Consider the following 57,671-nt stretch of genomic DNA (forward strand, 5'->3'; position numbering starts at 1 on the left):
GTATTCGGTACCAGGTTCTCGAAGTTACCGCCCGTTGCGCCCGTGATCGTGGTGCTGACCGTCGAACCATTGTTGTAAACGTCGTTGGCCGGCGTATCGACCACAACGGTACCCGTCGATTCGCCCGCCTTGATGGTGATCACCGAGCCATTGCTCAAGGTGACGTTCACCGGGGTCTGCGCCGGGTTGGTCAGGGTGGCGGTGTAGGTGATCTGGCCGCCTTCGGTCACGGTCGTACCCGCGGTCAGGGTGACCGTGGTGGTGTCGATCGAATCGGTAATGGTGGTAACCGCTGGCGTGGTATTCGGTACCAGGTTCTCGAAGTTACCGCCCGTTGCGCCCGTGATCGTGGTGCTGACCGTCGAGCCGTTGTTGTAGACGTCGTTAGCTGGCGCATCTACGACAACGCTGCCTGTCGACTCACCGGCCTTGATCGTGATCACCGAGCCATTGCTCAAGGTGACATTCACCGGCGTCTGCGCCGGGTTGGTCAAGGTGGCGGTGTAGGTGATCTGGCCGCCTTCGGTCACGGTCGAACCAGCCGTTAGAGTGACCGTGGTGGTGTCGATGGTGTCGGTGATCTGCGTCACGGCCGGGTTAGGGTCGATGGTCAATACCAGGTTGCCGCCACCGGTGGTGCCCGTAACGCCCACGCTGATCTGGCTAGGGTCGTTGTACGGGGTGTCGTTGGGCGCCAGGGGTACGTTGACTGTACCGGTCAGTTGGCCTGACGGGATAGTAATCACCGCGCCATTGGACAAGGTGACGGTAAGGTCGCTGCTGGATGGCCGCGTCACGGTCGCGGTGTAGGTCAGCACACCACCGGCTTCGGTGATGGTGGGGGTTGCGCTCAGGGACAGGGTCGAAGGCTGCAGCACCAGGTTGCCCGCGTCAGCGGAGCCTGGGGCACCGGTCAGCGCGTTGAGAGCCGAAGTGCCCTGACCAAGCGTACCGGTGGGGAAGCCGATGGTCGGATCGACACGGCCGGCGGTCGCGTCCAGCACCACGAAGCTGTGGCCACCCCCGGCTGCGCCGTTACCGGCAGCGTTTGCGCCGGCGGCAGTGGCTTCCAGGTCGGTGGTCGGGTCGGCGCCAGCGGCGATGGCTTGTTGCAGCTCGGCAACCGATGGCGCGGCTTGCTCGCTGGCAGCGGCGAGGTCGAGGCTGGAGTCCGGCAGGTCGGCGCTCCACTGGGTGTCACGGCCCAGGTCCAGAATGCGACCGTCGGCCAGCTCCAGGCTCACGGCGCCCGACATACCGGTGTCGATCTGGTCGCCCGCGAACAAGCGATCACCTTCAACGAGGACGCGCCGAGCACCTTCCGGAGAAATAACGAAAACTTGACCAACAATGCTTTTGACGATGGCAACAACACTGCTCATTAAAATTTTCTCCGGCGATCCGTTTCGACAAATTCCATTTCGCAGCGCGCTATTAGGGCTGCCAACTGGGAGGGCGTAGTCTATATATGCATTGACGTCAAATAATTGGCTAGATTTTTTAGCTATCTAGTTAGTGCCAAACTATTGACCTTAGGGCCGCCATCCTAAACAATCGGCCCCGTAATGTCACATTGATATTTATGCGGCGAACCGTCCTACATGTGTGTGAAGCAGTTCCGCTTTTTGAACTTTCCGACGTACGGTCATTACGGTAGCCATTATCCGACGCAGCGGTGCCAATCGCTGTGATTTGAGACAAGAAGTCCTAGGGAATTTTAAATGCGTCTGCACCTGTTCAAGGCAATACCGTTCGTTCTCGCCGCCAGTTTCGTACAAGCCCAGACACTGCCCCAAGCCATGCAACAGGCATTGGATGTACACCCGGAAATCCAGGCAGGTGTTAACAGCCGCATCGCTGCCGATTACCAATTGCGCGCCGCACAAGGCGGCTACCTGCCGCGTGTCGACCTGAACGCCGGTTACGGCCGCCAAGGAACCGACAACGCCACCACCCGCGCCAACAATCCTGGCGGCAATCACTGGGACACGCTCAACCGCGGTGAATCCAGCCTGCGCCTGCAGCAAATGATTTTTGACGGTTTCGCCACCTCCAGCGAAGTCGGGCGTCAACAAGCCAACGTTAATTCCCGCGCTTACTCTTTGCTCGGGACTTCGGAGCGCACCGCGCTGACCGTTGCCCAGGTTTACCTGGAAGTATTGACCCGTCGTGAGTTCGTACGCCTGGCCGAAGATAACCTGCGCAACCACGAACGCATCTACGACCAGATCAAGTTGCGCACCGAGCGCGGCGTCGGCAACGGTGCCGACCAGGACCAGGCCGAAGCGCGCCTGGCCCAGGCCCGTAACAACTTGATCACCGAGCAGACCAACCTGGCCGATGCGCAGGTCAACTACCTCAGCGCCGTCGGCCAGATGCCCGACGAACTCGAGCGTCCGGCCCCATTCATGGCCATGCTGCCGGCAGACCTGAATGAAGCGCGTCGCCAGATGCTCGACAACAGCCCGATCCTGCGTTCGGCCGAGTCGGATATCTCTGCCGCCGAGAAGCAGTACGACGCCGCCAAGTCCAACTTCTATCCGCGTTTTGACGCTGAATTGGGTACCAACGCCGACAACAACGTCTCCGGTGATCCCAACCACAGCAATGGTTGGGAAGCCATGGTGCGCATGCGCTTCAACCTGTTCGCCGGTGGCAGCAACAAGGCCGACCTGCAATCGAAGTCCTACCAGGCCAACCAGGCGCTGGACATCCGTAACAATGCCTTGCGCCAACTCAATGAAGAACTAGGCTTGGCCTGGAACGCCCTGAACAACGCCAATGCGCAATTGCCGGTCGCCCAGCAGTACGTGGATCACAGCACCCGCGTACGCACGTCCTACCAGCAACAGTTCAGCCTTGGTCAACGTACGCTGTTGGATTTGCTCGACAGCGAAAATGAATTGTTCACCGCTTCCCGCCGCCTGGAAGAAATCAAGAACATTCAGTTATTTACTCAGTACCGAATCAAGGCGACCATGGGCGAATTGCTCAAGAGCCAGGGAGTGGTTGCACCAATGGCCTCCGTCGTGCAGAACGACGTGAAACCTAAAGTCCAACTGCCTGGGATGAATTGAGCCACCCCAATAGCCCCATCTGTTAGTCGAGAGTGCCCCGCGTGGAACCTGAAGTCAGTCGAGTTCATCTCAGTCATGATCCACGCGCACTGCACGACGACCCGTTACTCGACGGGTTGTTGGCGCTCTGCGCCCTGCATCAAAAACCGGCCAGTGCGGCCATGCTCACCACCGGCCTGCCGCTGCCTTCGCAACGCTTGAGTGCCGAACTGCTGCCGCGTGCCGCTGCGCGGGCCGGGTTGCAAGGCCGGCTGCTGCAACGCAAGTTGGAACAGATCCCGACCATTGCACTGCCGGCGCTGCTGTTGCTCAAGGACGGTCGCAGTACCGTGCTGGTGGGCTGGGAGGGCGAAGATGAAGCGCGGATCCTGCTCAGCGAAAGCGACGGCGGTGAAGTGCTGATCAAGCGCGAAGCACTGGCCGACGACTACATCGGCAAAGTCTTCTTTGCACAGCCGCAGCACAAGTTCGACGTCAACCACGGCAGCCTGATTCCGCGGGCGCGCTCGTGGTTCCGTGACACCCTCATGCGTTCACGCTGGCTCTACACCGACGCCATCGCCGCCAGTTTCCTGATCAACATCATCGCCATGGCCGCGCCGCTGTTCGTGATGAACGTGTACGACCGCGTTGTGCCGAACCAGGCCACCGCCACCCTGTGGGTGCTGGCCGTGGGCATCTGCGGTGCCTACCTGTTCGACCTGATCCTCAAAAGCCTGCGCAGCCTGTGCCTGGACCTGGCCGGTAAAAAGACCGACCTGATCATCTCGGCCACGCTGTTCGAGCGCATCGTCGGCATGTCCATGAAATACCGCCCGGCGCGGGTCGGCAGCTTCGCGCAGAACATCCATGAGTTTCAAAGCCTGCGCGACTTCCTCGCGTCGCTGACCCTCACCAGCCTGATCGACTTGCCGTTTACGCTGCTGATCTTCCTGGTCATCGCCATTCTCGGCGGGCACCTGGTGTGGATCCCGGTGCTGGCGTTCCCACTGGCCCTGGGCATCGGCTACGCCTTGCAAAAGCCCTTGGTCGCGACCATGGAACGCACCATGGCGCTGGCCGCCGAGCGCCAGTCGAGCCTGATCGAAACCCTCGCCGGGCTTGATGCGGTCAAGGTCAACAATGCCGAGAGCGAGCGTCAGTACGGCTGGGAACAGACCATCGGTACCCTGAGCCGGCTTGAGCTTCGGGTGAAGTTGCTGTCGGGCCTGTCGATGAACATGACCCTGCTGATCCAGCAACTGGCCGGCGTGATCATGATCGTGTTCGGCGTGTACCAGATCATCGACGGCAACCTCAGCATGGGCGGCCTGATTGCCTGCTACATGCTCAGTGGCCGTGCCTTGAGCCCGCTGGCCTCGCTGTCGGGCCTGCTGACGCGCTATCAGCAAGCCAAGGTCACCATGACCTCGGTGGACCAGATGATGGAGCTGCCTCAGGAGCGCAACTTCGAAGAGCGCCCCATGAGCCGTCGCACCCTGCAAGGCGCCATCGAGTGCCGGGGCCTGAACTTCACTTACCCGAACCAGCAGAACCTGGCGCTGAAAAACATCAACCTGGTGATCAAGCCAGGGGAAAAAATCGGCATCATCGGCCGCAGCGGCTCGGGCAAAAGCTCCCTGGCCAAGTTGATCGTCGGCCTTTACCAACCCGACTCCGGCTCCTTGCTGGTGGACGGCGTGGACGTGCGCCAGATCGACGTGAGCGAGCTGCGCCACAACATCGGCTATGTCGCCCAAGACATTCAATTGCTGGCCGGCACCCTGCGCGACAACCTGGTCAGCGGTGCGCGCTACGTCGAGGATGAAATGGTCCTGCAAGCCGCCGAACTGGCTGGCGTGCACGAATTTGCCCGTCTGCATCCCCAAGGCTACGAACTGCAAGTCGGCGAGCGTGGGCAGAACCTGTCCGGCGGCCAGCGCCAGAACGTTGCCCTGGCCCGTGCGCTGCTGCTCAACCCGCCCATGCTGCTGCTGGACGAACCCACCAGCGCCATGGACAACACCGGCGAAGAACGCTTGAAGCAACGCCTGCAAGCCGTGGTGCAAAACAAAACCGTGGTGCTGGTCACGCACCGAGCCTCACTGCTCTCCCTGGTTGATCGCCTGCTGGTGGTCGACCGTGGGCAGATTCTCGCGGACGGCCCGAAAGCCGTGGTCATGGAAGCGTTGAAGAAGGGGCAGATCAGTGTTGCTTAATTCCATCAAGAGTGCGGTCGGCCGCTACTTCAAAGGCTCCGATTCGCTGCAGGGCCAGCCGCTGCCCGAGGTCAACAAGGCGCTGATCGAAGATGCGCCACGGGTCATCCGCCTGACCATCTGGGCAATCATCGCGTTCTTTGTATTTCTGGTGGTGTGGGCCGGTTTCTCCCAGATCGACGAAGTGACCCGTGGCGACGGCAAGGCGATTCCGTCGTCCAAGCTGCAGAAAATCCAGAACCTTGAAGGCGGCATCGTCGCCGAGCTGTACGTCAAGGAAGGCCAGATCGTAGAGGCTGGCGCGCCGTTGATTCGTCTCGACGACACGCGGTTTGTCTCCAACGCCGGGGAAACCGAAGCCCTGCGCCTGGCCATGCAACTGCGTGTCGAGCGTTTGAGCGCCCAGGTGGATGACCGCCCGCTGAACATCCCTGACGAGGTGCTCAAGGCCGCGCCGAGCCAGGCCGCCAACGAGCGCTCCTTGTATGAAAGCCGCCGCCAGCAGTTGAAAGACGAAGTCGGCGGCTTGCAGGAACAACTCGTGCAACGCCAACAGGAACTGCGCGAGTTCACCTCCAAGCAGGGCCAATACCGCAGCCAGTTGTCCCTGCAACGCCAGGAAATCAACATGTCCGAGCCGCTGGTGGCCCAGGGCGCGGTGTCGCCGGTAGAAGTGCTGCGCCTCAAGCGCGCCGAAATGGAAACCCGCGGGCAGTTGGACGCCACCACCCTGGCGATCCCGCGTGCTGAATCGGCGATCAAGGAAGTGCAACGCAAGATCGATGAAACCCGCGGCAAATTCCGCAGCGAAGCCCTGACCCAACTCAACGAAGCCCGTACTGAACTGAACAAGGCCGAGTCCACCGGCCGCGCGCTGGAAGACCGGGTCAGCCGCACCCTGGTCACCTCGCCAGTGCGCGGGATCGTCAAGCAGTTGCTGGTCAACACCGTTGGGGGTGTGATCCAGCCGGGCAGCGATATGGTTGAAATCGTGCCGCTGGACGACACCCTGCTGGTAGAAGCCAAGATCCGCCCGCAAGACATCGCCTTCCTGCACCCAGGGCAGGAAGCGGTGGTCAAGTTCACCGCTTACGACTACACGGTCTACGGTGGCCTGAAGGCCAAGCTCGAACGCATCGGCGCCGACACCATCACGGATGAAGACAAGAAGACCACCTACTACATGATCACTCTGCGCACCGACCGCAGCCACTTGGGCACCGATGAGAAGCCGCTGCTGATCATCCCCGGCATGGTTGCTTCGGTGGATATCATCACCGGCAAGAAAAGCATCCTCAGCTACCTGCTCAAGCCGATCATCAAGGCGCGGGCCGAGGCGTTGCACGAGCGTTGATCTTCAGCGCCTGTCCGACCTTATCGCAGGCAAGCCAGCTCCCACATTTGAATGTGTTCATCAATCAGAATGTGGGAGGGGGCTTGCCCCCGGTGAGCCGTCAGCATCACGCTACAGCTCAAACCAAACGCCATATCCATATGCGCTAACGGTATTTAAGCTTCCATCCTTATGCCTATAAATTCACTCCCCTGTCCGCCGGGAATGAATCAAATGTCTGCCACCACCGCCCTCCAAACCTTCGACATCCACCCCTTCCCCGGCAGTGTCGGCGCCGAGATCATCGGCCTGGACTTATCCCGCCCAGTCAACGAGCAGGACTTCGCCCGCATCCATCGCGCACACTTGGACTACCACGTCATCGTGTTCCGCGACCAACGCATCACCCCCGAACAACAGATCGCCTTCAGCCGCCTTTTCGGCGTGTTGCAGATCCATGTGCTCAAGCAGTTCCTGTTGGCCAACCATCCCGAGATCCTGATCGTTTCCAACATCATCGAGAACGGCCAATCCATCGGCCTGGGGGATGCAGGCAAGTTCTGGCATTCGGACCTCTCATACAAAGAACTGCCCAGCCTGGGTTCGATGCTGCATGCCCAGGAACTGCCATCTGAAGGCGGCGACACTCTGTTCGCCGATATGCACAAAGCCTGGGAGCACTTGCCAGGTCACCTGCGCAACGCGGTCGAAGGCCGCAGCGCCGCGCATTCCTACACGGCGCGCTACAGCGAGACCAAATTCGAAGGCAACTGGCGCCCAACCCTTACCCCCGAACAGCTCGCCCAGGTTGCCGAAGTGGTGCACCCCGTTGTGCGCACCCACCCGGAAAACGGCCGTAAGGCGCTGTTCGTCAGCGAGGGCTTCACCACCCGTATCGTCGGCTTGCCCGATGACGAAAGCCGTGACCTACTGGCCCAGCTCTATGCCTACAGCGTGCTGCCGGAAAATATCTACCGTCATCAGTGGCAGCCCCACGACCTGGTGTTCTGGGACAACCGCTCGCTGATCCACTTGGCCGCTGGTTGCCCAAGCCACCTGCGTCGCAAGTTGTACCGCACCACGATTCAGGGTGACGCGCCGTTCTAACCCGATAAAGCCTGCTAGGATTGCGCCCAGTTCACTCCCAACCGATTACGAGTGCTTGGCATGCAACTACCGGACATGAACCTGCTGGTCGCCCTCGACGCGTTGCTCGACGAGGGCAGTGTGGTGGGCGCCGCGCGGCGGATGAACCTCAGCCCGGCCGCCATGAGCCGCACCCTCACGCGTATCCGTGAAGCGGTCGGTGACCCGATCCTGGTGCGTGCCGGCCGTGGCCTGGTGCCGACGCCCAAGGCGCTCGAGCTGCAAGGCCAGGTGCGCAATGTGGTGGAGCAGGCTGCGTTGCTGTTCCGTTCGGCGGACCAAGTCGATTTGAGCACCTTGCGCCGCCGCTTCAGCGTGCGCGCCAATGACTTTTTCATCGGCGTGTATGGCGGGCGACTGTTCGACACCATGGAGCGTGTGGCGCCGTTGTGTGAGCTGCGCTTTGTGCCCGAAGGCGACACTGACGATGAAGCCCTGCGCGAAGGGCGGTTGGACTTGCGGGTGAGCAACACCATGCCTGCCAGCCCGGAAGTGAAGGTGCAGAACCTCTTCTCCACCACCTTTGTCGGCCTGGCACGACAAGACCACCCGCTGTTCGACGAAGAAATCACGGCGGCACGCTTTGCCAGCTACTCCCACATCAGCATCTCCCGGCGCGGCATCGCCCGTGGGCCCATCGATACAGCGTTGAATGCCCAAGGCCTGGAGCGCCGTGTGGCCATGATCGCCCCAGGCTTTCACGGTGCGATGTTCATGCTGCCCGATTCCGACCTGCTGCTGCCGGTGCCCAAGGAAGCCCTCCTGAGCGCCAAGCGTCTGAACCTGCCACTGCGTGCATTTACCTTGCCGATTCCACTGCCAACCCTGGTCTTGGCCCAATCCTGGCACCCACGTTTCGACAAAGACCCGGCGCACAAATGGCTGCGTGAAACCATGCGCGAAAGCTGTCATGCCACCTGGCTAGAAGCCCAGCCGGTATAAAGCGAACGCGGATGAATGTGGGAGCTGGCTTGCCTGCGAAGGCGGCGTGTCAGTCACTGAATCTCTTACTGAACTGGCGCTATCGCAGGCAAGCCAGCTCCCACAGGGTTCAGTATTGATGTTCAAAGTTGCGCCTGGCGCACTTATAACCTGCCAACAAGTAACTTTTTGTCATGAGAGTGCCTGATTAAACTGCTCGGGTATTTCTCATTCCGAGTTACCTGTTCATGACGTCCCTCGCTGCCCCCGTCCTCCAGGCCGCAGCCAAACCTACGGCCCCGAGCCCACCCGTGTTCGGCCCGCGCATCATCATCGGCTTGCTCGGCGTGTTGCTGGCGGTGCTGGTCTCCGGTCTCAACGAGATGGTCACCAAGGTTGCTCTCGCCGATATCCGTGGCGCGCTGTACATCGGTTTTGATGAAGGCACGTGGTTGGTCGCCGCCTATACCGCCACCTCCGTGGCAGCCATGGCCTTCGCGCCGTGGTGTTCGGTGACGTTTTCCCTGCGTCGCTTCACCCTGTGCGCTATCGGTTTGTTCACCGTGCTGGGCATCCTTTGCCCGTTTGCGCCGAACTACGAAAGCCTGCTGCTGCTGCGTACCGTGCAAGGCCTGGCCGGTGGCGCGCTGCCGCCGATGCTGATGACCGTGGCGCTGCGTTTTTTGCCGGCCAACGTCAAGTTGTACGGGTTGGCCGGTTACGCACTGACCGCCACCTTCGGGCCCAGCCTGGGCACGCCGCTGGCGGCGTTGTGGACCGAATACGTCGGCTGGCAGTGGGCGTTCTGGCAGATCGTCGCGCCGTGCCTGCTGGCCATGGCGGCCGTGGCCTACGGTTTGCCACAAGACCCGCTGCGCCTGGAGCGCTTCAAGCAGTTCAACTGGCGTGGCCTGCTATTGGGCTTTCCGGCGATTTGCATGCTGGTGATCGGCTTGTTGCAGGGCAATCGCCTGGACTGGTTCGAATCGGGCCTGATTACCTTCCTGCTGTGTGGCGGCACATTGTTGCTGGTGCTGTTCATGCTCAACGAATGGTCACAGCCGCTGCCCTTCTTCAACCTGCAGATGCTCGGCCTGCGCAACCTGGCCTTCGCCCTGATCGTGCTGGCCGGCGTGCTGATGGTGCTGACCTCGGTGATCATCATCCCGTCGAGTTTCCTCGCCCAGGTCCAGGGCTACCGGCCGCTGCAAACTGCGCCGGTGATGCTGCTGATGGCGCTGCCACAGTTGATTGCGCTGCCGCTGGTGGCGGCGCTGTGCAACCTGCGCTGGGTCGATTGCCGCTGGGTGCTGGGCATTGGCCTGAGCATGTTGGTGCTGTGCTGCATCGGCAGCTCGCACCTGACCTCGGCGTGGATTCGTGACGACTTTTATGGCTGGTACCTGCTGCAGATTTTCGGTCAGCCGATGGCCGTGCTGCCGCTGCTGATGTTGTCTACCGGCAGTATTCAACCCATTGAAGGGCCTTTCGCTTCGGCCTGGTTCAATACGGTCAAGGGCCTGGCTGCGGTAATCGCCACTGCGGTGCTGGATACATTGACCACCCAGCGCGGGCATTTCCATTCAACCATGTTGGTGGACCGCCTGGGCAATTCGCCCCTGGCCGACGCTGACGCGCCGGGCCTCGCCCACCGCTTGCACGAGCAGACCGTGGTGCTGACCTCTTCGGATCTTTACGTCGTCATGGCCGGTGTCGCGGTGGCGTTGATCCTGCTGATTTTCTGGATGCCCACGCGGATCTATCCGCCTCGCGCTCCGGCCTGACCTCAAGGACTTTCCATGAAACGCAAAGACAAAATTGCCGTCTCCGTTATTGCTGTATTTGCCGTCGGCGTGCTGGTTTACCTGATTGCGCCGGGCGTACTGGGCAGCAAGCACCAGACCACCAACGACGCCTTTGTCGCCGCCGACTTCACTCTGGTGGCGCCGCGGGTGGCAGGCTTCATCAAGGAAGTGCTGGTAGAAGACAACCAGCGCGTCAAGGCTGGCCAACTGTTGGCGTTGATCGACGACCGCGATTTTCGCGCCGCCGCCCAGGCCGCCGATGCCGACACCCTGGTCGCCCAGGCCCAGCTGAAAAACGCCAGCGCGACCCTGGAGCGCCAAAGCTCGGTGATCGCCCAGGCCCAGGCCACCGTGGCAGCAGATCGCGCAGAAGTGGCGTTTGCCGAGCATGAACTGAATCGCTATAACCACCTCGCTGGCGTCGGTGCGGGCACCGTGCAGAACGCCCAGCAAGCCAAGACCCGCATCGACCAGGCTACCGCGCGCCTGGCCAAATCCACCGCCGTGCTGGCCGCCGAACGCAAGCAGGTGGAAATCCTCACCGCCCAGCGCGACGCCGCCGAAGGTGGGCTCAAACGCGCCCAGGCCGCGCTGGAAATGGCCAGTTATCAGCTGTCTTACACGCGCATTGTCGCACCGGTGGATGGCATGGTCGGTGAGCGTGCGGTGCGGGTCGGCGCCTATGTGACACCGGGCAGCAAGATCCTCGCGGTGGTGCCACTGGCCGAAGCCTACGTGGTGGCCAATTTCCAAGAGACCCAACTGTCGCATATGCACGCGGGGCAAGCGGTGCAAGTCAGCGTCGACAGCCTTGACGGCGAACTGCTCAAAGGCCATCTGGAAAGCCTGGCGCCTGCCACCGGGGTGACCTTCGCCTCGGTCAAGCCCGACAACGCCACCGGCAACTTCACCAAGGTGGTGCAGCGTATTCCGGTGAAGATCGTCCTCGAACCGAACCAGCCACTGACCGAGCGTTTGCGCGTCGGCATGTCGGTGGAAGCCAGCGTCGACACCCGGCCGGTCGCGCAACAGCGTGAGGTGGCCCAGCAATGAAACATCTCGCCTGGCTCACCTTGAGCCTGATCAGCCTGAGTGCCTGCACGGTCGGTCCGGACTTCCAGCGGCCTCAGGGCTCGCAGATCAATCAATGGAGCGAACCCCAGGGCCGCCAGGCCGCCAGCCGCGCCACCAGCGACCCTTTGCAGGAGCGCTGGTGGGATGTGTTCCACGATGCGCAGCTCTCGGCCCTTACGCGTCGCGCCCTCAGCGATAACCTCGACCTGAAACTGGCCAGCAGCCGCCTGCAACAAAGCCGCGCTATCCGCCAGGTGACCACGGCCGAGCGCTACCCCAACGTTGATGTCGGCGGCGCTTACCAGCGCAAGCGCAACAGCGGCAAAGGCTTGAACGACCCTTCCGGCGAGAATGGCCGCGCAGCCTTCAACCAATGGGACATGGGCTTCTCCGCTTCTTGGGAACTGGACTTCTGGGGCCGGGTCAAGCGCGAAACCGAAGCCGCCGACGCCACCCTGGAAGTCGCCGAAAACGACCGTCGCGCCGTGTTGTTGTCGGTACTGGCCGAGACCGCCCAGGACTACATCCAACTGCGCGGCGTCCAAAACACCCGCGCTGTCACCGAGCAAAACCTCGACGTTGCGCGCCACAGCCTCAAGCTCTCGCAATTGCGGTTGGCCGACGGCGTGGCGACCGACTTGGACGTGGCCGAAGCCGCCGCCCAGGTCGCGGCTATCGAAGCGCGCCTGCCGGATCTGCAGCAGCGTCAGGACCAGTTGATCAACGCCCTGAGCCTGCTGATGGGCGAGCCACCCCAGGCGCTGTACGCGCAGCTGTCCAAAGACGCCCCTGTGCCGCAAACACAGCGCCAGGTCGCGATCGGCCTGCCATCGGAACTCGCCGAGCGCCGCCCAGACATCCGTCAGGCAGAAGCTCGCTTGCACGCTGCCACTGCGAGCATCGGCGTGGCCAAGGGCGACTTTTACCCACGCATCACCCTGTCCGGCAGCCTCGGCTCCCAAGCCATGCAGCTCTCGGATTTCGGTTCCTGGGGTTCCCGCGCCTTTGCCTTCGGCCCGCAATTGAGCCTACCGCTGTTCAACGGCGGGCGCCTGCAAGGCATGGTCGATTTGCGTGAAGCCCAGCAACAGGAAGCGGCGCTGGCCTACCAGCAAACCGTGCTACGCGCCTGGCATGAAATCGATGATCAACTGTCCCGCTACAACGCCAGCCAACTGCGTCGCGACAGCCTGGCCGAAGCGGTGCGCCAGAACCAGATCGCACTGACCACTGCGCAACATCAGTACGTCGAAGGCGTGGCGGATTTCGTCAACGTACTCACCGTGCAAAGCGCATTGCTGGCGACGCAGGAGCAGTGGGTGGAAAGCTCCACCGGCGTGTCGTTGGCCATGGTCGGGCTGTACAAAGCGCTGGGAGGAGGGTGGGAGTCGGTGTACCCGTTGCAGACCGCTGTGCGCTGAGCGAGAAAGAGTTTTTGTCAGTCGCCAAATAAGATGTAATGATAATTGCTCTCAATAACACTTCTGAGCTTTTCATGGGCATCGCGACTGACGGCCAGCAACAGCTTCACATCCTGTACCGCGACCATCATGGCTGGCTGCAAGGCTGGTTGCGCAAGCGTCTGGGCGACCGGGAACAGGCCGCCGATGTGGCTCAGGACACCTTCCTGCGCCTGCTGGTGGCCGGGCGCTTCCCGGGTGACAAAGAAAGCCGCAGCTACTTGGCGCAGATCGCCCGCAACCTGGTGATCGACCAATGGCGCCGCCTGCGCATCGAGCGTGCGTACCTGGAAAGCATCGCGCACCTGCCCGAGCCCGAGTCGCCTTCCCTGGAAACCCGCGCGCTGATCCTCGAAACCCTGATGCAGATCGACGCCATGCTCGACCGCATGCCCGACAATGTACGCCGTGCGTTTTTACTTTCGCAGTTCGAAGGCTTGAGCTATGCGCAAATCGCCGTACGCCTGGGCGTCACCGTCAGCTCGGTGCAGAAGTACATGACCCGCGCCATTGTCGCCTGCTACCAGGTGGTGTACGAAGAATGAAACACGACGCGCCTATCGCCCCCGCGATTGTCGAGCAAGCCAGCGAGTGGTTGATGCTGCAATGGGGCGACGAGCTCAAGGGCGAGCAGCGCCAGGCGTTTGCCCGCTGGCAGGCCGCTGACCCGGAACACCGCCGCGCCTGGCAGCGCTTGCAGCAGCTGCAACACACCCTGGGGGGCGTACCTGCCGACAGCGCTCGCGCAGTATTGCGCGACACCCCGGATACCCAACGCCGGGCCGCGCTCAAACTGCTCGGCCTGCTGTTGGTGGCCGGTGGCAGCGGCTACCTGATGCAACGCAGTGAAACCTGGCAAGCGGCCTTTGCAGAGCTGCGTACCGCCACGGGCGAAATTCGCCATATGACCTTGAGCGACGGCACGCAACTGGACCTTAACAGTGACAGCGCCGTAGACCTGCGTTTCAGTGCTACCGAGCGGCGTATTCGGCTGATCCGAGGCGAGGTCCTGCTGACCAGCGGCCACGACGCCTCGCGCCCGTTGATCGTCGAAACGCCAGCCGGTGATGTGCAGGCGTTGGGCACGCGCTTTGCGGTGCGTGAACTGCCCGACGGCAGCCGCGTGGATTTGTACGAAGGTCGCCTGCGGGTCACGCCGTTGCAGGGTACGCCGGTGCATATGCAGGCAGGGGACAGCCTGTGGTTCAACGCGCGTCAAAGCACCGCGTTGCCGGCAGTGAGCGCCAATGCCGGCAGTTGGACCGAGCACCGTCTGGTTGCCGAGCGCCAGCCGTTGGGTGAGTTCGTGGCGCAACTGAGCCGCTACCGCCCGGGCCTGTTGCGCTGTGATCAGGCGGTGTCGAAGCTGCTGTTGACCGGCGTGTTCCCGCTGAACGACACCGACGCGATCCTGGCGGCCTTGGAGCGTTCATTGCCCGTGCACGTGCAGGCGGTGACCCGTTACTGGGTAACGATCAAGGCGCGGGTCTGAAAATACTTTGTACAGGGCTTGTCGGTTTCTGCGGCCCGTTCGGGATACCTCTTGAAAGCCAATCAAGAAGCGTTCTCACGGGGAGTCCTGCCATGTCGCACCACCCAATCCAACCTTTGGCCCGCGCGCTGCGTCGTGGCCTGTTTGCCGGCCTGCTGGCAACGGCGCCTGTACTGCCGAGCATGGTTCAAGCCGAAGAAAGCACCGAAGCGCTGCGCAGCTATGACATTCCCGCGGGCAGCCTCGACCAGGCGTTGAACCGTTTCGCCAGTGCCTCAGGCATCTTGCTGTCGGTTGACGCATCGCTCACCGACGGCAAGCGCAGCGCCGGCTTGAAAGGGCGTTACGGCGTAGGTTCGGGGTTGCAGCGCTTGCTGGCGGGCAGTGGTTTGGCGGCGGTGCAATCCCAGGGCGGTTGGTCGTTGCAGGCCCTTTCCGGCGACGGAGCCTTGCAGTTGGGCGCGACCCAGATCAGCGGCCGGCAAGAGCAGGAAAACGCATGGGGCCCGGTGGACGGCATTGTCGCCAAGCGCAGCGCCTCGGGCAGCAAGACTGACTCGGCGCTGGTGGAAATCCCCCAGACCATCAACGTGATCACCGCCGCCGAGATCAAGGCGCGTGGCGCCCAGAGTGTCACCCAGGCGTTGCTCTACACCCCAGGTATGAGCGCTGGTGGTTTTGCCGACCGAGTCAAATTGTTCGATGAGCCGACGTCACGCGGCTTCTCGCCCACGCCGCTGTACCTGGATGGCCTGCACCTGCCTTATGGCGGCGGCAGCACAGGTGGCGCGTTGCAGATCGAGCCGTATTCCCTGGAGCGCATCGAAGTGCTCAAAGGCCCGGCGTCCGTGCTTTACGGCCAGAACCAACCGGGCGGCATCGTCAATATGGTCAGCAAGCGCCCCAGCGAAACGCCGATACACCAAGTGGTACTGGAAGCCGGCACCTACGAACACAAAAGCGCGGCCATCGACCTGAGCGGCCCGCTGGACGAGGAGGGGCAGTTTCTCTACCGCCTGACCGGCCTGGCGAATGACGCGCAAGACGAAATCAACTACGTCGAAAACAAGCGCCAGTTCATCGCCCCCAGCCTCACCTGGCGCCCCAACGACGACACCAGCCTGACCCTGTTCGCCCAGTACCAGAAAGACAAAGGCGTGCCCGAAGCCCAAGGCCTGCCGGCGTCCGGCACGCTGTGGGACAACCCCAACGGCAAGATCAAGCGCGATGTGTTTATCGGCGAGCCGGGCGTCAACCAGTACAACCGCGAGCAATACGTGCTGGGTTACGAAGTTTCCCATCGCCTCAACGACATCTGGACCCTTAAGCAAAACGCCCGTTACGCCGAGGTCGACGACCGCTACACCGCGCCCTTGCACGGCTACCGCTTTGTCGCCAACCCCAACACCGGCGTGCAGGACCAACGCTACCTGCAACGCTTCGGCGTGGACTGGTCGCAGACCAACAAAGTGTTCGGCGTGGACAGCATCGCCCAGGCTGAATTCGACACGGGCGCACTGTCCCACACCTTCATCGTTGGCCTGGACTACTACCATTCCAACTCGCAGTTCCATGGCCTGTATGACCGCAACCCGCCGATCATCGACCTGTTCAAACCGGTGTACGGCCAGCCCTTGAACTTCGGCCAACCGTACCGCTGGGACCGCACCATTACCCAGACCGGCCTGTATCTGCAGGACCAGATCAAGCTGGATAAATGGGTGCTGGTACTCGGTGGCCGCTATGACTGGGCGAATGTGGTGAACAAGGAGCCGATACAGGACACCCGCTTTGCCAGCAAAGACCAGGCATTCACCGGCCGTGCGGGCCTGGTGTACCTGTTCGATAACGGCGTGTCGCCCTTCGTCAGCTATTCGGAATCCTTCCTGCCGCTGGCCGGCACTGATGCGAACCGAAAACCCTTCGAACCCTCCACCGGCAAACAGTACGAAGTCGGCGTGAAGTTCCAGCCGCCGGGCCAGAAGAGCTTCATCCAGGCCTCTGTTTATCAACTGGATCAGGAAAACGTGCTGACCACCAACCCGGTGGACACCACCTTCAGCACCCAAAGCGGCGCCCTGCGCTCGCGAGGTGTTGAACTGGAAGCCAAGGCCGTCTTGAGTGATGCCTGGGACGTGGTCGCCTCGGCTGCGCGCAATGACGTCAAATACACCAAGGACAACGATGGCCGCCAAGGTCGCCACCCGGCCGGCATCTCCCCACTCACCGCCTCGATGTGGGTCAACTACACCGTGCTCGGCGACACGCCCTTGGCGGGGCTGGGTGCAGGGCTTGGCGTGCGTTACGCCCGTCAAAGCCTGGGCGACTACTACGAAGGCGCCTTCAACGTGCCGTCCTACAGTGTCTACGATGCAAGCCTAAGCTACGACCTGGGCGCCTCGCCGCTCAAGCTCAAGGGCGTGAAGCTGGCGATGAACGTGCAGAACCTCAGCAACAAGACCTACGTCTCGCAGTGCACCAGTGATCTGGATTGCTACTACGGGGAAGGACGCACGGTGGTGTCGAGCCTGACCTACGATTGGTAACTTAGCGTTTAGGTGATATTTGCTGCGGCGCGCACCCTTCAAGGGTGCGCTCTGTTGCCGCCCTACACCAGGTCCGCTGCAAATCGTGTACACACATTGGAAAGCATGCGCACCTCGGCACCGCTGCAGCCTGCTGCTTCGAAAAAACCGGAGGCTTCTCGCACGACGGCATACATATCCGTGACGATGGACCTTGCTTCATCGGCCCCCAACCCAAAGCGTTCAGGCGTACTCAGCAAATTACTGACAGACGATAACCGGCCTTCATTGCCGATGATGAGCGCCTGCAAGCCTAGTTGGGTAGGGTGGGGCAACACGTCAAATACTGGCGCAAGGGAATAGCCCGAGGCGCTGGTCAGCAGTAGCCCGGTTTGTTTCAGGTGGTCGTCGCTATTGCCGATGAGCACATTGAAAGCCATACGCTTGTAAAGCTCACGCATGTCAAAGGTGGCATCGTCGCTGACCTTCTTCAATACGTCGGCGATCCTGGAGTAGGAAACGGCACCGTCAGCCGCATCAACCCGCATTCTCGGCTTCTCAGTGCTTACCAGAGAGTTGCAGCTGACATAGTGCTCGCGACCAGCGGCTTCATGTCGGTCAAAACGCTCGACCATCAACACCGGTTTGCCGGCGACCTCTACCAACTTGTGCTTGGCTGCGGGTAGACCTGCTGCATCCGCCATTTGAAGGCTGGCGAATTCCGCCCGTGGCTGGTCGAACACATCGTCGCTACGGCCGAGTTTAGCTATCCATTCCTTGCCTTCATGGGTCACGGTGACCTTCGGCCTGGCGCCGCCCATGGAACTCCCAAACTCGAATAACCGTGCGATTTCCGCAGGCAGGTCGACGTCACCCTTCTCGACTCGATCAAGGCCCACCATGATTTTCTCAAGGTCTTCAAATTGCGGGGGTTGGTGCAGGGTTGGCAGCTGACTTCTTGACGCACTGAACAGCAGGCAACCCACTCCTGCTCCCCGCGAGGCAAGCAGCCATTCAACTTCGTTTTGTGGATGCTGTTTGTGGGTCGCCAGCAGAACACGCCGACCCCAATTATCGGGCGTTGCATCGTCGAGCACACCAAACATGCGCGTCGAGGAATACTGGTTAGGGGTCAGTGGCAAACTCAGCGGGTCAATCGCAAATGCGTCGGGCCGTGCGAGCCAACTGTTGGCGTAGCGAAAAACGAATCCATTCCCATGCATGGCCACTTCGCCAACAGGGACCGGGTCACCGACTAAGTGAGCTGAAAAAACAAAGGCATTACCAATCGGCTTCCAGGACATCGTGTTCTCCTTCAGTGCGAATTCGCTCAGGCTCACGGGCGAGGCTCATGGTAATGCCAACTTGGTCAAGTTCTGGTGACGCAATGCTCGCCATACCTTCTTCCAAGTCCATCGCGCTAAGTACATTCATCAGCACGCCGAGGGATACGCCGGCCTCGCCCTGCCTCAGCCGCTGATACGTCTGCCGCGTAATGCCCGCGCGGCTGCATATGGTGGAGATTTTCAACCGGCGACGAATGCGGGCTACTTCGATACCGTTCCCGATACCTCTCATTAGCTCAGCGCTTCTCTCTGAGATGTACCCTTTGTGCGGGTAGGGTTTCGCTGTTTCTTGCATGATATATCACTCTTTAAAGCAATAAAGGTAACTTATATCATCCAAGCCTCTAAGGCCACCTGCAAAAAACCGGCTCGATGCTAAGGTTTTTTGTAGGAGCGAGCTTGCTCGCGAAAAACTCACAGGCGCCGCGTTCAATCAGGAAACACGCGTTGTCGTTGACGTTTTTCGCGAGCAAGCTCGCTCCTACAGGTGTTACCAAACTTCAAAGATTCTGCAAAAACACCACATACCCCCGAAACCACTCATTGCCCCGCAGATACCCCGGCTCTTGCCACTCCCCGCCCTGAATCAAGCCAATCTTGAACGGCACGCCCAGCCGATTCATCCGCGGCAAATACGCGGCATAGTCAGGGATGCTGTGCCGCCCCTGATACGTCTGCACCACCACTTCATCCACCACGCCTTTGAGCTGGGCGATGGCGGCCGGGTCGGCGTTGCTGCTCCAGTCCATCAGCCCGGTGATGCTCAGGCGCAGGTCGGCGGGCAGGCGTTGGCGCAGGTCGCGCAGGAAGTCGGCGTATTCGTGCAGGTATTGGGTGCGGGCATCGAAGTCGATCTGGATACCGACCACCGGGTTGCCGGCGTCACGCCAGCGTTGCACCTGGCCCAGCACCTGGGTGTAGACCCGTTCCGGCCAGCGCAGGGTGTGGGCGCGGTACACCACCCAGACGTCGCCTTGAGTAATGCGCGGCACGCTCATGCCCTGGGCGATCAGTTGTACACCGCGCTGGGGTGCGCGGCGCGTGGCGTTGATCTGGCCTTGCAGGATGTACAGGGTTTTTGCCTGCTTGATGACCGGCTGGGGCGTGACGCCACTCCACAGCCAGAAGGCGTCGTAGTCGCCTGCGTCAACGGCGCCAAAAGCCGGGCTTGCCAGCAACAGCAAGCCTAGCCACAGCGATTTCACCAGTAGTACTGCAGCGATTTGCCCCACTGGGTATCGGCAAAACCGCTCTTGAGTTGGCGGAACCATGCTTTGCGCACTGCCGGCGCAACGTCTTCGCCGCCGCAGCTGTTGTAGCCGGCCGGCGCGTAGCAGTTGATGGCGCGGAACAACGCATAGGCCTTGTCGGTTTTCGGCGCCTTGGCGTTGGCGATCACCTGTTTGTAGCCGTCCAGGCGCGAGAAGGTTTCACCCTTGAAGTCCGAGGCGGTACTGCCCAGGCTGCCGGCGGCGCGGGGTTGTTCCAACGGCATGCCGTCCAGGCCGTTGCGCAGGATGAATTCACCGAAGCAGTTCAACGCGTGCGGGTTTTTGGCCTCGTTCTGCAGGGTCGCCGCGGTTTGCGCGATGCTTGGGCACGCGTACCCAGATTCGGCCTTGTCGCCGTTCCATTGGAACAGCTTCAAGGTCTGGCCGCTGGTATAGGTGTAGCCCAGGCTGGTGCCGAGTTTGTCGTCAGAGAGCGAGGCCTGCTTGAGGTCATCGGCGAAGTTGGCGTACTGGCCGCGCAGCAGGTCTTTGTAGAGGAGCACGAATTGCGCGCTCTGACGCTCGATCGGGTCGCTGGCGTTGGCGATCTGCTGGCGTAGCAGGTCGGGGCCGGCGACGTTGCGCAGCAGGATGTAGCGCACTTGCTTGGCGCTGATCGGTGAGTCGGCGGCGAACACCTTGGCCAGTTGGCCGCTGCGCTCGTAGTTCATGGCCAATGCCAGCTCCAACTGGTCACGTTGCAGCGGTTGCTTGGCCAGCGGCAGCAGTTGCAGCCACAGGGCTTCGGCGCCTTTCCAGTCCTGCTTGGCCTCCAGGGCGAGGGCGCGCAGGGTCTGTTGGCTGAAGGCGAAGTAATCCAGGCTCGATGGCACATCCGCAGGCAGGTGCTTCAAGGCCGTGTCGGGTTGGTGTTCGACGTACAGGGCATAGCTGGCTTGCAGGAAGTCAAACAGCGCGGGCTCAGTGGCGAAGGTGCTCTTTTGCTTATCCAGGTCTTCGCGGCTCAACAGCGGCGGGGTGTGGGCCCGCATCGCCATCAGGTCGCTGACCACTTGCAGCATCGGGCTGTTCGCGGCTTTGTTGCCGACCATCAGTAACTTGAGGTCGGCCTCTTCCACCAGTTCGTCCACGCTCACATTGCGCTGGGCGTCGGTGGCCTCGGTGAATTGCCAGGTGAAGTCTTCGGCAAGCTTGGCGTCGTCGTTCGCCAGCCAGTGCACACGGCGCAAGAGCCCACGGGCGGAGGCGACGTAATCGCCCTGTGGGTAAGTTTTCAGGTAACCGAGAAAGCCTTGCTCGGCATCGCTCAGGGCCGACTTATCCACATGCTCGCGTTGCGGCATGCCGTATTCGTCGAAGGCTTCGGCCTGGGCCTGATTCAGCGACGTACGCGCAGTCATGTACAGCGCCGTTTCCTTCAGCCACGGCACATCGCTGGTGGCGGCGGCGGCGAACCCGCGCTCGGCGTAATCGAAGCGCCCGCTGTAGAAATCGCCGGCGGCCTGCAAGTAGGTACGAAACAACTGAGCATTGGCCGACGGGGTCAGCTGCGCGTCCACCACCTGGCGGCTCCAGTCACAGGTGCTCAGTAATTGCAGGCGTGCTTTGACCAACACATCGCGCTCGGCGGGCGGCATCTGGGCCTTGATCACCTGGCTGATAAACGCCGTGGCGCTGTCATCGTCATTGCTGCGGCAACGGCTGCCTTCGCCATTGAGGAAGGCCTGGCCTGCGGTCTTGTACTCCTCGCGCTTGATACCCAGGGGCTGGAGCAAAGTATCGAGTTCGGCTGTGCGTGAATCGTCAGCCTTGTTGTCAGGCTCCTCATTCGTGGCCGGAGCCGGCACCAGGCGGTACACCGGAAACGGCACCGGGCCGAACCCTTGCGCCAAATCGTCTTCGCCCAAGGCATTGGGGGCCAGGGGTGCTGCTTTTTTGTCGGCCAGCAACAGGCGCAGGTTCACTCGGCTGTCGTTGCCAGGGCTGAGAAACGGCTGGTTGCTGCACGGCTCGTAGCTGTCACGCGATACCCGCCAGTCGGGGTAGCACGAGTCGTCAGAACTGGCCTGGGCCGGTAGGGAAAAACCGGCCAGCAGGGCCAGGGCCAGAGGTGACAGCAAACCGATACGCATAACGTTTCCTTGATCCTGAGTCCTTGGAGAAGGGGCAATAATAGCCTGATCCGGCGAGTGCTTCGGTGAAGGCCTACACAAATTGCTGATTTGTCCGATTCCAGCAGCGAGGCCAGGGCTTTTGGCCTAGAGTGGCGGTGTTTGCGCATGCGCAGTGTTTGTCCTGTAAGAGGGCAGTAGTAGCGGAGTCGATATGCGTCGGTCTGTGGTAGAGCAACACGAAAAAGTCGAGGCATTGCCTGCCTTTCATCGCTTGAGCTGGGAGGGCGCCGGCTGGCTCAGCCGTTTATGGTGGGTACCGATCCTGGCGCTGGCCATGGCCCTGCGGTTTTACCACCTCACCTCGGCGGCGATCTGGGGCGACGAAGGCTCCAGCCTGTTGCTCAGCGAATACGCCCTGGCCGACCTGTGGTTTCACGCGGCCCATGATGTGCACCCGCCGCTGTACTTCTTGCTGCTGCGCGGTTGGATCGAGGTGTTCGGCGACAGCATCGGCTCAATTCGCAGCCTGAGTGCGATCCCCGGCGTGGCCGTCGTGGGCCTGGGCATCTGGCTGACACGGCAACTGTCCACCCGACGCGCAGCCGTGCTGGCGGGGATCCTGCTGGTTCTACTGCCCACTGCGGTGCGCTACAGCCAGGAAGTGCGTATGTATTCGCTGCTGGGCGTGTGGCTACTGGGCGCCACGCTGGCGCTGGTGTACTGGGTGAGGCAGCCCGAACGCGCGCGCTATTTGGCTGTGTATGTGCTGCTGATGAGCGCCGGCTTCTATACCCACTACTTCACTGCGCTGTGCGTGCTGGTGCATTGGGCGTACCTGGGGTTGCAGGCGCCGGGTCAGCGCTTGATCACGCGACCTGCCTGGTGGGTCGCCAACGTGGCGATAGTGTTGCTGTATCTACCCTGGCTGCCCAACCTGCTGGACCTGGTGCAGCACGTCGAACAGCTCAAAGTCGGCGGCGACATTGGTTGGGAAGAGCCGGTCAATCTGCTGTCGCTACCGTCGATGGTCTGGCAGTTCCTTTTGCAGGATGACGGTCTCGGCCTGTGGCCGCCGCTGTTCTGGCTGTTACCCCTGCTGCTGGCCGTGGTGGTTGTATCGACGGCCTGGCGCAATAACGCGGCGCGCCTACCGGCACTGTTTTGCCTGCTACCGCTGCTGCTGGTCTATGGCGTGTCCTTTATCTCGCCCGTGTTTATCGAGCGCTACCTCACGGTGTATGCGTTAGGCCTGCCGATAGTCCTGGCGCTTGCCATCGACCGTTTGCCGTCCCGTTTGTCCTGGCTGGGCGTGGCGTTGTTCGCACTGTTTGTTGGCGTAGAACTGCTGGGGTTAAAAAACAACTTCGAGGTGGATGAACACGACCAGTTCAACGTGCCGGTGGAGTTCGTCAATCGCAACTACCAGGAAGGCGACCGCATCGTCCTCAGCGACATGATGTGGTACCTCAGCTACGTGTATTACGACCAGACCGACGCGCAACTTCAGCTCTACACCCCCCCCAAACCCGACGGGACTGCCACTCGCCCGAACGCCTATGGTTTCGGCACACTGGTGGACCAGGACGGTGGCCGCATCTATCTGGACCGCCTCTCAGCACTGCCTGCTCAAACGCGACGGGTATGGTTGATCAGCAGCAACGAAGCCCCGGATGAATTCGCGCCGCTGCCCACCAGTTGGCACGAACTCAGTCGCCAGGACGGCGGTGGCGCCATGGCGCGGTTGTTCGTGCTATGCAACGCACCGGCGCCGCAACCTGAAGGCTGCCGCTAGACTCACTTCAACCTACTTATGAGGAACCCTCCATGGAATCGCCAGTGCACAGCCTACCGGCTTTGTTCAAACAGCTTGGCTTGCCGCACGACCCGGTCAGTATCGAGCAATTTGTCGCCTCTCATTCGCCGCTCAAGCCGGATTTGGAACTGGCGGAGGCGTTTTTTTGGAGCGACGCCCAGAAGGCATTTTTGCGGGAAGAGATTCTGGAGGATGCGGATTGGGCGGTGGTGGTGGATGAGTTGAACTTGATGTTGCGGGGTGGGCGAGGGGTGTAAAAAAATATCCAAATAAGGGCGAGTATGTAAAAAAAAATGGTGAGCGGTAAAAAAAACTGGGCTTTAATCGCCTAAGTGAATTTTTTCTGGAAAGCTCGCCATGCCAACAGTCGGATACGCTCATCTGTGTGAGGCGCTGGGTCTAAAGGTTATCGCACCCTTGAGGACTGCGATGATCAAGCCGGTGACCAGGATTACCTTGATCGGCGACTGCCTGGCAGTTCCCCATTCGGTGGCGCCCGCCCAACATGCGCTGTTTGAGCATGTGTTATTTGCGCTTAAGCATGAAGGCGTGAACCTGGCGATACTTGCCCAGGTGTTTGAACAGCTCGGCCCAGAACCGTTTTTGGACGCGCTGGCCGACTCGCCTAACGGTGCGTTTATCCGAAAAGCCTGTTTTCTTTGGGAAGGCTTTACCGGGAAAATGCTGGATCACACCCTTCCTGTTCGTGGTCGCGTTGTTCCCTTGTTCGATCCCCAGCGCTATGTAACCGGCCCGAGCATTCGCAACAGTCGTTGGCGAGTGGATTTCAACGGTTTGGGCTCTTTGCATTATTGCGCCACCGTAGAGCGAACGCCTGAGCTGGAAGCGTTGTTGGCGCTTGATGTATTGGCTCGTGCCAAATCCTTCATGGCCACCCTCCCTCCGGAAATGATGGACCGCGCCATCCAGTGGGCATACCTGCACGAAACCCGCGACTCATTTGCCATCGAAAAAGAACAACCCAGCGAAGAAAAATCCCGCCGCTTCGTCCAACTCCTGCGCCAGGCCCACGAAGGCCGGTTGCTCACCGAGGACTACTTGGTCGAGCTGCAAAACAGCACCATCTCCAATCCGTTTGACAAAGCCGTCGCGTTTCGCCACGAACAGAACCATCTGCACAACGGGCTACGCGGCGCAGCCGGTGTGAGCTACGTGCCGCCAGCTCCCGCGCTTTGCCAGGAATTGATGGAAGAGCTGATGGCCTTCGCCAACCAGCCCGTGCGAGACGTCGATCCTTTAGTGGCGGCCGCGGTCACCGCTTTTGGTTTCGTCTTCCTGCACCCGTTCATGGACGGGAATGGGCGCCTGTCTCGCTTCCTGATTCACCAGACGCTCTGCCACTACGGCGCACTGGAAAATGGCTTGCTGCTACCGGTCTCTGTCGCCATGAAGCACGAGGAACAAGCCTATCTGGAGGCACTCAAGACCTTCTCCCAGCCGACTCGGGAATTCTGGAACGTCACCTGGCTGGACGCCGACCACATGGCGTTCGACTTCATCGGCCACCCCTCGATCTATCGCTACTGGGATGCGACCCGCTGCGTCGAATTCACCCTGCAAATGGCCCGCCGCGCACTGGAAGTGGAACTGCGCGAAGAAACCGAATTCCTCGACCGTTATGACCAAGTGATCAAAGCGGTGAACCAACGCTACGACGTGCGCGGCAGCGATCTGTCGAAGCTGGTGATGATGTGCCTGGATAACGGTGGGAAGCTTTCCAAGCATCGGCGTAAGCAGTTTCAGTACAGTGTGGCGGAAGAGGTGTTTGGGTTTATTGAGGAGGAGAGCTTGAGGTTGATGGGCGAGTAAGAGGTCATCCAGTCACGCCAGATGAGGCGTCTGAAAAAAAGGAATTCCGTATCTGAGTGATGTGATAAGCGCCTCAGATGTTTTGCGAGAGCACAGTGATGTGCAAATTGTCATGTTTATGGGGGCGTTGGTTGGTTTTACAGGCCTCAATTTTCGCATCCTGTGCCATGTTTTTTCTTCAGAAAAAATCAGTCAGGTGGCTTGTCTTTTTTCAAACCCCCTTACGACTTGTGCACATTATTCCGTCCGTTTCGCTCCTGTTGATTGGCGCTCGAGTTTTCCCGCATTACAACGTACTGGCAATGGCTGGATTGATCGCTGCGTCGGAGATTTTAAAAGTCTGGAGCGTGTGGCGATGGAGCAAAAAATGCTGACGCTGACCTAATGTGGGAGCGGGCTTGCCCGCGAAGGCGGCGTGTCAGTCACTGAATATTCAACTGAACCACCGCTTTCGCAGGCAAGCCAGCTCCCACATTTTGTTTGTCGTATGGCGAATATCAGCGATTTGCTGATGCCTACCCTAAAACCCGCTTTACTCAAGCCACATCCCACCACTCATCTGCGAAATTGTTTCAAAACTTGACGATGCTCCATGCATCGACCATATTGATAGTTAGCAAACTAACTGTATGCGAACTATCCAGTGCCTCAATCCCTCGAACAACTCCAGATGAGCCTCAGCAGCAGCATGGTGGTGGGCGCCCGTAATTGGCGCAAAATCTGCCAGACCACGCTGGTGAGCTATGGCATCTCCGAAGCCTGCGCCGTGCCGTTGTTGATGATCGGTCGCTTGGGCGACGGGGTACACCAGGTCAAAGTAGCCCAGGCTTCCGGTATGGAAAGCCCATCACTGGTGCGCCTGCTCGACCGGCTGTGCGGTGACGGTTACGTCTGCCGCACCGAAGACATCCACGACCGCCGCGCCAAGGCCCTGAGCCTTACCGAGCGTGGCCGTGAGCTGGTGCAGGCGGTGGAGGCGCAACTGGTGCGCCTTCGCAAGGACGTGTTGGCGGATATCGCCCCCGACGATCTGCAAGCGGCACTGCGTGTATTGCGCGCCTTCGAAGCGGCCGAGGCTGTGTCGCCTTGAACGGATTTTTTACCGGCTTCCCGCCTGCCCGCGATTGGTTCTACGGGGTGCGTACTTTCGCCGCGTCGATGATCGCGCTGTATATCGCCATGCTCATGCAGATGCCGCGTCCGTACTGGGCGATGGCCACGGTGTATATCGTATCCAGCCCGTTTGTCGGCCCTACCAGTTCCAAAGCCCTGTACCGCGCCATCGGCACCTTGATGGGCGCGGCGGCGGCGGTGCTGTTTGTGCCGATGTTCGTGCAGTCACCCTACATTCTGGTGGTGGTGATTGCGTTGTGGACCGGCACCTTGCTGTTTCTGTCCATGCACCTGCGCACCGCCAATAACTACGCCCTGATGCTGGCCGGCTACACCTTGCCGTTGATTGCCTTGCCGGTGGTGGATAACCCCTTGGCGGTCTGGGATGTGGCGGAGGCGCGTACCGAAGAAATCTTCCTCGGCATCGCAGTCGCAGCGGTGGTGGGCGCGATGTTCTGGCCTCGGCGGCTGATGCCGGTGTTCGATGGCTCGGTGGCCAAGTGGTTCAGCGACGCGCAGGTCTATAGCCAGCGCTTTCTCAGCCGCAAGGTCGACCCGCAAGAAGTCAGCAACCTGCGCGGCGGCATGGTCGCCACCTTCAACACCCTTGAATTGATGATCGGCCAGCTGCCCCACGAAGGCGCACGCCCGCAGACGGTACGCAACACCAAGGAACTGCGCGGGCGCATGATTCACCTGCTGCCAGTGATCGACGCTTTGGACGATGCGGTGTACGCCATTGAGCACCGTGCGCCAGAGTTTCTCGATCAGCTCACGCCGCTGCTGGAAGATGCCAGCGCCTGGCTGCAAAGCACCACCGAAGCCGCGCCACTGGAAAGCTGGCGCCTGCTGCGCGACAAGATCGACGCCGCTCAACCCCAGGGCGAAGCGCTGGATGACCGTCATACGTTGCTGTTCTCCAACGCCCTGTACCGCCTGGGCGAATGGGTCGACCTGTGGCAAGACTGTCGTAGCCTGCAAGCCGCCATCCAGTGTGAAAGCCAGGACACCTGGCGCGCCGTCTACCGCCACTGGCGCCTGGGACGGCTCACGCCGTTCCTCGACCGTGGGCTGATGTTCTACTCGGCGTTCTCCACCGTGACCGCGATCATCGTCGCCTCGGTGCTGTGGATTCTGCTGGGCTGGACCGACGGCGGCAGCGCCGTGATCCTTGCCGCCGTCGCCTGCAGCTTTTTCGCCTCGATGGACGATCCGGCACCGCAGATCTACCGGTTCTTTTTCTGGACCGCCATGTCGGTGCTGTTCGCCAGCTTGTATCTGTTTCTGGTGCTGCCCAACCTGCATGACTTCCCCATGCTGGTGCTGGCCTTCGCCGTGCCGTTTATCTGCATCGGCACCCTCACCGTGCAGCCACGCTTCTACCTGGGCATGTTGCTGACGCTGGTGAACACCTCGTCGTTCATCAGCATCCAGGGCGCCTATGACGCGGACTTTCTCAACTTCGCCAACGTCAACCTGGCCGGGCCCGTTGGCCTGCTGTTCGCGTTCGTGTGGACGTTGATCGCCCGACCCTTCGGCGCTGAATTGGCGGCCAAGCGCCTCACCCGTTTCAGCTGGCGCGACATCGTCAGCCTCACCGAGCCCGCCACCCTGGCCGAGCACCGGCACATGGCCGTACAAATGCTCGACCGCCTGATGCAACACCTGCCGCGCCTGGCCCTCACCGGCCAGGACACTGGCATAGCCCTGCGCGACCTGCGCGTGGCGCTGAACCTGCTCGACCTGCTGGCCTACTCGCCACGCATCCTCGGTGTGCCACGGGTGTTGCTCAACCAGGTGGTGGAAGGCGTGGGCGGTTACTTCAAGGCCTGCCTCAAGGCGGGTGAACGCTTGCCCGCGCCCAGCGGTCTGCTGATGACCCTGGACCGCACGCGTCGCGCCCTCAATGGCCAGGGCCTGCAAGACGAAGACGACACGCGCCTGCATCTGCTGCACGCCTTGGCCGGCCTGCGTCTGGCGCTGTTGCCCGGTGTGGAGTTCATTGGCGGTACAGAGATGCAAGCGCCGTTACCTGATGGAGCGCCTTTATGATCGGTGACCTGGATATCAGTGGGGTGTTCCTGCCTACGCTGCTGGTGCTGATGGGCATTACTTATGTGTTGTTTCTGGTGGTGCACGGGCTGTTGACGCGCATGCACTTCTATCGCCTGGTCTGGCACCGGGCATTGTTCAATGTGGGGCTCTACGCGCTGTTGCTGGGCGCGGTGGACTCACTCAGTCGATATTTGATGACATGAAAAAACCTTTTTTGACTATCGGCCGTGTCGTCCTGACGTTGTTGATCGTGAGTTTCGCGGTCGTCGTTGTGTGGCGCATGGTCATGTACTACATGTTTGCGCCCTGGACCCGTGACGGCCACATCCGTGCCGACATCGTGCAGATCGCCCCGGACGTTTCCGGGCTGATCCAGCGCGTTGACGTGCGCGACAACCAGTTGGTGACCAAGGGCCAGGTGCTCTTCGCCGTCGACCAGGACCGCTTCAAGCTGGCCCTGCGCCAAGCCCAGGCCGCCGTGGCCGACCGCCAGGAAACCCTGGCCCAGGCCCAGCGCGAGTACAAGCGTAACCGTGGCCTGGGCAACCTGGTGCCCAGCGAGCAACTGGAAGAGAGCCAGTCCCGCGTCGCCCGCGCCCAATCGGCACTGGCCGAAGCGCAAGTGACGGTGGACTCCGCCCAACTCAACCTCGACCGCTCGGTGATCCGCAGCCCTGTGGACGGCTACGTCAACGACCGCGCACCGCGTACCCAGGAGTTCGTCACCGCCGGGCGCCCCGTGCTATCGGTGGTGGACAGCAATTCCTTCCACATCGACGGTTATTTCGAAGAGACCAAACTCGACGGCATTCACGTGGGCATGGGCGTGGATATCCGTGTGATCGGCGACAACGCGCGCCTGCATGGCCACGTGCAGAGCATCGTCGCCGGTATCGAAGACCGCGACCGCAGCAGCGGCTCCAACCTGTTGCCCAACGTCAACCCTGCTTTCAGCTGGGTGCGCCTGGCCCAGCGGATCCCGGTGCGCATTGCCTTCGATGACGTGCCGGCGGACTTTCGCATGATCGCCGGGCGCACGGCGACGGTGTCGATCATTGACGACAAAGTTAAAGACGGGGACAAACCATGAAGCGGCTTCTGGCAACCGCTTCCCTGGGGTTGTTGCTGTCGGCCTGCCAAGTGGTGGGGCCCGATTACAAACTGCCGGAACAGGCCGCCGTCAACCGTGGCGACCTGCAAGGGCCGATCATGGGCGAGGGCAGCAACGTCGTCTCGGCACCGGTGCCGGCCGATTGGTGGAAGCTGTACAAAGACCCGCGCCTGGACGAACTGGTGCGCCAGGCCATGGCCTCCAACACCGACCTGCGCGTGGCCGCCGCCAACTTGCAGCGCTCGCGTTATCAGGTGCAGCAGGCCGAATCCGCTGGCGGCTGGAGTGCCGGCGTCAAGGCCGAGGCCCAGCGTTTGCAGGAATCTGGCGAGGCCTTCTTGCTGCCGGACAAAGTCCCGGTAGGCAATATCGGTAGCGTCGGGATTACCACGTCCTATCAATTCGACCTCTTCGGCACCTTGCAGCGCGGCATCGAAAGCGCCCAGGCCAGCGCCGATGCCACCCAGGCCGCGGCGGATATCGCCCGCATCACCCTGGTGGCCGATGTGGTGCGCTCCTATACCCAGGTGTGCGCGGCCAACGAAGAACTGGCGATTGCCAACGAGTCCCTCGACCTGCAAGCCCAGAGCACCAAACTGACCCAGCGCTTGCGAGATGCCGGGCGTGGCGATGAGACCCAGGTGACACGTTCGCAAACCCAATACAAATCCCTGCGTGCCGACATACCGCGTTATGAAGCCTCGCGTCAGGCGGCGCTGTTCCGGCTGTCGATGTTGCTGGCCAAACCTGTCGACCAACTGCCAGCCGGCACGGGCACCTGTGCCGAGCTGCCACATATTGCTCAACTGCTGCCGGTAGGCGATGGCGCCACGCTGCTCAAGCGTCGCCCTGATGTGCGCCAGGCCGAACGCCAGCTGGCCGCCGCCACGGCGCGTATTGGCGTGGCGACCGGCGCGTTGTACCCGGATATCAGCATCGGCGCCACGGTCGGCACCGTCGGCCTGCTGGAAAACCTCGGCACGCCTGCCACCAACCGCTGGGGCTTTGGCCCGATGATCAGCTGGACTGTACCGACCAACGGCGCTCGCGCCCGCGTGCATGAAGCTGAAGCCGCGACCCAGGGCGCCCTGGCCCACTTCGACGGCGTGGTGCTCAACGCCATCCGCGAAACCCAGACCGGCCTGGCCCAATACACCGCCGTGTTGCAACGCCGCGACGCCCTGGCCGACGCCGAACAGTCGGCGCGAGAAGCCGCCGGCCAGACCCATCGCTTCTTCCAGGCCGGCCGCGAATCCTTCCTGGCCGACCTGCAAGCCACGCGCACCTACACCGATATGCGTGCGCAACTGGCGGCGGCCAACACGCAGGTTGCCATGAGCCAGATCGACCTGTTCCTGGCCCTGGGCGGCGGTTGGGAAAGCGGACGAACGCAAGGGGAAAAACCCGGCAAACCGTGAGGTGATTGCTATGCTTTCTTGGGTGAGGCCCGCTGGCGCCTCACCCGACAAAGCTCGCGTTTGCTCATGGGGATTCCAAGAATGAAAAACCCTTATGCTCCCGCTTTCTGGTGCGTGCTCTTCGCACTGGTTTTGTTATCGGCCGCGTATTTTTACGGCGTCATGCTCGCCCATCAACTCGACAAGGCCATGGTGTTCCTCGACAGCGCCTGCCTGGTGATCGGCACCTTGTCCATCGGCGTGGTGGCCTGGGCGTCGTATCAAAACCAGCGGGTGAAGAAAAAACTCCTCGAACAGGGCAAGACCCGCGTGGCGATCTGGGACACCAAGGTCGCCCTGCGCCGTGTCGAAACCGTGTTCGATCGCTATTTCTGGGGCAGTTACTGGCAGCCGGGGCGCACGTTCCAGGAAGTCATGGGCGACCTCACCGGCACGCCGCTGGAAAAAAGCCTCGAAGTCCTGAAAAAACAATGTGTGCTGCTGGATCGGCAGGTTGCCGACGGTAGGCACTGGCTCAATAACGCGCGGGAATTGTCCGACGTCGCTACGCAAATGGCCCGCGAGCGCTACCAGCTGGACTTTTGCGACCCCAAGACCGACACCCCCGGCAATGCCGTGATACATCGCGAGTTCGAGGTGCTGGTGTACACCTGGACCGCACGCTTGAAGAGTTTTGATCACCAACTGGATGAAGTCGAACAGGAGTACTCCTGAACTCCTGCTGAACTGATCCCTCTGAAAGGTTGGGCCGTTTACGCCCGCCAGTGCTAATCTTCCTCCGTTTTCGGCGGGCTTGAGCCAATCCCCTCAGGGGTTCAAGGAAGACAGCCCACTTCTCACAGGATTTGATCAGGTCACTTCATGAATAAGCCAGCCGTTGTTTTCTTGGGTTTTGTTGTCGCCGTCGGCGCCGTCAGTGCGGGCGGTGCCTGGTACACCGGTAAACAACTGGAGCCGGTCCTGCAAACCGCTATCCAGAGCGCCAATAAAGAACTGCAGACCTCCATGGCCGGCGTCGATGGCAGCGTGACCCTGGAGCTGGTGTCCCTGGACCGTGGCGTGTTCAGCAGCACCGCGCATTATCGCCTCAAGGGCCAAGGCAGCGTGTTCGGCGAAGACAACCCGAACCCCGAATTGCTGTTCGTCGACCACATCGAACACGGCCCGCTGCCGTTCTCGCGCCTGGTGACCCTCAAGTGGCTGCCGGTCATGGCCACCAGTCACTACGAACTGGAAAAGAACCCCACCACCGAAAAATGGTTCGCCGCCAGCAAAGACGTGTCGCCGCTCAAAGGCGTGGCGAATATCGGCTATAGCCGTTCGGTCAGCGGCAACATCGAATTGCTGCCCCTGGAGTTCAAGGACGCCACTTCCTCGGTGAGCTTCTCCGGCGCCAACCTCAACTTCGACAGCAGCGCTGAAGGCCAGAAGGTCAAGGCCGAAGGCTTCATGAACAGCCTCAAGGTTGCCGCAGTGGACGCCGAAGGCGCACCGTTCGAAGCGGAGCTGGCAGGCTTGACCGTCGCCAGCAACCTGGAAAAAACCACCTTCGGTTTCTACACCGGCCAGAACACCGTGGAGCTGACCGACACCAAGGTCACCTTCGGCCCGCAGAAAGCCGTGCTGACCCTCAAGGGTTTCGAGCAGAAAGACTCCAGCGAAACCAAGGACAACAACCTGGCTGGCCGCGTCGACTACAAGATCGACGAGATCGGCTACCAGGGCAAAGCAGTCGGTTCGGCCGCCATGGCCGTGAGCATGAAGAACGTCGACATTCCGGCGATGCTGGTGCTGACCAAGCTCTACCAGGACAAGATGCAACCGGTGCAAGCTGCCGCTGCTGCCGGTCAACCGGTGCCGGAGCTGCAAATGACCGAAGCCGAGCAAGCCCTGGCGGAAGCCAACGTCAACCAGGTGCTGGCCGCCAAGCCGCAACTGGCCGTGGAAAACCTGTCGCTCAAAACCACCCGTGGCGAAAGCAAGTTCAACTTGGTGGTGGACCTGGCCAAGCCAACTTCCATGGAGCTGCCGCCGGTTGAACTGGGCAAGCAAATGGTCTCGCTGCTGGATGCCAACCTGACCCTGTCCAAGCCGATGATCAGCGACGTGGCGGCCCTGCAAGCCCAGGTGGGCGGCGTGACCGACCCGCAAGCCATCGAACAGCAATCGCAGATGGCGGCCGAGATGGTCAGCAGCATGGCGGTCGGTACTCAACTGGCGACCCTGGTGGGCACCGACGTGGTTTCCAAGCTGCACTACGCCAACAACGAGGTGACCTTCAACGGCCAGAAGATGACCGTTGAGCAGTTCCTCAGCTTTGTGATGTCCAAAGCCGGTGCGGTCAGCGGCGCCCAATAAACCTGAAATGCGATAAAAAAAATGTGGGAGCTGGCTTGTGTGGGAGCTGGCTTGCCTGCGATAGCATCGCCCCGGTCTGGCTGGACGACCGAGGTGCCTGCATCGCGGGCAAGCCCGGCTCCCACACAAACCCGGCTCCCACTTTTGTTTTGTGTGAGGGCAAAAAATCGCGGTCGTACAATTCTGAACAATTGTTCTGAATTGTGCTTCCCCCTACTTCCCTAAGGGATAGTTCCTACAGGAAAGCTAGGTCGGGTCCCGAGACGCCGACACCCTGAAGCGTTTCGCTCAGGACCATCTATCGTTAGAGCTTTCCGTGTGTAAGGAAGCTCACGACATGCTGCGAAACCACCCCTACAGTGCCTCAGGCCGGTTGCGTCTGCTTATCGGAGCCGCACTGTGCAGCCAATTGCTGGTCCCAGGCCTTGCGTTTGCCGACCCCGCCTACGATGCCCTGATCATCCAGGCCCGCAACGGTCACTTCACGCCGGCGCTGACCCAACTTCGCCAACTCTCCGCCGAACGCCAGACCCCAGGCCAGGTCAGTGACCACCTGGTGATCGCCGGCTGGGCTGGGCAAGACGCTGAAGTGCTCAAGGTGTACGAGGCGCAAGGCAAGCATCGCAACCTCACCACCCAGGCACTCGCCACGGTGGCGCGCACTTATCGCAATCAAAAGCAGTGGGCTCAGGCCGAAGCGGTCTATCGCCAGGCGCTGCTGCGTGAACCCAATAACGTCGACCTGCAACTGGGCCAGGCCCTCACCCAGGCCGATGGCGGCAAAGCCAACGAAGCGGTGCAACGCCTGCGCACGCTGGTGGCGGCGCAACCCAATGACCCCAACCGCCGCATGGCCCTGGGATATGCACTGACACGTGCCGGCCTGAACTACGACGCGCTGTTCGAATTCGACCAAGCCTTTATCCGGGCGGGCGATAAACCCGAAGTGGCGCGTGAATACATCGTTGCCCTGCAAAAGGCGCGGCTGCCGGAGCCGGCACTGCGCCTCTCGGCCAAGCGCCCGGGGCTGGTGGACGCAGTCACCCAGCGCCGCCTCGAAGGTGACCTTGCCGCCGAGCGTGTGCGCATGGCTGAGTTCGCCACACGCAGCGAGAAGGAACGCTACGTCATCGCAGACCGTGCCCTGCAGGACTACGACAAACTGATCAGTCGCTGGGCGCCGGACGCCACAGCCAAGGACGACGTCATCCGCTGGCGCATTGACCGCCTGGGCGCGCTCAAAGCGCGAGCACGGCATGCCGAGGTGATCCGCGATTACCAGACCCTCACTGGCGAAGGCGTGCAACTGCCTACCTACGCGTTGCGTTGGGTTGCCGGCTCTTACCTGGAACAGCGCCAGCCGGAAAAGGCCGAGCCGTTGTACCGCCAGGTACTCACCGCCCCCGACACCGATGCCAGCTATCGGGTCGATGACAGCACGGCGCTGTTCTACGCCTTGTTGGAAAGCGACAAGGTCGAAGAGGCTCGCCAGGTCGCCAACAACCTGGCCAAGGAGCAAAACCCCCGCGTTGAGCTCAAGGGCTTGCCCATTGGTAACCCCAATGACAACTGGATGGACGCCCAACAATTATCCGCCCAGGCCGGTACCTATGGCGGTGACCTGCCCGGCAGCGAAGCCAGCCTGGAAGCCCTGGTGGCCAAGGCACCGGGCAATGTGGGCCTGCGCCTGGCCCAGGCCGACATGTACCGCGCCCGCGACTGGCCGCGTCGCGCCGAAGGCACGCTCAAGGAAACTGAAACCCAGGCTCCCCGCGATATCGGTCTGGAAGTCTCCCAAGCCTATACCGCCATGGACTTGCAAGAATGGCGGCAGATGGACGCGCTCACCGACGACGTGCTCGCCCGTAACCCGGACAACCGTCAGGTGCAGCGCCTGAGCCGCCTGCGCGATGTGCACGACATGGCCGAGTTGCGTGTCGAGGCCTACACCGGCAAGAGCTACGGTGGCGGCAATAACAACGACGCTGGTGCCGTCTCCGGCAGCCGAGACTGGGGCATTGAAAGCGTGATCTACACGCCTCCCATCGACGAAGACTGGCGCCTGTTCGCCGGTGCCGGCTATGCCACCGCCGACTTCCAGGAGGGCACTGGCCAACATCGCTGGCAGCGCGTGGGCGTGGAGCGTCGCACCCGTGACATGACCATCGAAGCCGAAGTGTCCAACCATTCCTATGGCGACGGTTCCAAGCAAGGCGCCAGCGTGTCGATTGCCCGCGACATCAACGACCACTGGCAATACGGCGGCAGCCTTGGCTATTTGCTCAGCACCACGCCGTTGCGGGCCCTGAATGACGGTGTCACAGCCAACGGCGGCAGCGGTTTTATCCGCTGGCGCGCCAACGAAAGCCGCGAGTGGAAACTGACCCTCAGCCCGTCCCATTTCAGCGACGGCAACGACCGCTTCGAAGCCTTGTTCACCGGCCGCGAGGGCCTCTACAGCTCGCCCCATGTGCAAGTGGACCTGGGCCTGGAAGTGGGCGCCAGCCGCAACAGCAAGGAAGACACCGTGTACTTCAACCCGAAGTCGGACTTCACGGTTTTGCCCATGATCAACGTCAATCACGTGCTCTATCACCGCTACGAAACCCAGTGGAGTCAGCAGTTCCAAATCGGCGCGGGTACCTACAGCCAGCGTGACTACTCCACCGGCGGTATTGGCCTGATTGGCTACGGCCAACGCTATCGCTGGAATGACGTACTGGAAATGGGCGCCAACCTCAGCCTGATCAGCCGACCTTATGACGGTGATCGCGAACGCGATCTGCGCCTGCTCGTCGACCTCACTTACCGTTTCTAAAAGAGCCTGACCATGACCGTCCTCAGCCGTTGCTTGTTGGTCCTGGGTGTAATGCTGGCCGCCGCCTGCGCCCAACAACCCGCGCCCTACACTCCACCCGCCGAACGGCCGATAGCGCCCAACGAAGCGCCGTGGCCGAAGAACCACTTTTTGGGCATTGCCTATCACGACGTAGAAGATCGCGACCCCGATCAAGCCGTGGTGGCGGTGCGCACCGAGCGTTTGATCGAGCAGCTGGCGTGGCTGCGTGAAAACGGCTACCAGGCGGTCAGCGTCGACCAGATCCTGGCAGCCCGGCGCGGCGGCCCGGCATTGCCGCCCAAGGCGGTGATGCTCAGCTTCGATGACGGTTATTCCAGCTTCTACACCCGCGTGATGCCGATTCTGCGTGCCTACCACTGGCCTGCATTGCTGGCACCGGTGGGGTCCTGGATCGACACGCCGTTGAACCAACCGGTGGATTTTGCCGGTACGCCACGACCACGGGGAGAGTTCCTGACGTGGCAGCAGATTCGCGAGGTGTCGCAGTCTGGCCTGGTGGAAATCGCCGCCCACACCGACGCCAATCACAAGGGCATCCTGGCCAACCCCCAGGGCAACCTGGAACCGGCCGCCACCACGCGAAGCTTTGACCCCAAAACCAACGGCTACGAAAGCGAAGCGCAGTTCCAGGCGCGTATGCGGGCTGACGTCGCCGCGATTTCGAACAAAATCCGAACCGTCACCGGCAAGGCGCCCCGTGTATGGGTGTGGCCGTACGGGGCCGCCGATGGCACCTCGTTGGCGGTGGTCGGCGAGCACGGCTACGAGATGGCGCTGACCCTGGAAGACGGGCTCGACGACCTCGGCAACCTGATGAACAGCCCACGCTTTCTGGTGGCCTCAGACCCGGACGGCGAGCATTTTGCCAACAGCATGGTCGCCGTGCAGACCAAAGCGCCGATGCGCGTGCTGCACGTAGACCTGGACAACGTGTACGACCCCGACCCGGCCCAGCAGGCACGCAACCTCGACGTGCTGGTTCAGCGCGTGGTGGACATGGGTGCTGGCACCGTGTTCCTGCAAGCCTTCGCCGACCCCAAGGGCGACGGCCTGGTGCATTCGCTGTACTTCCCTAACCGTCACCTGCCGATGCGGGCCGATCTTTTCAACCGTGTCGCCTGGCAGTTGCACACCCGTGCCCATGCCAGTGTGTACGCCTGGATGCCGGTGCTGAGTTTTGCCCTGGACCCCAAGCTGCCGCGTGTGACCCGCTGGGACCCGGAAACCGGCCAGGTCGGCCCCGACCCGGATCAATACAAACGCCTGTCGCCGTTTGATCCCAAGGTGCGGCAGGTCATCGGTGAGATCTACCAAGACCTGGCGCGTGTAGGGCCGATTGACGGCATCCTTTATCACGATGATGCGGTGTTCAACGACTTCGAAGACGCCAGCCCCGCAGCGCTCAAGGCCTACGCCGCCCAAGGCCTGCCGGACACCATCGCCGCCCTGCGTGCCGACCCGGCCGTGATGCAGCGCTGGACCCGTTTCAAAAGCCGCTACCTGATCGACTTCACCCATGAGCTCACCGCCAAGGTTCGCGCCGTCCGTGGGCCGCAGGTACTCACCGCGCGCAATATCTTCGCCGAGCCGATGCTCAACCCCGGCAGCGAAACCTGGTTCGCGCAGAACCTCGATGACTTCCTCCAGGCCTATGACTGGACCGCGCCGATGGCCATGCCGTTGATGGAAGGCCAGGAAGTGAAAACCTCCAACGCCTGGCTGGAAAAACTCATCGCCACGGTCAAGACGCGCCCCGGCGCGATGCAAAAAACCATCTTCGAATTGCAAGCCAAAGACTGGCGCACCCAGGCCGCACCGGATATCAGCGCTGAGCAACTGGCAGAGTGGATGGGTGTACTCAAACGCCAGGGCGTCACCAGTTTCGGCTACTACCCGGACAACTTCCTGGAAAACTCCCCGGACTTGAAGACCATCCGTCCGGCCCTCTCCAACCAATGGAACCCTTGATCATGGTTGACAGAATCCTGGCTCTATTCGTGTTGGCACTGGTACTGGGCTTGCCCCTGGGCCTGATCTTCCTGGTGACCGGGCAGTTCCTGATGGACTTCGTGTTCTTCTACCCGTTGTTCATGTCGGCGCTGTGGATCGCCGGTGGCCTTTACTTCTGGCTGCATTGGGAACGCCACTGGCCGTGGAAAGAAGACACGCCGGCGCCGACCCTGGCCGGCGAGCCGCTGATCTCGATCATCATCCCTTGCTACAACGAGGGCGATAACGTCGCTGACACCATTGGCGCGGCCCTCGGCCAGTTGTACCCGAACATCGAAGTGATCGCGGTCAACGACGGCTCCAGCGACAACACCGCCGCAGTTCTCGATGCCCTGGCGTTGCAACACCCGCGCTTGCGCGTGCTGCACCTGGCGCAGAACCAGGGCAAAGCCGTGGCCCTGCGTATGGGCGCCGTGGCCGCCCGCAGCGAATACCTGGTGTGCATCGACGGCGATGCCTTGCTCGACAAAAACGCGGCCGCCTACATGGTCGCGCCGATGCTCGACAACCCGCGCCTGGGGGCCGTCACCGGCAACCCGCGCATTCGTACCCGCTCCACCCTGATCGGCCGGGTGCAGGTGGGCGAGTTCTCCTCGATCATCGGTTTGATCAAGCGTACCCAGCGGGTATTCGGTCGGATCTTCACGGTCTCCGGTGTGGTGGTGGCGTTTCGCAAGAAGGCACTGGACCGCATCGACTACTGGAGCACCGACATGATCACCGAGGACATCGATGTCAGTTGGAAGCTGCAACTCGATCACTGGGCGATCTTCTACGAGCCGCGCGCCCTATGCTGGATCCTCATGCCCGAAACCGTCGGCGGCCTGTGGAAACAACGCCTGCGTTGGGCCCAGGGCGGCGCTGAAGTGCTGTTCAAGAACATCCGTGGCATCTGGCAATGGCGCCACCGCTACCTGTGGCCGCTGCTGTTCGAGTACTGCCTGTCTACCGGTTGGGCCTTCACCTTCCTGCTGTCGGTGATCTTCTGGGCCGTGGGTAAATTCGTCACGCTGCCGGCGGCGATCACCGTGAGCTCGTTGGTGCCGCCCGCGTTCACCGGCCTGGTGCTGGCGATGGTGTGCCTGCTGCAGTTTGCGGTGAGCATCCTGATCGACCGGCGCTACGAAAAAGACCTGTGGAAAACCCTGTTCTGGACCGTGTGGTACCCGATGGTGTTCTGGCTGGTGAGCCTGCTCACCACGCTGGTCAGCTTTCCCAAAGTGTTGTTCAACCAGCATCAGAAACGCGCACGCTGGGTCAGCCCGGACCGCGGTATCAAACCTGCACAAGAGGAGGCGTGATCATGAAACTGGTCAGAACTCGCCAAAACACACTGATGTGGATCGTCGATGTGCTGCTGACCCTGCTGGCCTGGGGTGGGTTGATCTGGCTGCTGGCGCGAGGCATCAGCGCTATGCTTGAAACCCACGGCGGCCCACGCATCGAGGCGCCTATCTTTGCTGCGCTCAACACCTTGCAGGTTTACCTGTGGATCGCGCTGTTCAATGCGGTGATCCTGATCAGCTGGGCACGTTATCAGCAGCATCGCGGGCGCAAATTCGCCCAGCGCCGCGCCGAGGCCAATGCGCTGAGCGACCAGCACCTGAGTGAAAGTTTCAACTTGGGCGACGGCGACCTCGAACAACTGCGCCGCCCCGGCGTGCTGGTGATTCACAACGATGAAGAGGGCGGCGTCGAAGAAGTGAAGTCCCACGTCTCCCGCGACGTCGAACGCCCCGGCCTGACCCTGGTGCCCGACAAAGACAAGGGCATTATGTAGGAGCGAGCTTGCTCGCGAAAAACGCCAGCGATAACGCGTGCTTTCTGAATAAACGCGGCGCCTGTGAGTTTTTCGCGAGCGAGCTCGCTCCTACAAAATGGCGCGAGTGCTCCCCACCTGATTCAACGCACGTGTCGCAATTCCGATAAATGGGATCCAATTCACAAAACCCCCGCGAACTTTTCCCCCTTCTCCGGTACTAACCTAACTCGGCGAACATCTGATGGCTAAGTAATGGCAGTCGGAAAGTCATTCGTCGAATCGCCATCAAAACAGTTGCCACTTGTCGGAATAATCACTGCAAGTGCCCGACTTAAACTCTTTTGATGAAAAATTATCATTAATAATCAACAGGTTAGAAAACTAATCAGTCGAACGGCCCCACTTCGCCCGTTTCTAGGCGAGCTGGAAGTTCGATGTTAGTTTCGCGGCCCTTGATTTTCGATGGATCGAACATGTCTTCGTTATTGCCACGGACCCGGTTACTGCTCTGCACTTTCCTGCTCACTTGCATGGGCCTGAACAGTGCATCCGCCGCCCCCACGCCTGGCGATCAGGACCTGATCCGCGACCGGCAGAACCGCTTGCTTGAAGAGCAACAGCGGCGCCTCCAGGAGCTTCAGGATCTGCCCGGCAAAGCGGACAAGCCCCAAGCCCCGGCAACCCCGGCCGACACCCGTTGCTTCCCGATCAAAACCATCGAACTCAAAGGCGCCGACAGCCTGCCGGCGCCCGACCGCGAGCGCTTGCTCAAGCCCTACATCGGCCAGTGCCTGGGCGTGTCCCAACTGAACGACCTGCTCAAAACCATCACCGACTACTACCTCGGCAAAGGCCGCGTCACCAGCCGTGCCTACCTGCCGCAGCAAGACCTCTCCACCGGCCATCTGCAAGTGCTGGTGGTGGAAGGCAAACTCGAAGCGTTGCGCAGCGCCGAAGGCAGCACGGTGACCGACCGCGAACTGGCCATGGCCTTTCCCGGCAAAGTCGGCGAAGCACTTAACCTGCGTGAAATCGAGCAACTGGTGGACCAGCTCAACCGCCTGCCGTCCAAACAGGCGCAGATGGAACTCACCCCCGGCAAGCAAATCGGCGGCAGCGACGTGGTGGTCAAGAACACCGCGCAAAAGCCCTGGCGCGCCAGCCTGTCGCGCAACAACGATGGGCAGAAAAGCACCGGCGAACAGCAATGGGGCGCTGGCCTTGAGTGGGACAGCCCACTCGGCCTGGGCGACCAACTGATGCTGCGCGGCGGCCACGACGCCATCAGCGACCACCAGAAAACCTCGAAAAACACCATGCTCTACTACAACCTGCCCTGGGGCTGGTGGAACTTCAGCTACACCTACAGCGAAAGCGACTACCGCACCTACGGCGTGACCGACGGCTTCAAATTCAAGCAGGACGGCGACAACCAGAACCACCAACTGCGCGCCGAGCGGGTGATCCATCGCGACGATGTGAGCAAGACCTCGGTCAACGTCGGCCTGGCGCACCTGCGCACCAACAACTACATCCTCGACGCACGCACCGAGGCCAGCAGCAACCGCCTCAGCGAACTGCAACTGGGCGTCAACCACGGTCGGCGCATCGGCAGTGCCTTCGTCAACCTGGACCTTGGCATGCAAAGCGGCATCGGCCTGCTCGACGCCCAGTCTCAAGACGAGCGTGACCCGCTCGGTCGGCGCCAGCCCAATTCGCGCTACCGCAAATACACCGCCACCGTCAGCTACCTGCAACCGTTCAGCCTGTGGGGCGAGTCGTTCAGCTTCAGCAGTTTGGCCACCGGCCAACGCAGCGAAGACATTCTGTTTTCGCCCCAGCGCATGAGCCTCGGCGGCTCGGCGTCGGTGCGCGGTTTCAAGGACCAGTTGCTGACCGGCGACAGCGGCGGCTACTGGCGCAACGAAGTGCGCTGGGCGCGCCCGGTGACCCTCGACTGGATGCGCCCGGCCTTCGCCGAGTACGGCGCCAGTGTCGGCTACGACCAGGGCGTGATCCGCAACGACCGCTACAACGACAACGTTCATGGCCGGGTGTCCAGCAACTCCCTGGAGCTGTTCGCCCGTGGCAAACACGTCAGCACCAGCGTGACCTTTGCCCATTCGTTAGAAAGACCCGGTGTGGTTACCGAGCGCGAAGCGCCGATCTACTTCCGCATGGATTTTTTCCTGTAATTCAACGCCCCGCTGCATGAGAGCCTGACAATGGATGTTCGCCAATTCGCCTTCCTGGCCCGCCAACCTTCTGCCGCCCTGAAGCGCCGGGACGCGTTCTTCGGCCTGCCCAAGCGCGGGCTGGCGTTGATCCTTGCCAACGCACTGTTCTGGCAGCCGCTGCTGGCCCAGGCCGAGGGCATTGTGGTGAGTGCGCCGGGCACCACCGTGGGCGCGGCGGGCAATGGCGTGCCGGTGGTAAACATCGCTACCCCCAATGGCGCGGGCTTGTCCCATAACCAGTTCAAGGACTACAACGTCGGCCCCAACGGCGTGATCCTCAACAACGCCAACGGCACCATGACTAACACCCAGCTGGGCGGGATCATTGTCGGCAACCCCAACCTCAAGGGCGGCGCGGCGAACGTCATCCTCAACGAAGTCAACGGCGGCAGCCCCAGCCAGTTGCGCGGCTATACCGAAGTGGCGGGGCAGTCGGCCAAGGTCATCGTCGCCAACCCGTACGGCGTGACGTGCAGCGGTTGCGGCTTTATCAACACCCCCAACGTCACCCTCACCACCGGCAAACCGGTGCTCGACGCCAGCGGCCAATTGCAGCGCTATGAAGTGGATGGCGGCGCCGTGACCATCGACGGCCAGGGCTTGAACGCCAGCAACGTCGAGCGCTTCGACATCATCACCCGCTCGGCCAAGATCAACGCACAAATCAACGCCCGCGAACTCAACGTGATCGCCGGGCGCAACGATGTCGACGCACAAAGCCTGAAAACCACCGCCCGTGCCGATGACGGCAGCGCCAAGCCCGAGTTGGCAATCGACTCCTCGGCCCTGGGCGGCATGTATGCCGGCGCGATCAAACTGGTGGGCACCGAGGCCGGTGTGGGCGTGAAGCTCGACGGCACCCTGGCGGCCAGTGGTGGCGATATTCAGCTCGACGCCAACGGGCGCCTGAGCATGGCGCAAACGGTGGCCACCGGTAACGTCAAAGTCACCGCGCAAAACGTCGACCTCACCGACAAGGTCTACGCCAACGGCAATGTGCAGGTCACCAGCGCTCAGGCGCTGGTCAACCGCAAGAGCATCGCCGCCGGCCAGCGCGTCGAGATCAACGCGGCCAGCGTGAACAACCCCGGCATCATCGAAGCCGGCGTCGCCGCCGATAACAGCCGCAACACCACGGGCGACCTGGTGGTAAACGCGCAAACCGTCACCACCAGCGGCAACCTGTTGGCCAGCCGCGCCCTGGCGATCACCGCCGCACAAGCGCTGACCAACCAGGGCGCGATCATCCAGGCCAAGAGCGTCGAGGTCAGCAGCGCCAAGCTCACCAATCAGGGCGCCACTGCGCGCCTGTTCGGTGAGCAGAGCCTGGCGATCAACTCGCCGGCCATCGTCAACCTCGGCGGCCTGATCCGCTTCGGCGAAGGCCAGGCCGCCACGCTCAACAGCGCCTCCCTGGACAACCGCCAGGGCCGTATCGAAATGGCCGGTGGCAGCCTGGTGCTCACCAGCGCCAACCTGAACAACAGCGGCGGGCAAGTCATCGCCAACGACCTGACCGTCAACGCCGGCAGCCTGAACAACCAGAACGGCGTGCTGGTGGCCAAGACCGCCACCGTCAATGCCAGCAACCTCGACAACAGCCTCAAGGGCCTGATCCAGGCTGACGGCGGCGCGCTCAACCTCGCCGTTACCAACACCTTCAATAACAATCAGGGGTTCGCCCAGGCCAGCACCGATCTGAACGTTAAGGCCGGCACCCTCAGCAGCAACGCAGGCGGCGTACTCAGCGCCGACACCGGCAAGCTCACCCTCACCGCCGCGCAACAGCTCAACAACGCCCAGGGCCGCTTGCAGGCCGGGCAGGGCGATATCGAACTGCACGCCGCGAACCTGGATAACCAGAGCGGCACGATCGTCGGCAAACAACTGCTGCTCGACGTGGCCGGCGGCGACATCGACAACCGCGCCGGGCGCGTGTTGGGTGACCACCTCGACGTACGCGCCTCGGGCCTCGACAACCGCAACGCCGGCCTGCTGGCCGGTGGCGCCCAGGGCGTAAGCCTGCTGCTCAAGGGCCCGGGCCAGTTGCTCAACGCCCAGGGCCGCATCCAGAGCGAAGGCTTGCTGCAACTGCAAGGCGAGCGCTTGGACAACAGCGCCGGCATCCTGCTGGGCCAGACCGTCGACGTCACCGCGCAGACCTTCATCAACAGCAACAAAGGCGCGCTGGTCAGCGATGGCGGCGACGTGGTGCTCAAGGTCAGCGACCTGCTCACCAACATCGGCGGCCAGATCGACGCGGGCGAACGCAGCGTGCTGGTCAAGCAACTCACCACCCTCAACAACGACGGCGGCACCCTGCGCGGCAAGCGCCTGGACATCGCCGCCCAGCACCTGAACAACGACAACGGCCAACTGCTGGCCGGCGCCGAAGGCCTGAGCTACAGCGGCCAGGATGTGAGCAACCGCAAGGGCCTGATCCTCAGCGGCGGCGCCCTCACCGAACTGAACACCACCCGCCTGGATAACCAGGGCGGTACCGTGCAGGGCGACAGCCTGAGCGTCACCGCCAACAGCGTCGACAACGCCAGCGGCGGCCTGATGGCCAGCCTGGTCGGTAACCTGCAACTGACCGTAGAAGCCCTTGCCAACCGTGGCGGCAAACTGTTCGGTAAAGAACAAGTGACCGTCAGCGGCGCCAGCCTCGACAACAGCGCGGGCGGCCAGATCAGCGGCAACCAGCTCAACCTGACCTCACGCGACACGCTCACCAACCAGGGCGGCCTGATCGAAGCCAACCAGGGCCTGAGCCTCAACGGCGGCAACCTGGACAACAGCGCCAGCGGGCAACTGCGTGCCCTGGGCGGCGCCAGCAGCAGCCTCAACCTCAGCGGCGCGCTGAACAACCAGAACGGCACCCTCGAATTCGGCAGCCAGGCCTTCAGCCTCGACGCGGCCAGCTTCAACAACCAGAACGGGATGCTGCAACACGCCGGCACCGGCCTGTTCCACCTCAACACCGCCAGCCTCGCAGGCAGCCAGGGCAATATCCAGGGCATGGGCAGCGCCGACTGGGCATTCGGCAACGTCGATGGCCTGGGCCGCGTGCAACTCAACGACGCGCTCACCTACAAGAGCGACCAAGGGCTGGCCCTCAAGGCCGGTGACCGCATGGCCAGCGCCAAGGGCTTGATCCTCAACGTGGCCAGCCTGGACAACGGCGGCGAACTGCTCAGCGACGGTGACATCAGCATCACCACCGGCGATATGAGCAATAGCGGCCGCGTCTCGGCCCTGCAAACACTCACCGTCGCCGCCAACAACCTCAGCCAGAACGGCGGCCGCCTGGCAGCCACCAATGCGCGCCTGACCCTGGGCGGCACCCTGGACAACCTCGGCTTCCTCACCGCCCGCCAGCAACTGGACATCGCCGCTGCGCAAATCAACAACCGTGGCACCCTCGGTGCCCAGGGTGCAGTGAACCTCACCGCAGTCAACGGCATCACCAATGCCGCCGACACGCTGCTGTTCAGCGGCGGCGACATGACCTTGCGCAGCAATGGCTTCAGCAACAGCTATGGCGATGTCTACAGCAAAGGCAACCTGAGCTTCGCCGCCCGCGATGGCGGGCGTGCCGTGCTGTTCAGCAACCGCTCCGGCACCGTGGAAAGCGAAGGCTCGATCGCCATCAATGCGGGCTTTATCGAAAACGCCAAAGATGAATTCGAACTCGGGCAAACGCTGACCACCGGCAGCTTGAGTTGGATCTGTGGCCAGCACTGCGGCGAGAGCGACAACTGGGAACGCGGCGAGATCACCATCTACGAAACGTACCTCGAGGCGGCGACCAAGGACTCGGTAGCGGCGCGCCTGGTGGCGGGCAAAAACATGCTGCTGCAAGGCGACAACGTGCAGAACCGCTACAGCCTGATGGCCGCCAATGGCGACCTGAGCATCACTGCCGGTGACCTGCTCAACCAGGGCGCCGCCACGCGCACGGGCCAGCGCAAGCTTGTCATCGGCACGCCAGGTCACGTCTCCGACGATTTGTTTGAACGCATGCAATACGTCGACGTGCCCGCGTTCAATGCGGCCACGGCGGCCGGGAATTTTGATAAGGCGCGCTTCGAAGAACTCAAAAGCCGCTCACCCAACAGCCTGCCGTTCGCCTACGCAAGTGACGTCACCACCTGGACCAACAACAGCGGCCCCGGCTACGACGCCACCCTGCAAGCGGGCGGCACGGTCAACCTCAACGTCGCCCGCACCCTGCAAAACGGCACGCTGCACAACAACACCCTGGCCCAGTTGACCGGCACCCTCGGCGACGACCAGACCGGCATCCCCGTCGGCGGCATCAACATCAACCTGAGCAAACACGCCAACGACCCGAGCGCCCAGGCGCCCGGCAGCGTATTGCCCGTGGTAGGCGTGGCCCCTGGTGGCGGCTTCGTGCCCGTGGACTACACCGGCACCGCGTTTGCCCCGGTCGACCCCACCACCTCGCCCACCTTCCAACTTCCCAAGGGCGAGTACGGCCTGTTCGTCAAAAACGCCGACCCCGCCAGCCACTACCTGATCGAAACCAACCCCGAATTCACCTCGGTGTCGGGCTTCTTCAGCTCCGACTACATGCTCGGCAAACTCGGTTTCACCGCCGACAACGCCTGGCGCCGCCTCGGTGACGGCCAGTACGAAACCCGCCTGATCCGCGACGCCGTCCTCGCGCAAACCGGCCAACGCTTCCTCGCCGGCGGCCTGTACAGCGACGCCGACCAGTTCCGCTACCTGATGGACAACGGCCTCGCCAGCAAAGACGCCCTGCGCCTGAGCCTGGGCGTGGCCCTCACCGACCAGCAAGTCGGCGCCCTGACCCACGACATCGTGTGGATGGAAAACCGCGTCATCGACGGCCAGACCGTGCTCGTACCGGTGCTGTACCTGGCCCAGGCCGACTCGCGCAACGTGCGCGGCAACAGCCTCATCCAGGGCCGCGACCTCAACCTGGTCACCGGCGGCGACCTGATCAACGTCGGCACCCTGCGCGCCAGCAACAACCTCTCCGCCATCAGCAGCGGCAGCATCTACACCGGCGGCCTGGTCGAAGCCGGCAACAACCTCAACCTGCTCGCCCAAGACAGCATCCGCAACGCCATGGCCGGCGAAATCCGCGGCAAACAAGTCAGCCTCACGGCGCTCAAAGGCGACATCACCAACGAGACCACCGCCATCCAGGTACGTGACGGCGCCGGCATGCGCACCCTCACCGACACCAGCGCCGGCACCATCGTCGCCCGCGAAAACCTCGCCATCGACGCCGGCCGCGACCTCACCAACCGAGGTGCCCTGGTAGCGGGCAACGACGCTAACTTAACCGCCGGCCGCGACCTCAACCTCATCGCCGCCAGCGACACCCGCGTCAAACACGAGACCCGCGACGGCGGCGAGAAATCCAGCATCACCACCGACGTCAAAAACCTCGCCGCCAGCGTCACGGCGGGCGGCAACCTCAACATGCAGGCCGGGCAAGACGTCAACATCATCGGCAGCACCGCCACCGCCGGCAAAGACCTCAACATCGCCGCCGGCCGCGACCTCAACGTCGCCTCGGTCAGCGACATGCACAACGTTGAGGGCAAGGAAAAGGACGGCAAAAAACGCATCAAGACCTCGGACGACCAGACCACTCAAGTGGCGAGCGTGCTGACGGCGGGTGGGGATTTTGTCAGCCAGGCGGGGCGTGACACCACGATCGTGGCGAGCAGGATCAGCGCGGGGAATGAGGCTTATCTGTATAGCGGGGACAAGTTGAGTTTGTTGGCTGCGCAGAACAGCACCTACAGCCTTTACGACATGAAGGAGAAGGGGGGCTGGGGCGCGAAGAAGACCAAGCGTGATGAGGTGACCCACGTCACGAATGTGGGGACTGAGATCAAGACTGGTGGTGATCTGTCACTGGTCAGTGGCGGTGATCAGTTGTATCAGCGGGCCAAGCTTGAGAGTGGTAACGACCTGGCGATCACCAGTGGCGGTGCGGTGACGTTCGAGGCAGTCAAAGACCTGCACCAGGAGAGTCACGAGAAAAGCAAGGGTGACCTGGCTTGGACCAGCGCCAAGGGCAAGGGTAATACCGACGAGACGTTGCGCCAAAGTGAGTTGAAGGCACAGGGTGAGTTGGCGATCAAGGCGGTTAACGGGCTGAAGATCGACATTAAACAGATTGATCAGAACACGGTTAGCCAGACGATTGATGTGATGGTCAAAGCAGACCCACAGTTGGCTTGGTTGAAAGAAGCCGAGAAGCGTGGGGATGTGGATTGGCGGCAAGTGCAGGAACTGCATGATTCGTTCAAGTACAGCCATTCCAGCTTAGGCCAAGGAGCCATGCTGGCGATCATCATCGTAGTGACAGTTTTGACGGCTGGGGCCGCAAGTAGCGTCGCGGGCGCTGCTGCGGGTGCCAGTGCCGGGTCTGGTACGGCAATGGCTGCGGCAGGCAGTTCGGCTATGGTCTCAGCTGGTACGGCGGTTGGGACCGCAGCAGCCGGTTGGGGCAACGTTATGGCAACTGCTGCGTTAACTTCAGTTGCCAGTGGAAGCACCGTCAGCTTCATCAATAACGGCGGAAACATCGGTGCAACTTTTCAAGACATTACGTCAAGCAAAGCCTTGAAGGGGTATGCAACTGGGGCGTTAGCTGCAGGTTTTACCGCTGGCGTGCTTGATCCTGCGTTTGGTGTAACTGGCGACAACGTCAATCACATTACAAAAGGGTTTGACCTCAGTTCCGCGTCTGACATCGGTAGGTTTGCCGTCTATTCGGGGGCGCAAGGAGTTGCCCAAGCAAGTTTAAGCACTGCTATTCAAGGCGGTAGTTTTGGAGACAATCTCGGTAGTTCCCTACGGTCGCAGTTGCAGAGCACGTTGCAAGCGGTCGCCTTTAACGCTGTAGGCGATTACTCGAAAGGCCAAAAATGGTCAGAATCAGGGCCTCAAAAAATCGCTCTGCATGCTTTGGTTGGCGGGCTTTTGAGTGAAGCTGGCGGCGGCAGTTTTGCTACGGGCGCTCTCGCTGCTGGAGCTAACGAAGCACTGGTAACCTCACTGGCGAAAGTGGTAGATGGCGATCCAGCGTTGTTGCTAGCCGCTTCGCAATTGGTCGGAATTGCGGCCGCTGGTGCGACTGACGGTGACGTGCAGAAAGGTGCTGAAATCGCGAAAAATGCCACGGCCTATAACTACCTAAATCACCATGAAGTTGATGATTTAGTTAAGGATTTGAAAGGGTGCCGTGGGGCAGCCAGCCCTTCATCCTGCCGTAGCGATGTGGCTACTAAGTACGCAGGAATCAGCGATAAGAAAACTGGCATTACGCTGCTGAAGTGTAATGATCCTACGAGTTGTAATGCGCAGCGCCTAGACGTGGAGGCGGGTAATGCAGCGCTGGATAAATATGATCAGAGCGGCGGGCTCAACAAAGCAGAACAGTCTATCGTTCGGGGCTTCCAAGATAAGAATCAGGACGACACGCGCCTCGCGGTGCAGCAAACTATGAAGGGTGATCATGCCGAAATGGTTGGCATGATGTTCGGCGGTGGGTTAGGAGGGGCAGGTAAGGTTGCTGGGCGAGTCGTTGAAGGAGCAGAGTTAGGAGCAGCCAAAGGCGCTGCGTCTAAGAATGCAAACGCAACAAGCATGTTTACGGATTCCGAAACCGCTGCACTGGCCGAGAGGAATGTTATAGAAGGGGCGGCTAAGGGCGCGGCTCCGAAAGTAGCCGCAGAGGGAAAGGTAGGTGGACAAACCTTCCAAGACGTCAATCAGACCTCTCGTCCGCTCAACGAGGCAGACCCGAAAATACCTTCGTTGATCACGGATAGGATTGCAGATAAAGCTGCTACGAATCCTGGCAAGCTTTATCCAAACGGAAATATGAAAGATGCCCACGCAGAAATAGGTGTGATTCAGCAAGCATATAGCTCTGGTAAAACTGCGGGGGCGGACATGTCCATGACGGTCGCAGGAAAAGATGTATGCGGTTTCTGCAAAGGTGACATTGCTGCTGCCGCAGAAAAAGCTGAGTTGAAATCGCTCACCGTGAAAGCTATAGATGATAAAACGGGACTTCCGAAAAACTATTACTGGGAGTCAGGCATGAAGTCCATTAAGGAGAAAAATAGATGATAATTGGAGGGTATACACTTAATCCTGAACACGGTAGATTGCAAATCCCTCTTGTTCGCCAACCGTCCCTGGAAGATGTGAAGTCCATTATAAGCAAGTATAGAAAATTTGACGGTGTCGCTTCGTTGTCTATTTCACCGACGCCTGAATATGGACCGTATGAAATCAATCTTTACGCTGATTCTGGAAATTATCTTTTGATGCTAAATCAATACCTTGAAGATGGTGAGCACGTCGTGCGTACTCTTAATAATACGTCGATGGGGACAAGTTCAGTTGAGATTTTGGGCGACTATTACCCGGCGAGTTTCATAACTAGAGATATAGGTGTCGTTACTTCTTGTTTTCAAGAGTTTTTGAATTTTGGTGATGTGAGTTCGTTCGTCTTGAGTGCATAGAAATAATAAAAATGTAATAAAAGAGTAAAAGGGGACAGATTTATTTTAATTCGAGATGGCGGTAAAGCCCTATTAAATAAATCTGTCCCCTTTTGTTCGTGCCGCCTGCTCTGCTTGTAAATTATGGAGCACTGTACGATAAGTACCGCCCAGCAATTGAGTCGGAGAAAAAGCGTGAAAATTAATAAATGGCTTTTAGTAGTATTATTGTCGGCCTTGGCTGGCTGCGCACCTTCCCATTCCAATTGGGAAAATGGAATGAATCTATGGGTAGGTACTCATTTCGATTCCCACCTTTACAAAGACTGCACTCGAGGATGTGGCGACTCATATTGGTCGCCTGTAAATAAAAATAAGACCTTTGATAAGGTTGTTGATGAAAACGGAGGCAGGCGGTATTACATAACTTGGATTAGGGATTGCCGATATTCGGTTTTTGTCGCTGCGGATCGGCTAATAAAGTCATGGAGATACGAAACTTCTAACGTAAAAGGATGTTATGTCGTTTAACTGCTGTTTTAAGGGTAAAGAAAAGAGAGAAAAGGGGGCGGATTTATTTAAATTAGAGTTTAAAGGTGCATTAAATAAATCAGTCCCCTTTTGTTGAGAAGAACGAATTAGTATGGTTTCCAATTTCGGTGAGCTGCAGAAAACCGTGAGTTTGATAGGCGCTAAGTTGGGAGCGCCTAAGTCTATGCTGTTGGTTAGAGAGAGCTCCCCCGAAGATGGTACTCCTCACGTGGAGTTTAAAAGTGAGGGTTTTGAATATGTCTCCTCAGAAAGAGGTTATGAGAAAGGGGACAGATTTATTTAAATTAGAGTTGAAAAGCATATTAAATAAATCTGTCCCCTTTTGTTATGTTCAGGGTTCGCCACTTACTGTGCCACTGCCTGATACACGGCATTTGGATGCGCATATGCCAGGAGGGTTTAGATATAATCCAGGCGGTCCAGGGTCGGCTCTCCCGGCATACCCTCCAAAAAAAGGAGCTGAATAATGCATTCCGTACCGCTAGAACATGAGAAGCAAAAGTTGATTTTCTACGTGGCTCAAGACTTAGATCAGTCTATTAGATCTAATGTGCAGCAGCTCGTGAATGAGCTCGCTGCGTCAAGAATATGGAGCATTGCCCCGCCAACCTTTATTTACGCGATAGACGAAGGGGGCGCGGAAGTGGTGGGTGGAATGTTGGAGATTTATTCAGCACTGCAACCGAATATACTGTCTGTTGATATGGATTCAAAAAATCTAGATGAAGTGGAAGAAATAGTCTGTGCCGTAAAAAAGTTATCGGAAAAGGAAGATATTTCCTTTGAGTTTCAGTTGGATACAACTTTTGTCGGCGCCATTGATGATGGTGTTGTTGATCGAGTCTTGTTGGAGGGACTGCTCGTGCCGTGGCGAAATCATATAAATGGAAAAAGTTGAGTCGGTGCCAGAGCGGAGATGAATAAAAAAGTGAGAAAAGGGAAAGGCTTATTTAGAATTAGAGTTGAAAAACGTATTAAATAAATATGTCCCATTTTTCACATTTTCACGGAGAGAAAACGTGAAAAAAATTAGCGTAATAATGGTAGTTGTATTTCTGATTGTGGGTTGCGCGCCGTCACGGTCTGCGTGGGTATCCAGTAAAGATGGATGGGTAGGTACCACCTTTTAATCTCACGAGAAAAGGGGACAGATTTATTTAATATTAGAGTTTAAAGGCGCATTAAATAAATCTGTCCCCTTTTGCAGTGATCCTCATGGTAAGCAGTACTTTAGCCCCGCGACTACTTTTGAAAAGAATTTTTCAGGTTATGTTGTTGTTCCAAAGGATGCTCTGAAATGAAATTAAGCATTAAGTTTCCCGAGAATTTGTTAACCCACAGCCTGCTCGAGCAAAGGCTGATTCCTTGCATTTGCAAAATTGCAACGGAGTTTGAAATTGAATTTTTGGACCCTTTGCCAGAAGCTGCAGGAACCGTTCTGGAGTGGGATCGTGCAGAACTTGAAAAAAGAGCGATAGGTGGGGTAGGTGGGCAATACTCTCACTATGCACACGGTCGGGTGTCGTTAAAAAAAGTTGATATTGATATCTACCAAATATTGGATCTTGAAATGTTTTATAGGCTTTTTGGATGGTGCAGCATCTTGGAAGATGGTAACTATGCGCCGCCGGGGCAGTTATGGGATGATGAATAAGTTGAAGAAAAGGGGACTGAAGAAAAGGGACAAGAAAAGAGGGCAGATTTATCTAGACTAGAGTTTAAAGGCTGTCTAGTCCTGAAGCAGGTGTAAACCTATTTCAGGACTAGACAGTCCCCTTTTTTCGTTGATTCGTGACAAAAATATTGGAAGGGATTAAGTCAGAAGCAGTAATCGTGGGTAGTGAAGTTAATAAATGGCTTACGAGGGACTGAAATGAGATATTACTTAATGCGACAAGATGTAACTGTCTGCGATAGGTGGGTGCTCGGAGATGTACATCATGTAGATAACTGGCATTTCAGTGATCCTCCAGTTAATTTTATGGAGCCAGGCACATATACCCTCGATGTAAGGTTCGACGGTAAAGAAGTTGATTATTCCCTCGCTGGATACGCCAGTATTCCTGTTTTAAGCGAGAGGGCAAAAAATTCGCTCGCCGGTTTGCCAGAGACAGACGAACTTTATCAGCATGTCGTTTTTGAGCCGGTGAAGATAAACAATAAAGTGGTTTGCCAGAGCTATTTTTTGATGATTATTGAAACGCAAATTGATTGCGTGGATGAAAAGCGCTCTCGCTATAAAAAGTTTGAGGTAGATGATCCTGTTAGGCCAGATATGGCCGGCAACTATCGTGCTTTCTACAATTTAGTGGTTGACCCGGGCAGGGTCGGATCAAGTCATATATTTAAACTTAAAAAATATTTGGGTGCGGTCATAGTAAGTGAAGAAGTGAAACGGCGATTTATGGCGGCTGGTGTTGTCGGCGTACTGTTTGATTCTGTTAATGGCGATCAAGAAACCGTTGCCTAGTTAGTCAGGTAGTTGTGAGGGCGGCGAATTTACTTAATTCGTGGTGGTAGTACAAAGGCTATTGAGTAAATCTGTCCCCTTTTGTTGAATTAAGGTGGTGGGCTAATGGCTGGGTTTAGAGAAAGTATATATTTGTCTTATTCGCAATTTTGCGTGTTTTTAAGCTCGCTTGATCAGCCGTATAATGATTGGAGTGATCGTAGTTATGCGCAAGGATTTGCGTGGAGGTTAGGAAGTGCCTCTTTTAGAGCTTTGATCGACGAAGGGGATCATATAATTAGCGTTTTCATTAACGAGCAAGTGCCCGCTATTAGCGCAGACGTGGTTCGGGCTCTTAAAGTTCCCTTCACGGTGAAAGATAGAAATGTTGAGCTTGGTAGTATTTCGAGTACGGTTCCTCTAGAACTGCCTGAAGGAGATTATTCTCTTCAGGTCGAATTTATAAGACCCTCCTCAAGTGGAGCGTATGAAATAAATGTCCATTTGAATTTAGGGGGCTGCGATTTTGAGGTGTTGAGAGCAGACGCCGAAATTGACGAGCAAGGTGAGTTTGATATCGATGCGGTTCCAGCAGGATAAAAATTCGGAGAAATGGGTAGAAAAGGGACAGATTTATTTAAATTAGAATTGAGAGCCTATTAAGTAATTCTGTCCCCTTTTGTTGTATTTAATTACATAGGGGGCGATTTGTGTCGGACAAACAAGTATATGAGCTAACGATTGATGATCTTGATAGCTATAGCGTTTGGTTTTTTCCGATGGACGAAACAGTGGAGGATGAGTCAACTGTACGCCCCCTCGCCGAACAGGAAACGTGCTCAGATTTTCAGATTATCGTTCTAACTGATTTTCTTGGTGAAAGTGGCGCTGTGTATCGCGGTTATTTATATTGGGACTCCAATGCCGCAATTGAATACGTAAAGCCTGTTATATTGTCTGATAAGGGAGACGCAGTAAGTTTTTGGAGCGGTATAGTCACTCCAACGTGGGAAAGTTCGGAGTTTGCCTGTTCGATTAGAACCGAGCTGCCTATTTCTTATGCCTCAGAATCGGTTTTCGGTCTTCCTTCCATTTGCGGAAAGCTGGAGGGACTTTATTATCTTTCGGATGATCAGGTTTGCTGCGTGAAATGACGAAAAAAGTGGACCGGTTTATTAAGTTGAATTGCTCACGCATAAAGGGGGCGACACTAAGGCCGCCCGATTTTCACTCAGGACGGATCGGCATTCAGCCTGCGACTGATGACATCCAGCAAGTCACACCCATCGCGCAGCGGAATGGCCAGCAAATGGGCGAAGTCTGAAAGCACGACGGCATCGCTGCTGAGTTGTTCGCGGAAGGCCAGGTTTTCCAGCAGTTGGGTGACGGCCCGAATGCGGTGCACGGCGGCGTCGTGAAGGACGTCGAGAGGTGCCTGGGTGTCGATGATCAGGGCTGGGACGGTGCAGTCGTGGCCGGTTAGGGGAATGTATCGATTCATCATTAAGCTCTCTGGATTATTGAGGGCTCGTTCTTCGGGTCGCCAAACCCGGTCGCTTTTTGAGCGACGGCCGGACTATAAGCCGCACCGCCAAGCCCGCGCAAGGCATCAAAATGCCGCTGCTTCGGAGCTTGCCCGCAGCGGCTAACATCTTGCTATCCATTGCCGACATACTGCCCACGAACAAACGCACTACGAATACGCAAATCCGAAGCCTCACCCCAAACATTAAAGGACCAATGTGAAAAACCTCCTCCTCATTCTCTTCACCACCCTCATCCTCGGCGGCTGCGTCAGCCACCCTCTCACCCCCGAAAACCGCGCGCAGATCAAGACCGTCAAAGTCCTGCCCGTGAAGTGGGAAAAGAACATGGTGTACTTCGGCCGCGAACAGGCCTGGGGCGCGGCCCTGGGGGCCGGGGTTGGTGCGGGTGTTGGCATGGCCAGCGGAGCGTCCAAGCTGGGTACTGCGGCGTTGAGTGGCGCCGGGTTTGCCGGCGGCATGAAGCTCGGGCAGTTGGCCGAGATGCCGACGCCGGTGGCTATTCTGACGGTGATGGAGGCGGAAAAACTCGATGTAGGCGTGTTGCTCAAGCAGGGCTTTGTCGATGAGTTGGGCAAGACTTCGACGCTCAAGGTGGTCGGCGACGATGAGCCGGCTGATGCGCAGATTCAGCTGACCGTGTCCGAGTGGGGCTTTCGCCTGACCCAGGGTTTCAGCAGTGTGATTTATCCGACCCTTAACGTGTTAGCGCAGATGGATCGCGGCGATGAGATGATCTGGCGCACCTTTGAAGCGGTCACGCCGTTTAATGGTCAGAACGTTTATGGCTATACGCCGTTAACCTACCGCACGGACCCGGAAGCTTTGCGCCGGGCGTTGACCGGGATTACGCAGATTTCTGCGCAGTACCTGGTGAAGGAGCTCAAGTAGGGCTGTGCGAAGGCAGGCTGCTGTTGGTGGGCGGGCTTGGACTAATACCAGTCAGGGTTAAACGCAGTTCCCCTGTGGGAGCGGGCTTGCCCGCGAAGGCGGTGTGTCAGTCGCTGCATCTGTTGCTGCACTACCGCTTTCGCAGGCAAGCCAGCTCCCACATTGGATCTTCGTTGCTTTGGGCATTGCGTTCGTTTAATTGATCGGCATTGGGCTTGCCCGCGAAGGCGGTGTGTCAGTCGCTGCATCTGTTGCTGCACTATCGCTTTCGCAGGCAAGCCAGCTCCCACATTGGATCTTCGTTGCTTTGGGTATTGCGTTCGTTTAATTGATCGGCATTGGGCTTGCCCGCGAAGGCGGTGTGTCAGTCGCTGCATCTGTTGCTGCACTATCGCTTTCGCAGGCAAGCCAGCTCCCACATTTGATCTTTGTTGCTTTGAGTATTGCGGTCGGCAGTAGGGTAAGCCACCCACCTATGGCCGAAACAACTTGAGAACCGCTCTCAACCCCGTAAAATGCCGCAGCCGTTGTATCACCGTCTTTCAGGGAAGAATCCAGGCCAGTGCGTTTTCAGGCTGCCTTTCTCCTTGGAAAACCCAGCAACGCTGATTTCCTCACCCAAGGAGCACCCTGTGAAGACACTGTCCAAAATCCTGCTGTCGGGCCTCACCGCCGCGGCGCTGTTGACCGTGGCCGGTTGTGCCACCGAGAGCAACCGCGCGATGCCGGTGGAGCAAGTCGCCAGCGCCCACGTGGCCTATTCCGGCGTGCGTGTGCCGATTGCCGTGGGCAAGTTCGATAACCGCTCCAGCTACATGCGCGGCATCTTCTCCGATGGCGTTGACCGTCTCGGTGGCCAGGCCAAGACCATCCTTATCACCCACTTGCAGCAGACCAACCGCTTCAGCGTGCTGGACCGCGACAACATGGGCGAAATCTCCCAGGAAGCCAAAATCAAAGGCACCGTGCAGAAGCTCAAGGGCGCTGACTATGTGGTGACTGGCGATGTGACCGAGTTCGGCCGCAAAGAAACCGGCGACCGCCAGATGTTCGGCATCCTCGGCCGTGGCAAGACCCAAGTGGCCTACGCCAAAGTCGCGTTGAATATCGTCAACATCAACACCTCCGAAGTGGTGTATTCCACCCAGGGTGCCGGTGAGTACGCGCTGTCCAACCGTGAAGTGATCGGCTTCGGCGGCACCGCCAGCTACGACTCCACCCTCAATGGCAAGGTGCTGGACCTGGCCATGCGCGAAGCGATCAACCGCCTGGTCGACGGCATCAACGCTGGCGCCTGGAACCCGCGTAACTGATCAGCCACACCACAAGGAGCAGTACACGGATGAGCAAGGCAGTGAAGTTAGCGCTGACGCTGGCAGCAATCGCGACGGTAGCCGGGTGCCAAACGGCGCCCCAGCCCCTG

At 59.8% G+C, this 57,671-nt stretch carries 43 protein-coding genes (1 of these 43 running past the window's edge); 37 read left to right on the forward strand and 6 right to left on the reverse strand.

Going from position 1 to position 57,671, the window contains the following annotated elements:
• The coding region (locus tag AC1RAC_RS20705; protein ID WP_492616943.1) for a retention module-containing protein at positions 1-1,382 on the reverse strand (1,382 nt) is incomplete at its 3' end.
• A 339-nt stretch (positions 1,383-1,721) separates the two neighbouring features.
• On the opposite strand from AC1RAC_RS20705, the gene AC1RAC_RS20710 reads away from it, so the two are divergent.
• From AC1RAC_RS20710 to AC1RAC_RS20760, 11 genes are all read left to right on the forward strand, one after another.
• Positions 1,722-3,077: a TolC family outer membrane protein gene (locus AC1RAC_RS20710; RefSeq protein ID WP_034125411.1), complete on the forward strand. Its 1,356-nt coding sequence runs from the start codon at positions 1,722-1,724 to the stop codon at positions 3,075-3,077.
• A gap of 41 nt (positions 3,078-3,118) precedes the next feature.
• Positions 3,119-5,275: a type I secretion system permease/ATPase gene (locus AC1RAC_RS20715; protein ID WP_034125412.1), complete on the forward strand. Its 2,157-nt coding sequence runs from the start codon at positions 3,119-3,121 to the stop codon at positions 5,273-5,275.
• On the forward strand, positions 5,265-6,629 hold the full coding sequence (locus AC1RAC_RS20720) for an HlyD family type I secretion periplasmic adaptor subunit (protein WP_014716369.1): 1,365 nt from the start codon (positions 5,265-5,267) through the stop codon (positions 6,627-6,629). Before AC1RAC_RS20715 ends, AC1RAC_RS20720 begins: the two co-directional genes overlap by 11 nt.
• A 213-nt stretch (positions 6,630-6,842) precedes the next feature.
• Entirely contained in the window at positions 6,843-7,715 is an 873-nt protein-coding gene (locus AC1RAC_RS20725) for a TauD/TfdA dioxygenase family protein (RefSeq protein ID WP_492616944.1), read from the forward strand.
• Positions 7,716-7,775: 60 nt separating this feature from the next.
• The gene (locus AC1RAC_RS20730; RefSeq protein WP_200584051.1) at positions 7,776-8,696 is read left to right on the forward strand and encodes a LysR family transcriptional regulator; all 921 of its coding nucleotides are present in this window, start codon (positions 7,776-7,778) and stop codon (positions 8,694-8,696) included.
• Positions 8,697-8,923: 227 nt separating this feature from the next.
• Positions 8,924-10,459 (forward strand): MFS transporter, encoded by a 1,536-nt coding sequence (locus AC1RAC_RS20735; protein ID WP_054922445.1) that lies wholly within the window; start codon positions 8,924-8,926, stop codon positions 10,457-10,459.
• A gap of 15 nt (positions 10,460-10,474) precedes the next feature.
• The gene (locus tag AC1RAC_RS20740) at positions 10,475-11,533 is read left to right on the forward strand and encodes an HlyD family secretion protein (RefSeq protein ID WP_057977800.1); all 1,059 of its coding nucleotides are present in this window, start codon (positions 10,475-10,477) and stop codon (positions 11,531-11,533) included.
• Entirely contained in the window at positions 11,530-12,975 is a 1,446-nt protein-coding gene (locus AC1RAC_RS20745) for an efflux transporter outer membrane subunit (protein ID WP_492616945.1), read from the forward strand. The genes AC1RAC_RS20740 and AC1RAC_RS20745 overlap by 4 nt, the downstream gene beginning before the upstream one ends.
• Positions 12,976-13,049: 74 nt before the next feature.
• Positions 13,050-13,559: a sigma-70 family RNA polymerase sigma factor gene (locus AC1RAC_RS20750; protein WP_054922440.1), complete on the forward strand. Its 510-nt coding sequence runs from the start codon at positions 13,050-13,052 to the stop codon at positions 13,557-13,559.
• Positions 13,556-14,506, forward strand: a complete 951-nt coding sequence (locus AC1RAC_RS20755; protein WP_492616946.1) for a FecR domain-containing protein — start codon at positions 13,556-13,558, stop codon at positions 14,504-14,506. The genes AC1RAC_RS20750 and AC1RAC_RS20755 overlap by 4 nt, the downstream gene beginning before the upstream one ends.
• 92 nt (positions 14,507-14,598) lie before the next feature.
• Positions 14,599-17,052: a TonB-dependent siderophore receptor gene (locus AC1RAC_RS20760; RefSeq protein WP_492616947.1), complete on the forward strand. Its 2,454-nt coding sequence runs from the start codon at positions 14,599-14,601 to the stop codon at positions 17,050-17,052.
• A 62-nt stretch (positions 17,053-17,114) separates the two neighbouring features.
• On the opposite strand, the gene AC1RAC_RS20765 is transcribed toward AC1RAC_RS20760, so the two are convergent.
• The 4 genes from AC1RAC_RS20765 to AC1RAC_RS20780 form a co-directional block, all read right to left on the reverse strand.
• A complete protein-coding gene (locus AC1RAC_RS20765) occupies positions 17,115-18,371 on the reverse strand; it encodes a type II toxin-antitoxin system HipA family toxin (protein WP_230182965.1) in 1,257 nt (418 codons plus the stop codon).
• The gene (locus AC1RAC_RS20770; RefSeq protein WP_198790410.1) at positions 18,313-18,672 is read right to left on the reverse strand and encodes a helix-turn-helix domain-containing protein; all 360 of its coding nucleotides are present in this window, start codon (positions 18,670-18,672) and stop codon (positions 18,313-18,315) included. The genes AC1RAC_RS20765 and AC1RAC_RS20770 overlap by 59 nt, the downstream gene beginning before the upstream one ends.
• Positions 18,673-18,877: 205 nt before the next feature.
• Complete coding sequence (locus AC1RAC_RS20775) at positions 18,878-19,582, reverse strand: DUF3142 domain-containing protein (protein WP_127880576.1); 705 nt, start codon at positions 19,580-19,582, stop codon at positions 18,878-18,880.
• Positions 19,579-21,741: a PA5441 family protein gene (locus AC1RAC_RS20780; protein ID WP_262020069.1), complete on the reverse strand. Its 2,163-nt coding sequence runs from the start codon at positions 21,739-21,741 to the stop codon at positions 19,579-19,581. Before AC1RAC_RS20780 ends, AC1RAC_RS20775 begins: the two co-directional genes overlap by 4 nt.
• Positions 21,742-21,934: 193 nt before the next feature.
• Between AC1RAC_RS20780 and AC1RAC_RS20785 the strand changes: the two genes are divergently transcribed.
• From AC1RAC_RS20785 to AC1RAC_RS20895, 23 genes are all read left to right on the forward strand, one after another.
• Positions 21,935-23,515 carry a glycosyltransferase family 39 protein gene (locus tag AC1RAC_RS20785; RefSeq protein WP_492616948.1) on the forward strand — a complete coding sequence of 527 codons (1,581 nt, stop codon included), beginning with the start codon at positions 21,935-21,937 and terminating at the stop codon, positions 23,513-23,515.
• Positions 23,516-23,547: 32 nt separating this feature from the next.
• Complete coding sequence (locus tag AC1RAC_RS20790) at positions 23,548-23,793, forward strand: DUF2789 domain-containing protein (RefSeq protein ID WP_054922428.1); 246 nt, start codon at positions 23,548-23,550, stop codon at positions 23,791-23,793.
• 100 nt (positions 23,794-23,893) lie between these two features.
• On the forward strand, positions 23,894-25,366 hold the full coding sequence (locus AC1RAC_RS20795) for a Fic family protein (protein ID WP_054922426.1): 1,473 nt from the start codon (positions 23,894-23,896) through the stop codon (positions 25,364-25,366).
• A 100-nt stretch (positions 25,367-25,466) separates the two neighbouring features.
• Complete coding sequence (locus AC1RAC_RS20800) at positions 25,467-25,751, forward strand: hypothetical protein (protein ID WP_125919887.1); 285 nt, start codon at positions 25,467-25,469, stop codon at positions 25,749-25,751.
• 285 nt (positions 25,752-26,036) lie between these two features.
• A complete protein-coding gene (locus tag AC1RAC_RS20805; RefSeq protein ID WP_034125424.1) occupies positions 26,037-26,456 on the forward strand; it encodes a MarR family winged helix-turn-helix transcriptional regulator in 420 nt (139 codons plus the stop codon).
• Positions 26,453-28,531 carry an FUSC family protein gene (locus AC1RAC_RS20810; protein ID WP_089042755.1) on the forward strand — a complete coding sequence of 693 codons (2,079 nt, stop codon included), beginning with the start codon at positions 26,453-26,455 and terminating at the stop codon, positions 28,529-28,531. The genes AC1RAC_RS20805 and AC1RAC_RS20810 overlap by 4 nt, the downstream gene beginning before the upstream one ends.
• Positions 28,528-28,737, forward strand: coding sequence for a DUF1656 domain-containing protein (locus AC1RAC_RS20815; RefSeq protein WP_003187469.1), 210 nt, complete (start codon positions 28,528-28,530; stop codon positions 28,735-28,737). Before AC1RAC_RS20810 ends, AC1RAC_RS20815 begins: the two co-directional genes overlap by 4 nt.
• Positions 28,734-29,624 carry an efflux RND transporter periplasmic adaptor subunit gene (locus tag AC1RAC_RS20820; RefSeq protein ID WP_032878498.1) on the forward strand — a complete coding sequence of 297 codons (891 nt, stop codon included), beginning with the start codon at positions 28,734-28,736 and terminating at the stop codon, positions 29,622-29,624. Before AC1RAC_RS20815 ends, AC1RAC_RS20820 begins: the two co-directional genes overlap by 4 nt.
• Positions 29,621-31,063, forward strand: coding sequence for an efflux transporter outer membrane subunit (locus tag AC1RAC_RS20825; protein ID WP_032894227.1), 1,443 nt, complete (start codon positions 29,621-29,623; stop codon positions 31,061-31,063). The genes AC1RAC_RS20820 and AC1RAC_RS20825 overlap by 4 nt, the downstream gene beginning before the upstream one ends.
• 81 nt (positions 31,064-31,144) lie before the next feature.
• On the forward strand, positions 31,145-31,777 hold the full coding sequence (locus AC1RAC_RS20830; RefSeq protein WP_057702321.1) for a hypothetical protein: 633 nt from the start codon (positions 31,145-31,147) through the stop codon (positions 31,775-31,777).
• Positions 31,778-31,924: 147 nt separating this feature from the next.
• Positions 31,925-33,421 carry a YdgA family protein gene (locus AC1RAC_RS20835; RefSeq protein ID WP_034125427.1) on the forward strand — a complete coding sequence of 499 codons (1,497 nt, stop codon included), beginning with the start codon at positions 31,925-31,927 and terminating at the stop codon, positions 33,419-33,421.
• A gap of 337 nt (positions 33,422-33,758) precedes the next feature.
• Positions 33,759-36,239 (forward strand): poly-beta-1,6 N-acetyl-D-glucosamine export porin PgaA, encoded by a 2,481-nt coding sequence (pgaA, locus tag AC1RAC_RS20840; RefSeq protein WP_492616949.1) that lies wholly within the window; start codon positions 33,759-33,761, stop codon positions 36,237-36,239.
• A gap of 12 nt (positions 36,240-36,251) precedes the next feature.
• Entirely contained in the window at positions 36,252-38,249 is a 1,998-nt protein-coding gene (gene pgaB, locus AC1RAC_RS20845; protein ID WP_492616950.1) for a poly-beta-1,6-N-acetyl-D-glucosamine N-deacetylase PgaB, read from the forward strand.
• Between the two features lie 2 nt (positions 38,250-38,251).
• A complete protein-coding gene (gene pgaC, locus AC1RAC_RS20850) occupies positions 38,252-39,592 on the forward strand; it encodes a poly-beta-1,6-N-acetyl-D-glucosamine synthase (RefSeq protein WP_054896841.1) in 1,341 nt (446 codons plus the stop codon).
• A 2-nt stretch (positions 39,593-39,594) separates the two neighbouring features.
• Positions 39,595-40,071 (forward strand): poly-beta-1,6-N-acetyl-D-glucosamine biosynthesis protein PgaD, encoded by a 477-nt coding sequence (pgaD, locus tag AC1RAC_RS20855; RefSeq protein ID WP_034125431.1) that lies wholly within the window; start codon positions 39,595-39,597, stop codon positions 40,069-40,071.
• Positions 40,072-40,526: 455 nt separating this feature from the next.
• The gene (locus AC1RAC_RS20860) at positions 40,527-42,248 is read left to right on the forward strand and encodes a ShlB/FhaC/HecB family hemolysin secretion/activation protein (RefSeq protein ID WP_127880570.1); all 1,722 of its coding nucleotides are present in this window, start codon (positions 40,527-40,529) and stop codon (positions 42,246-42,248) included.
• A gap of 30 nt (positions 42,249-42,278) precedes the next feature.
• Complete coding sequence (locus tag AC1RAC_RS20865) at positions 42,279-50,435, forward strand: two-partner secretion domain-containing protein (protein WP_492616951.1); 8,157 nt, start codon at positions 42,279-42,281, stop codon at positions 50,433-50,435.
• The gene (locus AC1RAC_RS20870) at positions 50,432-50,833 is read left to right on the forward strand and encodes a DUF6911 family protein (RefSeq protein ID WP_054896839.1); all 402 of its coding nucleotides are present in this window, start codon (positions 50,432-50,434) and stop codon (positions 50,831-50,833) included. The genes AC1RAC_RS20865 and AC1RAC_RS20870 overlap by 4 nt, the downstream gene beginning before the upstream one ends.
• Before the next feature lie 997 nt (positions 50,834-51,830).
• Positions 51,831-52,262 carry a hypothetical protein gene (locus AC1RAC_RS20875; protein ID WP_089042760.1) on the forward strand — a complete coding sequence of 144 codons (432 nt, stop codon included), beginning with the start codon at positions 51,831-51,833 and terminating at the stop codon, positions 52,260-52,262.
• Between the two features lie 399 nt (positions 52,263-52,661).
• The gene (locus AC1RAC_RS20880; RefSeq protein WP_054896836.1) at positions 52,662-53,018 is read left to right on the forward strand and encodes a hypothetical protein; all 357 of its coding nucleotides are present in this window, start codon (positions 52,662-52,664) and stop codon (positions 53,016-53,018) included.
• 234 nt (positions 53,019-53,252) lie between these two features.
• Positions 53,253-53,834: an imm11 family protein gene (locus AC1RAC_RS20885; protein WP_232241662.1), complete on the forward strand. Its 582-nt coding sequence runs from the start codon at positions 53,253-53,255 to the stop codon at positions 53,832-53,834.
• 105 nt (positions 53,835-53,939) lie between these two features.
• Entirely contained in the window at positions 53,940-54,413 is a 474-nt protein-coding gene (gene comJ, locus AC1RAC_RS20890) for a competence protein ComJ (protein WP_072445731.1), read from the forward strand.
• 110 nt (positions 54,414-54,523) lie between these two features.
• Positions 54,524-54,967 carry a hypothetical protein gene (locus AC1RAC_RS20895; RefSeq protein WP_072445732.1) on the forward strand — a complete coding sequence of 148 codons (444 nt, stop codon included), beginning with the start codon at positions 54,524-54,526 and terminating at the stop codon, positions 54,965-54,967.
• A 77-nt stretch (positions 54,968-55,044) separates the two neighbouring features.
• Here the strand turns inward: AC1RAC_RS20895 and AC1RAC_RS20900 are convergent, their stop codons facing one another.
• Positions 55,045-55,302, reverse strand: a complete 258-nt coding sequence (locus AC1RAC_RS20900) for a hypothetical protein (protein ID WP_005783616.1) — start codon at positions 55,300-55,302, stop codon at positions 55,045-55,047.
• 253 nt (positions 55,303-55,555) lie between these two features.
• Between AC1RAC_RS20900 and AC1RAC_RS20905 the strand changes: the two genes are divergently transcribed.
• The 3 genes from AC1RAC_RS20905 to AC1RAC_RS20915 all read left to right on the forward strand — a co-directional run.
• Positions 55,556-56,248 carry a hypothetical protein gene (locus AC1RAC_RS20905; RefSeq protein ID WP_098949882.1) on the forward strand — a complete coding sequence of 231 codons (693 nt, stop codon included), beginning with the start codon at positions 55,556-55,558 and terminating at the stop codon, positions 56,246-56,248.
• Between the two features lie 632 nt (positions 56,249-56,880).
• Positions 56,881-57,561, forward strand: coding sequence for a CsgG/HfaB family protein (locus AC1RAC_RS20910; protein WP_492616952.1), 681 nt, complete (start codon positions 56,881-56,883; stop codon positions 57,559-57,561).
• 29 nt (positions 57,562-57,590) lie between these two features.
• Positions 57,591-57,671: the 5' end (the start) of a DUF4810 domain-containing protein gene (locus AC1RAC_RS20915; protein ID WP_005783622.1), read on the forward strand. It continues 282 nt past the right edge of the window; 81 of the gene's 363 nt are visible here — the first part of the coding sequence; the start codon lies at positions 57,591-57,593; its stop codon lies beyond the right edge, outside the window.

The organism is Pseudomonas sp. GW823-FHT02F05, from assembly GCF_058797315.1.

Bases quoted from the DNA above. Each gene is read 5' to 3' on its own strand.
- AC1RAC_RS20710 (WP_034125411.1), top strand. From the start codon at position 1,722: ATGCGTCTGCACCTGTTCAAGGCAATACCGTTCGTTCTCGCCGCCAGT.
- AC1RAC_RS20725 (WP_492616944.1), top strand. From the start codon at position 6,843: ATGTCTGCCACCACCGCCCTCCAAACCTTCGACATCCACCCCTTCCCC.
- AC1RAC_RS20730 (WP_200584051.1), top strand. From the start codon at position 7,776: ATGCAACTACCGGACATGAACCTGCTGGTCGCCCTCGACGCGTTGCTC.
- AC1RAC_RS20735 (WP_054922445.1), top strand. From the start codon at position 8,924: ATGACGTCCCTCGCTGCCCCCGTCCTCCAGGCCGCAGCCAAACCTACG.
- AC1RAC_RS20740 (WP_057977800.1), top strand. From the start codon at position 10,475: ATGAAACGCAAAGACAAAATTGCCGTCTCCGTTATTGCTGTATTTGCC.
- AC1RAC_RS20745 (WP_492616945.1), top strand. From the start codon at position 11,530: ATGAAACATCTCGCCTGGCTCACCTTGAGCCTGATCAGCCTGAGTGCC.
- AC1RAC_RS20750 (WP_054922440.1), top strand. From the start codon at position 13,050: ATGGGCATCGCGACTGACGGCCAGCAACAGCTTCACATCCTGTACCGC.
- AC1RAC_RS20755 (WP_492616946.1), top strand. From the start codon at position 13,556: ATGAAACACGACGCGCCTATCGCCCCCGCGATTGTCGAGCAAGCCAGC.
- AC1RAC_RS20760 (WP_492616947.1), top strand. From the start codon at position 14,599: ATGTCGCACCACCCAATCCAACCTTTGGCCCGCGCGCTGCGTCGTGGC.
- AC1RAC_RS20770 (WP_198790410.1), bottom strand. From the start codon at position 18,672: ATGCAAGAAACAGCGAAACCCTACCCGCACAAAGGGTACATCTCAGAG.
- AC1RAC_RS20780 (WP_262020069.1), bottom strand. From the start codon at position 21,741: ATGCGTATCGGTTTGCTGTCACCTCTGGCCCTGGCCCTGCTGGCCGGT.
- AC1RAC_RS20785 (WP_492616948.1), top strand. From the start codon at position 21,935: ATGCGTCGGTCTGTGGTAGAGCAACACGAAAAAGTCGAGGCATTGCCT.
- AC1RAC_RS20790 (WP_054922428.1), top strand. From the start codon at position 23,548: ATGGAATCGCCAGTGCACAGCCTACCGGCTTTGTTCAAACAGCTTGGC.
- AC1RAC_RS20795 (WP_054922426.1), top strand. From the start codon at position 23,894: ATGCCAACAGTCGGATACGCTCATCTGTGTGAGGCGCTGGGTCTAAAG.
- AC1RAC_RS20805 (WP_034125424.1), top strand. From the start codon at position 26,037: ATGAGCCTCAGCAGCAGCATGGTGGTGGGCGCCCGTAATTGGCGCAAA.
- AC1RAC_RS20815 (WP_003187469.1), top strand. From the start codon at position 28,528: ATGATCGGTGACCTGGATATCAGTGGGGTGTTCCTGCCTACGCTGCTG.
- AC1RAC_RS20820 (WP_032878498.1), top strand. From the start codon at position 28,734: ATGAAAAAACCTTTTTTGACTATCGGCCGTGTCGTCCTGACGTTGTTG.
- AC1RAC_RS20825 (WP_032894227.1), top strand. From the start codon at position 29,621: ATGAAGCGGCTTCTGGCAACCGCTTCCCTGGGGTTGTTGCTGTCGGCC.
- AC1RAC_RS20830 (WP_057702321.1), top strand. From the start codon at position 31,145: ATGAAAAACCCTTATGCTCCCGCTTTCTGGTGCGTGCTCTTCGCACTG.
- AC1RAC_RS20835 (WP_034125427.1), top strand. From the start codon at position 31,925: ATGAATAAGCCAGCCGTTGTTTTCTTGGGTTTTGTTGTCGCCGTCGGC.
- pgaA (WP_492616949.1), top strand. From the start codon at position 33,759: ATGCTGCGAAACCACCCCTACAGTGCCTCAGGCCGGTTGCGTCTGCTT.
- pgaB (WP_492616950.1), top strand. From the start codon at position 36,252: ATGACCGTCCTCAGCCGTTGCTTGTTGGTCCTGGGTGTAATGCTGGCC.
- pgaC (WP_054896841.1), top strand. From the start codon at position 38,252: ATGGTTGACAGAATCCTGGCTCTATTCGTGTTGGCACTGGTACTGGGC.
- pgaD (WP_034125431.1), top strand. From the start codon at position 39,595: ATGAAACTGGTCAGAACTCGCCAAAACACACTGATGTGGATCGTCGAT.
- AC1RAC_RS20860 (WP_127880570.1), top strand. From the start codon at position 40,527: ATGTCTTCGTTATTGCCACGGACCCGGTTACTGCTCTGCACTTTCCTG.
- AC1RAC_RS20865 (WP_492616951.1), top strand. From the start codon at position 42,279: ATGGATGTTCGCCAATTCGCCTTCCTGGCCCGCCAACCTTCTGCCGCC.
- AC1RAC_RS20870 (WP_054896839.1), top strand. From the start codon at position 50,432: ATGATAATTGGAGGGTATACACTTAATCCTGAACACGGTAGATTGCAA.
- AC1RAC_RS20875 (WP_089042760.1), top strand. From the start codon at position 51,831: ATGCATTCCGTACCGCTAGAACATGAGAAGCAAAAGTTGATTTTCTAC.
- AC1RAC_RS20880 (WP_054896836.1), top strand. From the start codon at position 52,662: ATGAAATTAAGCATTAAGTTTCCCGAGAATTTGTTAACCCACAGCCTG.
- AC1RAC_RS20885 (WP_232241662.1), top strand. From the start codon at position 53,253: ATGCGACAAGATGTAACTGTCTGCGATAGGTGGGTGCTCGGAGATGTA.
- comJ (WP_072445731.1), top strand. From the start codon at position 53,940: ATGGCTGGGTTTAGAGAAAGTATATATTTGTCTTATTCGCAATTTTGC.